The organism is Azospirillum sp. A29, assembly GCF_042604625.1.
GTDB lineage: Bacteria > Pseudomonadota > Alphaproteobacteria > Azospirillales > Azospirillaceae > Azospirillum > Azospirillum palustre.
This window is the reverse complement of the sequence record NZ_CP170467.1, coordinates 1,076,205-1,132,668: the sequence shown is the minus strand read 5'-3', so window position 1 is coordinate 1,132,668 and position 56,464 is coordinate 1,076,205. Positions and strand designations below refer to the sequence as shown.

General features: G+C 66.6%; 50 protein-coding genes, 1 tRNA gene and 2 pseudogenes (2 of these 53 only partly in view). 27 read left to right on the top strand and 26 right to left on the bottom strand.

Annotated elements, in window-relative coordinates; genetic code table 11:
* Positions 1-642 carry the 5' portion of an MORN repeat-containing protein gene (locus ABNQ38_RS33235; protein ID WP_377810533.1) on the bottom strand. Its footprint begins 54 nt before the window's first position, so 642 of the gene's 696 nt are visible here — the first part of the coding sequence; it begins with the start codon at positions 640-642; its stop codon lies off the left edge, out of view.
* Positions 643-812: 170 nt separating this feature from the next.
* Between ABNQ38_RS33235 and fliG the strand changes: the two genes are divergently transcribed.
* The 6 genes from fliG to ABNQ38_RS33205 all read left to right on the top strand — a co-directional run bounded on the left by fliG (position 813) and on the right by ABNQ38_RS33205 (position 6,783).
* The gene (fliG, locus tag ABNQ38_RS33230) at positions 813-1,835 is read left to right on the top strand and encodes a flagellar motor switch protein FliG (protein WP_098737244.1); all 1,023 of its coding nucleotides are present in this window, start codon (positions 813-815) and stop codon (positions 1,833-1,835) included.
* Positions 1,836-2,044: 209 nt separating this feature from the next.
* The gene (locus ABNQ38_RS33225; protein WP_377810532.1) at positions 2,045-3,079 is read left to right on the top strand and encodes a TRAP transporter substrate-binding protein; all 1,035 of its coding nucleotides are present in this window, start codon (positions 2,045-2,047) and stop codon (positions 3,077-3,079) included.
* Between the two features lie 101 nt (positions 3,080-3,180).
* Positions 3,181-3,690: a TRAP transporter small permease gene (locus ABNQ38_RS33220; protein ID WP_377810531.1), complete on the top strand. Its 510-nt coding sequence runs from the start codon at positions 3,181-3,183 to the stop codon at positions 3,688-3,690.
* A 3-nt stretch (positions 3,691-3,693) separates the two neighbouring features.
* Positions 3,694-4,995: a TRAP transporter large permease gene (locus tag ABNQ38_RS33215; RefSeq protein WP_109049794.1), complete on the top strand. Its 1,302-nt coding sequence runs from the start codon at positions 3,694-3,696 to the stop codon at positions 4,993-4,995.
* Positions 4,996-5,005: 10 nt separating this feature from the next.
* The gene (gene pxpB / locus ABNQ38_RS33210; protein WP_377810530.1) at positions 5,006-5,725 is read left to right on the top strand and encodes a 5-oxoprolinase subunit PxpB; all 720 of its coding nucleotides are present in this window, start codon (positions 5,006-5,008) and stop codon (positions 5,723-5,725) included.
* Positions 5,725-6,783: a biotin-dependent carboxyltransferase family protein gene (locus ABNQ38_RS33205; RefSeq protein ID WP_377810529.1), complete on the top strand. Its 1,059-nt coding sequence runs from the start codon at positions 5,725-5,727 to the stop codon at positions 6,781-6,783. The genes pxpB and ABNQ38_RS33205 overlap by 1 nt, the downstream gene beginning before the upstream one ends.
* Positions 6,784-6,807: 24 nt before the next feature.
* On the opposite strand, the gene ABNQ38_RS33200 is transcribed toward ABNQ38_RS33205, so the two are convergent.
* Entirely contained in the window at positions 6,808-7,914 is a 1,107-nt protein-coding gene (locus ABNQ38_RS33200) for a diguanylate cyclase (RefSeq protein ID WP_377810528.1), read from the bottom strand.
* 506 nt (positions 7,915-8,420) lie between these two features.
* On the opposite strand from ABNQ38_RS33200, the gene ABNQ38_RS33195 reads away from it, so the two are divergent.
* The 4 genes from ABNQ38_RS33195 to ABNQ38_RS33180 all read left to right on the top strand — a co-directional run bounded on the left by ABNQ38_RS33195 (position 8,421) and on the right by ABNQ38_RS33180 (position 13,408).
* Positions 8,421-9,794, top strand: coding sequence for an MFS transporter (locus tag ABNQ38_RS33195; protein ID WP_377810527.1), 1,374 nt, complete (start codon positions 8,421-8,423; stop codon positions 9,792-9,794).
* 174 nt (positions 9,795-9,968) lie between these two features.
* Positions 9,969-11,492: a mannitol dehydrogenase family protein gene (locus ABNQ38_RS33190; protein WP_377810526.1), complete on the top strand. Its 1,524-nt coding sequence runs from the start codon at positions 9,969-9,971 to the stop codon at positions 11,490-11,492.
* A 49-nt stretch (positions 11,493-11,541) separates the two neighbouring features.
* Positions 11,542-12,732: a mannonate dehydratase gene (gene uxuA / locus ABNQ38_RS33185; RefSeq protein WP_377810525.1), complete on the top strand. Its 1,191-nt coding sequence runs from the start codon at positions 11,542-11,544 to the stop codon at positions 12,730-12,732.
* A 352-nt stretch (positions 12,733-13,084) separates the two neighbouring features.
* Positions 13,085-13,408: a PsiF family protein gene (locus ABNQ38_RS33180; RefSeq protein ID WP_377810524.1), complete on the top strand. Its 324-nt coding sequence runs from the start codon at positions 13,085-13,087 to the stop codon at positions 13,406-13,408.
* Positions 13,409-13,866: 458 nt separating this feature from the next.
* Here the strand turns inward: ABNQ38_RS33180 and ABNQ38_RS33175 are convergent, their stop codons facing one another.
* The 6 genes from ABNQ38_RS33175 to ABNQ38_RS33150 all read right to left on the bottom strand — a co-directional run bounded on the left by ABNQ38_RS33175 (position 13,867) and on the right by ABNQ38_RS33150 (position 17,180).
* Entirely contained in the window at positions 13,867-14,064 is a 198-nt protein-coding gene (locus tag ABNQ38_RS33175; protein WP_377810523.1) for a hypothetical protein, read from the bottom strand.
* A gap of 15 nt (positions 14,065-14,079) precedes the next feature.
* Positions 14,080-14,541, bottom strand: a complete 462-nt coding sequence (locus tag ABNQ38_RS33170; RefSeq protein WP_377810522.1) for a response regulator transcription factor — start codon at positions 14,539-14,541, stop codon at positions 14,080-14,082.
* 111 nt (positions 14,542-14,652) lie between these two features.
* Positions 14,653-14,976 carry a LuxR C-terminal-related transcriptional regulator gene (locus tag ABNQ38_RS33165; protein WP_377810521.1) on the bottom strand — a complete coding sequence of 108 codons (324 nt, stop codon included), beginning with the start codon at positions 14,974-14,976 and terminating at the stop codon, positions 14,653-14,655.
* 5 nt (positions 14,977-14,981) lie between these two features.
* Positions 14,982-15,506 carry a hypothetical protein gene (locus tag ABNQ38_RS33160; RefSeq protein ID WP_377810520.1) on the bottom strand — a complete coding sequence of 175 codons (525 nt, stop codon included), beginning with the start codon at positions 15,504-15,506 and terminating at the stop codon, positions 14,982-14,984.
* A gap of 98 nt (positions 15,507-15,604) precedes the next feature.
* Positions 15,605-16,075, bottom strand: coding sequence for a glycine-rich domain-containing protein (locus tag ABNQ38_RS33155; protein WP_377810519.1), 471 nt, complete (start codon positions 16,073-16,075; stop codon positions 15,605-15,607).
* Positions 16,076-16,085: 10 nt separating this feature from the next.
* Positions 16,086-17,180, bottom strand: coding sequence for a helix-turn-helix transcriptional regulator (locus ABNQ38_RS33150; protein ID WP_377810518.1), 1,095 nt, complete (start codon positions 17,178-17,180; stop codon positions 16,086-16,088).
* Between the two features lie 775 nt (positions 17,181-17,955).
* On the opposite strand from ABNQ38_RS33150, the gene ABNQ38_RS33145 reads away from it, so the two are divergent.
* The 4 genes and pseudogenes from ABNQ38_RS33145 to ABNQ38_RS33130 all read left to right on the top strand — a co-directional run.
* Complete coding sequence (locus ABNQ38_RS33145; RefSeq protein ID WP_377810517.1) at positions 17,956-18,405, top strand: hypothetical protein; 450 nt, start codon at positions 17,956-17,958, stop codon at positions 18,403-18,405.
* Between the two features lie 51 nt (positions 18,406-18,456).
* A pseudogene (locus ABNQ38_RS33140) lies at positions 18,457-18,637 on the top strand (IS5/IS1182 family transposase); the annotation flags it as partial.
* 281 nt (positions 18,638-18,918) lie between these two features.
* Complete coding sequence (locus tag ABNQ38_RS33135) at positions 18,919-21,078, top strand: M48 family metalloprotease (protein ID WP_377810516.1); 2,160 nt, start codon at positions 18,919-18,921, stop codon at positions 21,076-21,078.
* A gap of 68 nt (positions 21,079-21,146) precedes the next feature.
* Positions 21,147-21,299, top strand: a pseudogene (locus tag ABNQ38_RS33130) (transposase); the annotation flags it as partial.
* A gap of 663 nt (positions 21,300-21,962) precedes the next feature.
* Here the strand turns inward: ABNQ38_RS33130 and ABNQ38_RS33125 are convergent.
* Positions 21,963-22,055, bottom strand: a tRNA-Ser gene (locus ABNQ38_RS33125).
* A 282-nt stretch (positions 22,056-22,337) separates the two neighbouring features.
* Between ABNQ38_RS33125 and ABNQ38_RS33120 the strand changes: the two genes are divergently transcribed.
* Positions 22,338-22,574 carry a hypothetical protein gene (locus ABNQ38_RS33120; protein ID WP_377810515.1) on the top strand — a complete coding sequence of 79 codons (237 nt, stop codon included), beginning with the start codon at positions 22,338-22,340 and terminating at the stop codon, positions 22,572-22,574.
* A gap of 49 nt (positions 22,575-22,623) precedes the next feature.
* On the opposite strand, the gene ABNQ38_RS33115 is transcribed toward ABNQ38_RS33120, so the two are convergent.
* Both ABNQ38_RS33115 and gatB read right to left on the bottom strand, forming a co-directional pair.
* The gene (locus tag ABNQ38_RS33115; protein ID WP_377810514.1) at positions 22,624-24,426 is read right to left on the bottom strand and encodes a PAS domain-containing protein; all 1,803 of its coding nucleotides are present in this window, start codon (positions 24,424-24,426) and stop codon (positions 22,624-22,626) included.
* Between the two features lie 165 nt (positions 24,427-24,591).
* Positions 24,592-26,043, bottom strand: coding sequence for an Asp-tRNA(Asn)/Glu-tRNA(Gln) amidotransferase subunit GatB (gene gatB, locus ABNQ38_RS33110; RefSeq protein WP_377810513.1), 1,452 nt, complete (start codon positions 26,041-26,043; stop codon positions 24,592-24,594).
* A 254-nt stretch (positions 26,044-26,297) separates the two neighbouring features.
* On the opposite strand from gatB, the gene ABNQ38_RS33105 reads away from it, so the two are divergent.
* On the top strand, positions 26,298-27,020 hold the full coding sequence (locus tag ABNQ38_RS33105) for a hypothetical protein (protein WP_377810512.1): 723 nt from the start codon (positions 26,298-26,300) through the stop codon (positions 27,018-27,020).
* Here ABNQ38_RS33105 and ABNQ38_RS33100 read toward each other — a convergent pair.
* Both ABNQ38_RS33100 and fliN read right to left on the bottom strand, forming a co-directional pair.
* Positions 27,001-28,254, bottom strand: a complete 1,254-nt coding sequence (locus ABNQ38_RS33100; RefSeq protein ID WP_377810511.1) for a diaminopropionate ammonia-lyase — start codon at positions 28,252-28,254, stop codon at positions 27,001-27,003. The genes ABNQ38_RS33105 and ABNQ38_RS33100 overlap by 20 nt on opposite strands.
* 149 nt (positions 28,255-28,403) lie before the next feature.
* Positions 28,404-28,706, bottom strand: a complete 303-nt coding sequence (gene fliN, locus ABNQ38_RS33095) for a flagellar motor switch protein FliN (protein WP_377810510.1) — start codon at positions 28,704-28,706, stop codon at positions 28,404-28,406.
* Between the two features lie 274 nt (positions 28,707-28,980).
* Here fliN and ABNQ38_RS33090 point away from each other — a divergent pair, with 274 nt between their 5' ends.
* Complete coding sequence (locus ABNQ38_RS33090) at positions 28,981-29,823, top strand: sulfurtransferase (protein ID WP_377810509.1); 843 nt, start codon at positions 28,981-28,983, stop codon at positions 29,821-29,823.
* Between the two features lies 1 nt (position 29,824).
* On the opposite strand, the gene murJ is transcribed toward ABNQ38_RS33090, so the two are convergent.
* On the bottom strand, positions 29,825-31,375 hold the full coding sequence (gene murJ, locus ABNQ38_RS33085; protein WP_377810508.1) for a murein biosynthesis integral membrane protein MurJ: 1,551 nt from the start codon (positions 31,373-31,375) through the stop codon (positions 29,825-29,827).
* 131 nt (positions 31,376-31,506) lie between these two features.
* Between murJ and ABNQ38_RS33080 the strand changes: the two genes are divergently transcribed.
* On the top strand, positions 31,507-32,289 hold the full coding sequence (locus ABNQ38_RS33080; RefSeq protein WP_377810507.1) for an alpha/beta fold hydrolase: 783 nt from the start codon (positions 31,507-31,509) through the stop codon (positions 32,287-32,289).
* Between the two features lie 147 nt (positions 32,290-32,436).
* The gene (gene eno, locus ABNQ38_RS33075; protein WP_377810506.1) at positions 32,437-33,714 is read left to right on the top strand and encodes a phosphopyruvate hydratase; all 1,278 of its coding nucleotides are present in this window, start codon (positions 32,437-32,439) and stop codon (positions 33,712-33,714) included.
* Positions 33,715-33,783: 69 nt separating this feature from the next.
* Here the strand turns inward: eno and ABNQ38_RS33070 are convergent, their stop codons facing one another.
* From ABNQ38_RS33070 to ABNQ38_RS33060, 3 genes are all read right to left on the bottom strand, one after another.
* Entirely contained in the window at positions 33,784-34,860 is a 1,077-nt protein-coding gene (locus tag ABNQ38_RS33070; RefSeq protein ID WP_377810505.1) for a plasmid partitioning protein, read from the bottom strand.
* Between the two features lie 8 nt (positions 34,861-34,868).
* Complete coding sequence (locus ABNQ38_RS33065) at positions 34,869-35,855, bottom strand: polyhydroxybutyrate depolymerase (protein ID WP_377810504.1); 987 nt, start codon at positions 35,853-35,855, stop codon at positions 34,869-34,871.
* Between the two features lie 301 nt (positions 35,856-36,156).
* Positions 36,157-36,684: a peroxiredoxin gene (locus ABNQ38_RS33060; protein WP_377810503.1), complete on the bottom strand. Its 528-nt coding sequence runs from the start codon at positions 36,682-36,684 to the stop codon at positions 36,157-36,159.
* A 438-nt stretch (positions 36,685-37,122) separates the two neighbouring features.
* Here ABNQ38_RS33060 and ABNQ38_RS33055 point away from each other — a divergent pair, with 438 nt between their 5' ends.
* Positions 37,123-38,751 carry a type I secretion system permease/ATPase gene (locus ABNQ38_RS33055; protein WP_377810502.1) on the top strand — a complete coding sequence of 543 codons (1,629 nt, stop codon included), beginning with the start codon at positions 37,123-37,125 and terminating at the stop codon, positions 38,749-38,751.
* Positions 38,752-38,813: 62 nt separating this feature from the next.
* Positions 38,814-40,229: an HlyD family type I secretion periplasmic adaptor subunit gene (locus ABNQ38_RS33050; RefSeq protein WP_377810501.1), complete on the top strand. Its 1,416-nt coding sequence runs from the start codon at positions 38,814-38,816 to the stop codon at positions 40,227-40,229.
* A gap of 98 nt (positions 40,230-40,327) precedes the next feature.
* On the opposite strand, the gene ABNQ38_RS33045 is transcribed toward ABNQ38_RS33050, so the two are convergent.
* Positions 40,328-40,663, bottom strand: coding sequence for a hypothetical protein (locus ABNQ38_RS33045; RefSeq protein ID WP_377810500.1), 336 nt, complete (start codon positions 40,661-40,663; stop codon positions 40,328-40,330).
* Between the two features lie 432 nt (positions 40,664-41,095).
* On the opposite strand from ABNQ38_RS33045, the gene ABNQ38_RS33040 reads away from it, so the two are divergent.
* From ABNQ38_RS33040 to ABNQ38_RS33025, 4 genes are all read left to right on the top strand, one after another.
* A complete protein-coding gene (locus tag ABNQ38_RS33040; RefSeq protein ID WP_377810499.1) occupies positions 41,096-42,931 on the top strand; it encodes a PHA/PHB synthase family protein in 1,836 nt (611 codons plus the stop codon).
* 181 nt (positions 42,932-43,112) lie between these two features.
* Positions 43,113-45,158: a serine/threonine protein kinase gene (locus ABNQ38_RS33035; RefSeq protein WP_377810498.1), complete on the top strand. Its 2,046-nt coding sequence runs from the start codon at positions 43,113-43,115 to the stop codon at positions 45,156-45,158.
* Positions 45,159-45,178: 20 nt separating this feature from the next.
* On the top strand, positions 45,179-45,670 hold the full coding sequence (locus ABNQ38_RS33030) for a hypothetical protein (protein ID WP_377810497.1): 492 nt from the start codon (positions 45,179-45,181) through the stop codon (positions 45,668-45,670).
* 92 nt (positions 45,671-45,762) lie between these two features.
* Complete coding sequence (locus ABNQ38_RS33025) at positions 45,763-45,957, top strand: hypothetical protein (RefSeq protein ID WP_377810496.1); 195 nt, start codon at positions 45,763-45,765, stop codon at positions 45,955-45,957.
* Between the two features lie 20 nt (positions 45,958-45,977).
* On the opposite strand, the gene bla is transcribed toward ABNQ38_RS33025, so the two are convergent.
* Positions 45,978-46,883, bottom strand: coding sequence for a class A beta-lactamase (bla, locus tag ABNQ38_RS33020; protein WP_377810495.1), 906 nt, complete (start codon positions 46,881-46,883; stop codon positions 45,978-45,980).
* A gap of 184 nt (positions 46,884-47,067) precedes the next feature.
* Here bla and ABNQ38_RS33015 point away from each other — a divergent pair, with 184 nt between their 5' ends.
* Positions 47,068-47,304, top strand: coding sequence for a hypothetical protein (locus ABNQ38_RS33015; protein WP_377810494.1), 237 nt, complete (start codon positions 47,068-47,070; stop codon positions 47,302-47,304).
* A gap of 120 nt (positions 47,305-47,424) precedes the next feature.
* Positions 47,425-48,048, top strand: coding sequence for a glutathione S-transferase family protein (locus ABNQ38_RS33010; protein WP_376960326.1), 624 nt, complete (start codon positions 47,425-47,427; stop codon positions 48,046-48,048).
* A gap of 57 nt (positions 48,049-48,105) precedes the next feature.
* Here ABNQ38_RS33010 and ABNQ38_RS33005 read toward each other — a convergent pair whose 3' ends face one another.
* The 7 genes from ABNQ38_RS33005 to ABNQ38_RS32975 form a co-directional block, all read right to left on the bottom strand.
* On the bottom strand, positions 48,106-49,335 hold the full coding sequence (locus ABNQ38_RS33005; RefSeq protein WP_377810493.1) for a phenylacetate--CoA ligase family protein: 1,230 nt from the start codon (positions 49,333-49,335) through the stop codon (positions 48,106-48,108).
* Positions 49,336-49,420: 85 nt separating this feature from the next.
* The gene (locus tag ABNQ38_RS33000) at positions 49,421-50,275 is read right to left on the bottom strand and encodes an ABC transporter ATP-binding protein (protein ID WP_174470311.1); all 855 of its coding nucleotides are present in this window, start codon (positions 50,273-50,275) and stop codon (positions 49,421-49,423) included.
* A gap of 76 nt (positions 50,276-50,351) precedes the next feature.
* Positions 50,352-51,632, bottom strand: a complete 1,281-nt coding sequence (locus ABNQ38_RS32995) for an ABC transporter substrate-binding protein (RefSeq protein ID WP_377810492.1) — start codon at positions 51,630-51,632, stop codon at positions 50,352-50,354.
* 53 nt (positions 51,633-51,685) lie between these two features.
* Complete coding sequence (locus ABNQ38_RS32990; RefSeq protein WP_109447554.1) at positions 51,686-52,759, bottom strand: branched-chain amino acid ABC transporter permease; 1,074 nt, start codon at positions 52,757-52,759, stop codon at positions 51,686-51,688.
* 7 nt (positions 52,760-52,766) lie between these two features.
* Positions 52,767-53,654, bottom strand: a complete 888-nt coding sequence (locus ABNQ38_RS32985; protein WP_109051444.1) for a branched-chain amino acid ABC transporter permease — start codon at positions 53,652-53,654, stop codon at positions 52,767-52,769.
* 11 nt (positions 53,655-53,665) lie between these two features.
* Positions 53,666-55,630: a long-chain fatty acid--CoA ligase gene (locus ABNQ38_RS32980; protein ID WP_377810491.1), complete on the bottom strand. Its 1,965-nt coding sequence runs from the start codon at positions 55,628-55,630 to the stop codon at positions 53,666-53,668.
* Positions 55,630-56,464: the 3' portion of an ABC transporter ATP-binding protein gene (locus ABNQ38_RS32975; RefSeq protein WP_204561907.1), read on the bottom strand. It continues 59 nt past the right edge of the window; the window shows 835 of its 894 coding nt (coding positions 60-894); the start codon falls outside the window, past its right edge — the gene reads right to left on this strand; it ends in the stop codon at positions 55,630-55,632. The genes ABNQ38_RS32980 and ABNQ38_RS32975 overlap by 1 nt, the downstream gene beginning before the upstream one ends.

The following is a 56,464-nucleotide window of genomic DNA, read 5'->3' as shown; positions in this document are numbered from 1 at the left end:
TTTTTGCGGCCGACCCGCACGGACCGGCGGCGTCGGCGGACTGGGATCGGCGTCCGCGGCCGCCGGGATCGAGGCCGATTGCGGCGGTCGGTCCAGCGGGGCACCGGCGCCGAGGGTGCCGCGGGCGTCGATCCGCGGGCGATAACGGCGGCCGTCGGCGGTGACGAACTCGCCCTCTCCGGTCGGGCGGTTGCGCTGGAAGCGGCCGACATATTTGTTGCCGCTGGGGAAGGTGAGCGTGCCGAAGCCGGTCCGGCGGTCGTCCTTCCACTCCCCCTCGTACACGCGGCCATCGGCCCAGACATGGGTCGCCTGCCCCGAGACCAGCCCATTGCTGAAATTCCCATCGAGGCGGCGGCCGTCGCGCCAGGTGACGCGCCCCTGCCCTTCCATCCGCCCATCGACCAGCGTGCCCTCCACCTGCCCGTCGTAGCGGCCGTCATGGAACCAGCTGAGCACGCCGGGACCGCTGGCCCAGCCGTCCGGGCAGGCACCGGACCAGCGGACGGTCTTGCGCCGGTCGGGATACTGGTCCCACACCCGGCAGTCGGAGCCCTCGACGGTCACCGCCCGTTCCGCCAGGGCGGAAGCCGGCATGAGCGCCACAAGGCAAGGCAGCAGAAGGGCGGCACGGGCGGACATGAAGGCCACCTTTCGCGGGGGGACGGGGATCCACCCTCCAACCGTCCCTGTCCGGATTCGGTTCCGTAATGCCTGTTTTCGTATGCCCCCGGCGTCTTCCTTATCGTTTGTTAACGATGTTTGCCGCAATGATCGCGCATCAATGGATCAGCGCATCGTGAAGGGTAGCAATGGCTCAGAAGGTTCGTGAGGACTACCGGACCCTCACCGGCCCGGAAAAGGCCGCCATCATGATGCTGGCGCTGGGCGAGGAGCATTCGTCCAAGCTGTTCTCCCTGATGGACGACGAAGAGATCAAGGAGCTGTCCCAGGTGATGGCCAACCTGGGCACCGTGTCGGCCAACCTGATCGAGCGCCTGTTCGTCGAATTCGCCGAGCAGATGTCGTCGAGCGGCACCGTCGTCGGCTCCTTCGATTCGACCGAGCGGCTGCTGCTGAAGACCCTGCCGAAGGACAAGGTCGACCAGATCATGGAGGACATCCGTGGTCCGGCCGGCCGCACCATGTGGGACAAGCTGACCAACGTGAACGAGTCGGTGCTGTCCAACTACCTGAAGAACGAATATCCGCAGACCGTCGCCGTCGTCCTGTCCAAAATCCGTTCCGACCATGCCGGCCGCGTGCTGGCGCAGCTGCCGGAAAGCTTCGCGATGGAAGTCATCATGCGCATGCTGCGCATGGAGGCGGTGCAGAAGGAGGTTCTGGACGACGTCGAGCGCACGCTGCGCACCGAGTTCATGACCAACCTCGCCCGCACCAGCCGGCGCGACAGCCACGAGATGCTGGCGGAGATCTTCAACGGGCTGGACCGCACCACCGAGCACCGCTTCATGGCGGCGCTGGAGGAACGCAACCGCGACAGCGCCGAGCGCATCAAGTCGCTGATGTTCACCTTCGAGGATCTGTCGAAGCTCGACCCCTCGGGCGTCCAGACGATGCTGCGCACGGTCGACAAGCAGAAGCTCGGTACCGCGTTGAAGGGCGCGTCGGAGTCGCTGAAGGACCTGTTCTTCTCCAACATGTCCGAGCGCGCCGCCAAGATCCTGCGCGAAGACATGGCGGCGATGGGTCCGGTCCGCGTCCGCGACGTGGACGAGGCGCAGATGTACATGGTGCAGCTGGCAAAGGATCTGGCGGCCCGCGGCGAGCTGGTCCTGGCCGAGGGCAGCGGCGAGAACGAGCTGATCTACTGACCGGCGGGTGCAGTGCAACCGATAAGCGGCGGGCAGCGCTGACTTTTTTCCCGTCGGCCCTCACACGGGGTTTGACGGACGGTTCGGAACGGTGAACCTTTGGAGTCCGATCAAGGGCGGGATCAGGGGGGCGGATGCCGCTCTCCTCCGACCGGCCAGAAGGCCGGCGGATGCCGCATCGGGCAACAACAGGGGGCTTTGCGAACATCATGACCGCTCACACGCTGCATTCCCGTTTCATTGGCCGGATGGCCGGTTCGGCCACTGCCCGGATGGCCGGTCCGGTCGTCGCCGGCCTGCTGGGGCTGGGCGTCGCCGCCGGGCCGATGACGGCCGCGGCAGAGACCTGGGACATGCCGACGCCGTATCCGGACACGAACCTGCACACCATCGTGGTGAAGCAGTTCGCCGACGACGTGAAGGCGGCCACCGCCGGCAAGATCCAGATCACCGTCCATTCCAACGGCTCGCTGATCCGCCATCCGGAGATCAAGCGCGCGGTCCAGTCCGGTCAGGCCCAGCTGGGCGAGGTGCTGATCAGCTCCTGGGCGAACGAGGATCCGCTCTACGGCCTCGATTCGGTGCCCTTCCTCGCCACCGACTTCAAGTCCGCCCACAAGCTGTACGAGGTCTCCAAGCCCTATCTGGAGAAGAAGCTGGAGCGCCAGCGCCTCAAGCTGCTCTACTCGATCCCGTGGCCGCCGCAGGGCCTGTATGTGAAGGACGAGATCCAGTCGGTCGAAGGGCTGAAGAGCCAGAAGTTCCGCGCCTACAACCCGGCCACGACCCGCATCGCCGAGCTGAGCGGCGCGATTCCGGTGAAGATTGAGGCGGCCGAAGTGGCGCAGGCCTTCGGCACCGGCATCGTCACCGCGATGATCACCTCGGCCGCCACCGGCGTCGACACCAAGGCCTGGGATTTCGTGAAGGTCTATTACGACGTGCAGGCCTGGCTGCCGCGCAACATGGTGTTCGTCAACACCGAGGTCTGGAAGGGGCTGGACGCCGGCACCCAGAAGGCGATCCAGGACGCCGCGGCGAAGGCCGAGGCCACCGGCTGGGCCGAGTGGGAGAAGAAGACGGCCGATCTGAACAAGACCATGTCCGACAACGGCATGAAGGTCCTGTCGCCGTCCGACAAGCTGAAGGAAGGCCTGTCCACCATCGGCAAGACCATGACGGCGGAATGGACCAAGGCGGCCGGCGCCGACGGCGAGGCGATCATTTCCGCCTTCGGCAAGTAACCGGTCAGGATGTCTCCGGCCGGCGACGCCACGGAACAGGCGGCCGGCCGGGCCCCTCCACGCCCCTTCGCTTCGTCCCGACCGCAGGAGGTGGTTGCGCCATGCGCACCGCACTGTCCATTCTTTACCGCGCCGCCGAGATTCTGGGCGCGGTCCTTCTTGCCGCCATCGCCGTCCTGATCGTGACGCAGGTGGCCTCCCGGCTGCTCAACGTCATGGTGCCGGGGGCCGACGAGCTTGCCGGCTACTGCATGGCGGCGTCCTTTTTCCTGATGCTCGGCCCGGCGCTGCGCCGCGGCGCGCACATCCGCGTCGGCGTGCTGGTGGAGCGGCTGCACGGCACCGCACGCCGCGCGATAGAGCTGCTGTGCCTGGGCTTCGCCACCGCGCTCAGCAGCTATTTCGCCTGGTACTGGGTGCGCATGACCTACGATTCCTACGATTTCGGCGATCTCAGCCAGGGCGTGCTGCCGGTCCCGCTGTGGATTCCGCAAGCGCTGATGGCGGTGGGTCTGGTGGTGCTGGTCATCGCCCTGATCGACGATCTGCTGGCCGTGCTGCAGGGGCGCGACGCCTCCTACCAGCATGCCGGCATGCAGAGCGAGGGCTGAGCGATGGATCAGACGACCGCATCCATCGTCGTCGTGGTGACGATGTTCCTCATGCTGGGGGCCGGCGTGTGGGTGGCGCTGGCGCTGGCAGGCGTCGGCTTCGTCGCCATGGCGCTGTTCACCGCGCGGCCGGTGGGCATGGTGATGGCGACCAACATCTGGGGGGCCAGCACCTCCTGGACGCTGACCGCACTGCCGCTGTTCATCTGGATGGGCGAGATCCTCTTCCGCACCCGCATCTCGTCCGACATGTTCAAGGGGCTGGCGCCCTGGACCGGCTGGCTGCCCGGCCGGCTGATGCATGTGAACATCATCGGCTGCTCGATCTTTGCCGCGGTGTCCGGCTCGTCCGCCGCCACCGCCGCCACCATCGGCCGCATGACCATCCCGGAGCTGAACCGCCGCGGCTACGACCCGATGATGACGCTGGGCTCGCTGGCCGGGGCCGGCACGCTGGGCCTGCTGATCCCGCCGTCGATCATCATGATCGTCTATGGCGTGGCGGCCGACGTGTCGATCGCCCGGCTGTTCATCGCCGGCGTCATTCCCGGCATCGTGCTGACCGGCCTGTTCATGCTGTATGTCGGCGGCTGGTCGCTGCTGAACCCCGGCCGGGTGCCGCCGCCCGAACCGTCGCAGAGCTTCGGGGAGAAGATCCGCGACACCGGCGCGCTGATCCCGGTCATGCTGCTGATCGCCGCGGTGCTAGGCTCGATCTATGTCGGCATCGCCACCCCGACGGAGGCCGCCGGCATCGGCGTGCTGGGCTCGCTGGTGCTGGCGCTGGTGACCGGCACGCTGAACTGGACGACCTTCCGCGACAGCCTGTTCGGCGCCGCCCACACCTCCTGCATGATCGGCTTCATCCTGGCGGGTGCCGCCTTCCTGACGGTGGCGATGGGCTATACCGGCATCCCGCGCCTGCTGGCGGAATGGATCACCACCATGCAGCTGTCGCCGGCGGCGCTGCTGGTGGCGCTGACTGCCTTCTTCGTCGTGATGGGCTGCTTCCTCGACGGCATCTCGATGGTGGTGCTGACCACCTCGGTCATCCTGCCGATGGTGCAGCGGGCGGGCATCGACCTGCTGTGGTTCGGCATCTACATCATCATCGTGGTGGAGATGGCGCAGATCACCCCGCCGGTCGGCTTCAACCTGTTCGTCCTGCAATCGATGACCGGTAAGGACATCTTCACCATCGGCAAGGCCAGCCTGCCCTTCTTCCTGCTGATGGTGGTGATGGTGGCGCTGCTGTGGGTGTTCCCCGGCATGGTGTCCTGGCTGCCGTCGATGATGATCGGTTAACGAGGGAAACGTGCAAGTCCGCTTCACCAGTGCCGGCGACACCGCCTTCAATGTCGAGTTCGGCGAGGCCATCGACCGCGCGACCAACGCGCGCGTCATGGATTTGCACGCCCGGCTGAAGGCGGCCCCGCCGCCGGGGCTGGTGGAGACGGTGCCGACCTTCCGCTCGCTGCTGGTGGTCTACGACCCGGTATCCACCGGGCGGCGGGAGATGCAGGCGGCGGTCGAGGCGGCGCTGGCCGGCAGCGGCGCCACACCCGCGGAGGGGCGACTGTGGCGGCTGCCGGTCTGCTACGACCCCGAACTCAGCCCTGATCTGGCCGAACTGGCGGACCAGCTCGGCCTGACCGCCGAGCGGGTGGCGGCGCTGCATGGGTCGGTGGAGTATTTCGTCTACATGCTCGGCTTCATGCCGGGCTTCGGCTACATGGGCGACCTGCCGGCGGAACTGGACCGGCCGCGCCGGACCGAGCCGCGGGTGCGGGTCCCGGCCGGCTCCGTCGCCGTCGCCGGGCGGCTGACCACCGTCTATCCGTGGGAGAGCCCCGGCGGCTGGCACCTGATCGGCCGCTGCCCGGTGCCGCTCTATGACGGCGGCCGGCCCGATCCGGTGCTGCTGGCGGCCGGCGACCGGGTGCGCTTCGAGGCGGTGGACCGCGCGGCGTTCGACGGAATCGCCGAGGCGGCATCCGCCGGACGCTTCGACCCCGCCAGCCTGAGGACGGCGTGATGGCGGCCTTTCTGACGGTGGTCCGGCCGGGCCTGTTCGCGACGGTCCAGGATTTGGGACGCTTCGGCTTCCAGGAACTCGGCATGCCGGTGGCCGGCACGCTCGATCCGGTGGCGCTGCGGCTGGCCAATGCGCTGGTCGGCAATCCGCAAGGGGCGGCCGGGCTGGAGATCGCCCTGCTCGGCCCTGCCTTGCGGGTGGATGCGCCGTCGGTCCGCATCGCCGCGGTCGGCCCGCTGGCCATGATGCTGGAGCGCGACGGCGCCGCTCCGCAGCCGCTGGAGCCCCACCGCAGCCACACACTGCTTGCGGGCGACGTGCTGCGGCTGGGGGCGGTGGACGGGGCGTCGGTCGCCTGCCTGGCGGTGGCCGGCGGCTTCGCGCTGGCCCCGGTGATGGGCAGCCTGTCCACCTATGTGCGCGCCGGCATCGGCCCGCTCGGCGGACGGCCGCTGGCCGAGGGGGACCGGCTGCCGCTGGCCCTGGACAGTGCACCCGACGGCGCCGACGTCGAACTGCCGCAGCCGCCCGACTATGGCGCCGGGCCGTTGCGCGTCGTCTTGGGGCCGCAGGAGGACCGCTTCACCGAAGCGGCGCTAGAGACCTTCCTGTCCGCCCCCTACCGCGTCGGCAAACAGGCCGACCGCATGGGGCTGCGGCTGGAAGGACCGGCGCTGGAGCATCGCGGCTCCGCCGACATTCCGTCGGACGGGCTGGTCACCGGCTCCATCCAGGTGCCGGGCAATGGGCAGCCGATCCTGCTGCTGAACGACCACCAGACGGCCGGCGGCTATGCCAAGATCGCCACGGTGATCTCCGCCGACTTGGCCCGCGCCGGCCGCCTGCGCCCCGGCGACAGCCTGTCCTTCCAGTCCGTGACGGTCGAGGACGCCGAGGCGATCCGCCGCCGTCAGGAGCAGGCCATCGCCGGCTGGATCCGCGCCATCCGCCCGGTGCGCCCGGCCGGCGGCATCGATCTGGAGGCGCTGTACGGGGAGAACCTGATCTCCGGCACCGTCGACATCGTGAATGGCGGCAGCGACCTGCCCCTGCTGTGAGGCGTCCGCACAGGACCGCTCCTGTCAGGAAATCGGCACCGGTTCCTTCACGCCTGCCTCGTGCTGGCGGCAGACCCGGTCCCGGCCGCCCTGCTTGGCCCGATAGAGCGCCATGTCGGCCGCCTTGATCATGGCATCGGCACGGTCGGCACCGGCGGAGAGGGTCGATACGCCGATGCTGGCCGTCACTTGCAGGACCGCACCGTCCTGCGCAATGGCGAGATCGCGGACGGCGCAGCGCAGGCGTTCGGCAAGCAGGGACGCCCCGTCGATGGGCGCGTTGGGAAGCAAAATGGCGAATTCCTCGCCACCGAAGCGCGCGACGAGATCGCTCTGCCGCACGCTGCGCTGGAGCAGACGGCTGAGCGCCACCAGCACCACATCGCCGGCATCGTGCCCGTGGCTGTCGTTCACCGCCTTGAAATGGTCGATGTCCAGCATCAGCAGCGACACCGGCGTCTCGTGGCGCAGTGCGCCGGCCACGGTGCGGTCGATGGCGGCGAAAAAGGCCCGGCGGTTCGCCAGACCGGTCAGCGGATCGCTCAGAGCCGCGTCACGCATCACCTTTTCCGTATCGACGCGGCGGTGTTCGCGTCCCAGCATCGTGCCCAGCATCAGAATACCCCCCGCCGTGAACAGCGCGAGGGGAAGCCCGCCATTGGCGAAGGCCGGCAGTGCCACCTCCCAGGGCAGCACGAAGATGCTGAGCGGGTGGAGCGCCGCGACCGGAGCCAGGATGAAGAGCGGACTTGTGGTCCGCCAGCCCGGCATGGGGACCAGCCACCGGACCAGCAGCCCCGCGGCGCCGGCCCAGAGAATCCCGACCACGCCCGGCATCACGCCGGCGCCACCGACCGCGATGCGGCCGGCCGACACCAGTCCGGCGGCCAGGACGGCGGCCAACGGACCGCCGAAGGGGGCGGCCAACGCCACCGGCACTGCCTTGACGTCCAGATAGACCCCGGGAAGGATGGGGACCGACTGCAGCATGGCCGCCACGCCGCCGGCACCGAACATCAAGCCCAGGCAAAGCTGGCGCAGCCGGGGCCGATCGCCCAAGCGGTACAGGACTGTCCCGTAGATCAGCGTCATCAGCGCCAGCAGCCCGATGCCACCTGCAAGTGCGGTCACAATCGTTCCCGTGGCGCTGGGTTCCTCCACCTGCGGCCCTTCCCTGTAGTCTGCGGTTGTCCGGTCTATGCGGTTTTTTAAATTCCGCCGATCATCCTCTTGCGAAGCTCCTGAGACTGTACATTGGAGTTTGTCCCAAATGCCGTCCAGCCCAATCGAACATACCAAGGTAGGACGGGATTCGGCCGGTCCTCGCCTGACGATATGCCGCAGATGGTGAGGTTGACCAACCAAGGTCGGCGCAACTACCATACCAGCAACTGGAATGGTAGTATGCGACGCCATGAACGGTTCCCAAGCGGCACCGCTCCCGACGATGGCCTGACTGATCCAGGAAACAGTTCTGAAACGTGCGACCGTCGCCGGACGACGCTGTGGGACTGCCGAATGACGGCTCCCGCGCGAAGCCATCCGGCGCGCCCAGGCGATGAAGGCTCGATGCCTTGATGGGGGGCCGGTGTGCGAACACCGGGCGGCGGCGTGCGTCCTGGCTGGAGACGCCTATCATGAGCGAACAGATCATTGCCGACGCCGGACCCGGCCAGTCGGCGGAACCGGCCCACCGGGCCGGCGGCATCGGCCAAGCGGCAGGCAAAGCGGCGGTCACGGTGAGCAAGGCCATCGGCCGCTACCGCTGGACCATCTGCGGCCTGCTCTTCTTCTCGACCACCATCAACTACATGGACCGTCAGGTCCTGGGCCTGCTGAAGTCCACGCTGATGGGCGACATGGGCTGGACCGAGTCCGACTTCGGCGATATCGTCGCCGCCTTCTCGCTGGCCTACGCCTTCGGCTACATCGGCTGCGGCCGGCTGATGGACAAGATCGGCATCCGCATCGGCCTGCCGGCGGCGGTCGCCGGCTGGAGCTTCTTCGCCTGCGTCCATGCCTTCATGGGCAGCGTCTTCGGCTTCAAGATGGCCCGCGCAGGCCTCGGCCTGACCGAGGGCGGCAACTTCCCGGCCTCGATCAAGGCGGTGTCGGAGTGGTTCCCGGCCAAGGAACGGGCGCTCGCCACCGGCATCTTCAATGCAGGCTCCAACGTCGGCGCCGTCGTCGCACCGATCCTGGTGCCGATCCTGCTGGTCGCCTATGGCTGGCAGGCCGCCTTCCTGGTCACCGGCGGCATCGGCTTCTTCTGGGTCATCGCCTGGCTGCTGATCTACCGCAAGCCGGAAGACCATCCGAAGCTGACGGCCGAGGAACTGGCCTATATCCGCAGCGACCCGGTGCTGCCGCAGGAGAACATTCCCTGGATCAAGCTGCTGAGCTACCGCGGCACCTGGGCGAACATCGTCGGCACCTGCTTCTCGGCTCCGGTGTGGTGGTTCTATCTGAACTGGGTTCCGGGCTTCCTGAACAAGCAGTATGGCGTGAACCTGTTCGGGGCGATGCTGCCGCTGATCATCATCTACACCATGGCCGATTTCGGCAGCGTCGGCGGCGGCTGGTTCTCCTCGCACCTGATCAAGCGCGGCGTGAAGCCCCTGCGGGCCCGCAAGCTGACCTTCCTGGTCTGCGGCCTGTGCGTCCTGCCGGTGTTCTTCGCCTCCACCGTTTCCAACATGTGGTTGGCCGTGCTGCTGATCGGCATCGCCGCCTCCGCCCACCAGGGCTATTCGGCCAACGTCTACACCATCGTCTCCGACACCATGCCGCGCAACGCGGTGGGTTCGGTGGTCGGCATCGGCGGTTTCTGCGCCTACTTCGTCGGCATGTTCGTCTCGATGGGCGTCGGCCGCCTGCTGGATGCCACCAACGGCAACTATCAGGTGCTGTTCGGCATCGCGTCGGTCCTCTACCTCATCGGTCTGGCAATCATGCACTTCATCCTGCCGAAGACCGGATCGGGCATGACCCCGGCCGGGATCGAGGTCTGATCTCCACGCCCACCCCGTCCGGACACTCCGGGGCGTCCCGCCCCGGAGTCCACCATCGACCACCACCACTTCACCAGAATGACGGTGCACCGGCCCACCCGCACTGCCGCACACCCCCTCCGGGGCGGCAGCGGACAGGGAGACCGCAGCGACCGCCGCGACCCGGAGCCCATCATGCCCGACGCGAACACCGCCCTGCTGGCGGCCCGTCCTTCACAAACCCGCCTTTCCACCGCCACCCTCGACCGTCTGGCCCCGGGCGTCGAACGCCCCGCCTACGACCGCGCCGCGGTGACGCCGGGCATCGTCCATATCGGCCTCGGCGCCTTCTGCCGCGCCCATCTCGCCACCTACACCGACGACGTTCTGGCCGATGGCGACCGGAGCTGGGGCATTGTCGGCGTCGATCCGCTGTCGCCGGCGATCCGCGACGCGCTGAAGCCGCAGGACTGCCTCTACACCCTGCTGGTGCGCGAGGAGAACCGCGACCGGCTGCGCGTGATGGGATCCTTCCTCGACGCCATGGCCACCGCCGACCAGCTGGACGAGGTTCTGGCGCTGATGGCGAAGCCGGAGATCCGCATCGTCACCCTGACGGTGACCGAGAAGGGCTATTGCCAGGACGCCGCCACCGGCGCGCTGGACGAGGCGCATCCGCTGATCCGTGCCGATCTCGCCGATCCCACCAAGCCGCGCAGCGTGCCCGGCCTGCTGGCCGAGGCGATCCGCCGCCGCCGCGCCGCCGGGGTTGCGCCCTTCACCGTGCTGGTCTGCGACAACCTCGCCCAGAACGGCATCAAGGTGCGCGGCATCGTCGTCCGCTACGCCGAACTGTGCGATGCGGACCTCGCCGCCTACATCGCAAAGCAGGTCGGTTTCCCCTGCACCATGGTCGACCGCATCACCCCCGCCACCCAGGACGCCGACCGCGCCACGGTGGAGGAGGCGACCGGCTGCGTCGATGCTTGGCCGGTGGTGAGCGAGCCCTTCAAGCAATGGGTGATCGAGGACCGCTTCCCGCTCGGCCGCCCGGCCTGGGAAAAGGCCGGCGCCATCATGGTCGACGACGTCCACCCGTTCGAGCTGATGAAGCTGCGCTGCCTGAACGGCGCCCATTCGCTGCTGGCTTACCTGTCGGTGATCGCCGGCATCGAGACCATCGCCGGGGCGATGGCCGACCCGCAGCTGCCGGCCGTTGTGCGGCGCCTGTGGGCGGAAGATCTGATCCCCACCCTGCCCCCGGTGCCGGGAACCGACATCCCCGCCTACACCGCGGCGCTGGAGGCACGCTTCCGCAACCCCGGCATCCGCCACCGCACCCTCCAGATCTCCTCCGACGGATCGCAGAAGCTGCCGCCGCGCCTGCTGGAACCGGCGCGCGAGCTGTTCCCCGCCGGCAAGGCACCGAGGGTGATCCCGCTGGCCGTCGCCGCCTGGATGCGCTTCCTGCTGCAAAAGGACGAGGCCGGTGCCGCCTATGCGGTCGCCGATCCGATGGCTGCACAGCTGACCGGCATCGCCGGCGCCCATGGCGACGATGCCGGCGCCCTGGCGGCGGCGCTGTTCGCCGTGGAGGACATCTTCGATCCCGAACTGGTCGCCGAGGACGCCTTCCGCAGCGCGGTCGTCCGTCATCTCGACAGCCTGATGCGCGTCGGCGTCGCCAAGACGCTGACCGGCTTCCTCGCGACCCCCTGATCAAAGGGCGGCTTCCGCCCGCCGTACCCCTCTTCGAAAGGACATTATCATGCAGGAAACCTGGCGCTGGTTCGGCCCGGACGATCCCGTCACCCTGGAAAAGGCCCGTCAGGCCGGTGCCACCGGCATCGTCACCGCGCTGCATCACATGAACCAGGGCAGCGTCTGGACGCCTGAGGAAATCCAGAAGCGTCGTGCCATGATCGAGGCCGCCGGCCTGACCTGGGACGTGGTGGAAAGCATCGGCGTCGGCGAGGAGATCAAGACCCGCACCGGCAACTTCCAGACCAAGATCGACAATTATAAGCAGTCGATCCGCAATGTGGCGCGGGCCGGCATCCCGGTGATCTGCTACAACTTCATGGTCATCACCGACTGGAGTCGGACCAACCTGATGCACCGGCTGCCGAACGGCGGCTATGCCCTGCGCTACGACAGCGTCGATTTCGCCGCCTACGACCTGTTCGTGCTGAAGCGCCGCAATGCGGAGGCCAGCTACGATCCCGCCCATGTCGCCGCCGCCAAGGCACGGTTCGAGGCGATGACGGTGGAACAGGTGGCGGAGCTGGAGCGCAACCTGATCGACTGGCTGCCGGCCCGCGACTTCGCCTATGACCGCGACAGCTTCCGCGGCATGCTGGAACTGTACCAGGAGATCGGCGTCGAGGATCTGCGCGCCAACCTGATCGAGTTCCTGCGCGAGATCACCCCGGTCGCCGAGGAAGAGGGGGTGCGGCTGTGCATCCACCCCGACGATCCGTCCTTCCCCATCTTCGGCCTGCCGCGCGTGATGTCCACCGCCGAGGATGTGCGGGCGCTGTTCGACGCCGTGCCGCAGGAGGCCTGCGGCCTGACCCTGTGCACGGGGTCCTTCGGCTCCAACCCGAAGAACGATCTGGTGGCGATGGCGAAGGAGTTCGCCCCGCGCATCCACTTCGTCCATCTGCGCAACACCACGCACGAGCCGGACGGCTCCTTCTATGAGGCCGACCATCTCGGCGGCGACACCGACCTGATCGGCGTCGCCGCGGCGATCATCGACGAGGAGGCCCGCCGCCGGCAGGCCGGCCGCGCCGACGCCCAAATCCCGATGCGCCCCGACCACGGCCATCTGCTGGGCGACGACATCGGCCAGACGATGAACCCCGGCTATTCCTTCGTCGGGCGCCTGAAGGGCTTGGCCGAACTGCGCGGCGTGATGCGCACCATCGAAGCCTTCCGCGACAAGCGGGTGGCCTGATCGGAGGCGGGACCTCTCTCCAGTGCGGGGAGAGAGGTCCCGCTTCCAGTCAGCCTTATCCTTCGATCACCGTCAGGATCTTGCCGCGGGCCAGCGCCGCGATGGCATGTGCCGTTTGCCGACTTGCGGAGTTTGAGCGTGCCATCCACCCGGTGGCAGCCGTTCCGCGCCCAGAGCGCGATGGACATCGGCGAGGCCCACGCAATTCGGTATAGGGCGGCTCGGCCAACGGGCGCATCCAGCCGCCCTGCACTGCCCGGATGCGCCCGTTGGCCCTTCGATTCCGCCCGTGCAATCCTCCACCGGTCGCGACATGCCTCGTGCGAGGCGGCGTGCCCGGGAGGATCTTGAGATGCTGAGGTACGTGATTGCAGCTGCTGCCATGGCCGTGACGCTGGCTGCCGGTTCCGGTGCGTCGACTGCGGCCACGCCGCAGCAGGAGAAGCAGCAGGAAAAAATGAAGGCCTGCAATACCGATGCGACCGCCAAAAGCCTGAAAGGCGACGAGCGCAAGGCATTTATGAGCAGTTGCCTCTCGAACAAGCCGGCCGCAGCCGCCGAACCGGCCAAGCCACTGACGGCTCAGCAGGACAAAATGAAGAAGTGCAACGCTGACGCAGCCGGGAAGAGTGGGGAAGATCGGAAGGCTTTCATGGCAAGCTGCCTGAAGGGTTGACCGCGAGACGAAGCTGGCCACCCGGAGCCGTGGGCGGGAAGACTGGAGCCAATGGAAACCGCCCCTATCGACGGGCATAATTGCTCTGCAGTCAATAGGGGCATCCATGAACAGAACCTGGCACGAAGCCCATCCCATGCCAGCGAAGGCGACCCGACAGCAGCGCGTCGAATGGCACCTGGAACACTCCCAGGCTTGCGGATGCCGGCCGCCTCCGGCCTCGCTCCTTGACGACATCCGCGATCTCACGGAAAGGCGCCATCGACCGGCCGAAGAAGGTGCCGCCTGATCACAGCGGCGGTCCCCCGACCCGCGTGTCGAAGCTGGCAGTCGAGCAGCACCACGCCATGGGTGGCGAGAAACTCACCCTCAACATCGACTGCGGCCACCCGGAAGGACGACGCCGCCGCCGGCCGGGCGAGGAGCGGGAACCAGTCACCGCGGTGCCGGGCGTTCATTCAGCCCCGTTCCAGCGCCTCCCACCCCTCGACCGGCACCAGCGTGACCCTGGCCGCCAGCCCGGCCGCGCACAGGGCATCGCTGACGTCGCTGGACGAGATCGCCCGAGGCGCACCGGCATTCCAGCCAACATGGGGGCGCTGCCGGCAGGCTATACTGGTGGAGGAATGCGGATCGTCGCTAACCGGCCAGAGCATTATTTGCTCAAGAGATCAAACAGCCGTACGGATATCACCGGCAGAGAGTGCGGATTCCCAGATGCGACCGAGTTCAAATAGGCTGCTGCACTCAAGTTTCTTCATGATCCGAGATCTGTGAATCTCTACAGTCTTTGGACTGATGTTCATATCGAAAGCTATCGACTTGCTATTTTTTCCGTCAACCAGTCCGCCCAGGACATCAGCTTCTCGGGATGTGAGTTGTGAGAGCCGCTTGATCGCGTCCCGCCGTCTGCCCTCAACGCCAACGGCAGCCGTTTGCAGCAGCTGCGTGACACGGGAGGACGGCACGGCGGTCTCGGCGGCCATCGCGCCGAACCGCTCCGAAACATATGCATCCATCATATTCAAGGCATAAGTCAGCGCGGGTGCCTGCTCGCCGGGTAGCGGGGAGTCTGAAATCGATGGGTCTTCATGCAGAGGCGCAAAAAGAGATTTCCTGCGGTCAATTGTCATGGGGTTTTCCAGGCTCTGTGGTGTCGCGCCGACGCGGGCCACCAAAACCGACGGCGGACGGCTATTTGCGCCAGCCGGGCATGTTCCAGTCTGCGGTTTCGCGACCGGACGCTATCGTGTTGCCGTCTTCCGTCGATTGCTCAGCACCGCGGCCTCCCAGGCGCGGCCAAGCTCGAAGAGACCGGCGCATCCCAGCTTCTCCATGACGCGGGCTCGATGGCACTCCACCGTCTTGAAGCTGATGCCGAGATCGCAGGCGATGGTCTTGGAGCCCTTGCCAGCAACCAGAAGCACCAGCACGTCAACCTCTCGGGCCGTCAGTTTGCCCAAGCGCGCCATGATTTCGCGCCCTCGGGAATGATAAGCGCCGCCTCCATCCGTCAGCGTCGCGCCAATCTGGATGGCCCGCGGCGTCGCAGGTTCCATGAAGGACATCGCCATCACCTGACAGCCAAGGACGCTAAAGACTGCACGGCGGCAACATAGGCAGCCTCCAGGGTCGGTTGGGGGGCGGACTGAAGGTGGCACCGGGTCGAATCGGCACAGTGGGCCACGAAGGCAAAGGCTGTGCGATGGTCTGCATGGCGCCGAATGTCCGCCTGAATGGCAGTGATTCGCGAAGCCGGGTGGCCGGGCCGATAGCCGACCACGCGACCACGCGCCGCCTGCGCCAAGCGGCTGATGGCCGTTTCGACGGTCAGTTCGCCCGGGCCAGCACCGATGGTGTCGCCACATCGTTGCTCCAGCATCGTTGCCCGCGTTTCACATCGTTCGGCATCATCCAACAGCATGGAGACGGTATTGGCCGATGCGTGGCCGACCATTTCCAGTGCATCCGCACGATCATGCGCTGCCCGCCGGCGAAGTTGGTCCACGGACAAATGATCGATAAACGGCAAATGTGCATCGGGCATGTGCTCACCCTTGCACCTGCCCAGTACGGCAGTATGCTCATGGTTGATCATCGTTGCTTCCTACGGCTACGGGTGATCGTCTGGATCGGGTAACCGACCTGTCCAAGGGCGCCCGCTTGTGTCACCAAGCGGGCGCCTTTCTGGCGCGATCAGGCTACCTGCCGAACGATGGGAAACTCGGGGTCTTCGCCTTCTTCTACAGGGCGGCTGCAAAGGGCAGCCATGTTCCACTGCTTGCCGCGGCTGGTTTCACGGGTTTCCGGGTCACGATCCAGGAAGATTCCGAAATGCTTGGCGGCCAGTTCGACAGTCTTCGACCAGCCGGCGCGGAACTCGTCGGTGCCATAGGCATCCGGCCAATGATGGAGCATGCGCCCGAAAGCCCGCTGGCAGAACGATGCATAGGCGCGGGTATCGAGGATGAAGGCGTGCCACGCCGGCTCCATGCCTTCCCAGGCCACCAGACAGGTGGGCGAGTCGAGGTGCATGGCATTCAGAACCATGAAGGCCCGGAGATGATCGGCCGACTGCGCCGCCTCTTTCTCCGAAAGACCGTCACGCACCATGTGAGCAATCACGTGCGAGAAATCATAGTTCTTCACATATTCAAGGTTCGCCATATTGCTTCCTCTATGAATTCAATGGCGGAATGCCACCGAATAGCGTTGCCGCCCGCGTAACGATGCGGGCGATGTCCTGTTGACGCCCCGCAGCAATCTTGGCTCGGGATGTTTCGATTTGCTGCCGGACGGTTCGAATTTTTCGGTCCAGGGCAATGGCGATTTGCTCGGCTGTTTCGCCGGCCGCTATGCGCACAACGACCTCTGCCTGCGGTCGGCTGAGGCCGAACGTAGAAATGAGGATTTCCTGCAATGGCTCAGTGGGAGCGACACTCTGCAGAACCACCATGGCCGCGCCGTCGTTCGCAGGCATAACAGCGACGAGCTGTGCGTCGGGCAACTTCACAAGCGCTTCACTTTTCCGGCCCGACGCGACGGCTGTTATCGCTTGCTGAAGGCGCTCGTCATCAGAAGGTCGCGGGCATATCAGCCTGTTCCCTGGCGCCCTTGCGAGAACGGAGCCAGATCTAAGACACCGCACCATCAGCGAGGAATTTTCGATGATTTTCGAATTCGAGCCTACGAGCGATACGGCGATCCCCATGCGTTCGAGCATAGCCGCCATAACGGCAGCCGCACGGCCTCGCTCGATCTGCTCCAGTAGGTTCGGGGGTATGGCTCTTTGGTCTGCCGGGTCATCAAGTGACGGCCGAACAGGTAGCCATATTTGAGCATTCCAAACACTGTCCAGGCCGACGTGATGGCGATCATACAAAATTCCATCATAGTAACGGCGAAATTGAAAACTTGCCTCTCTGGCCCTGGCCATCTTTGCGTAAACGAGGTGTGACTGAGGATCAGATAATATTACTTTATCCTGTATACGACCGAGTTCCACCGCTCGACGGAAGCAATTATCAAACAGAACAGGTTTCGACCAATCCTGGCATGCATATATTTCCCGCCCACTTGAATTGGCGAACACGATAACATCCTGTTCGTATATCAGGATCGCGGCCTGCATTTCTGAGGCCATGCCGATAAGACCAGCCAACTTCTCGGGAATGCAGGTTGCAGTCATGGCGCCATTTTTGTCCATCGCGTTGAAACCATATTGCCGACGCCACTTTAAAGCGTCATCAGGAAACGGTCGATTTTCCGTCATTGGTGCAATTCTGCGGTGGACCTGAGCGCTTTGTTGCTATTATGCAACACTCTAAAAGTTTGGGGCCAAAGCTTCCGCATACTCTTTAATGCCGTTGCATATTCCGAGTAAGGATTCTCGCGTGAGACTCGCAACAAACAGCAGGATAGCGGCCTCATCATGTATTCCGCTGAGCCTTGGGAACGATGGTGATCTTCGCCGTGTCGCAAGCCGTCACGGCATTCCCGTTGTGGCTGGCGACGATTCTATAAGCCAGTCGTCTGCCAACTGACCGAAGCCAGAATCGCCCCCCGTTATGGTGACGCTGATCTGCTCGGCCGCCTCGGTGCTGACAGCCCTGGGGCTTGCGGTGTCTCGGCGCAGATCCTCAGCAAGGCCACCGCAGGCTTCCTGGCGCCGCTGGACCTCCCGGCCGTGCCGGCGATGGTCTCCGCCGTAACTGTAGGGGAGACGATAAGGAAACCGGTGGCGACAAGAACGGAAACGCGTACGGGAGAGCTCGCAGGAGGCTGTGCAACCCTATGATGCTCGGGGAACATCGGGGTTGTCGACCACCATGGAGGCCTCGACGAAAGCGAGGGCAGTGGGTGGCAGGCGCAAAGCAAAATCCTTAGTTTTTATATTTATATCATATACTTAGCTTGCGTTTTTGCAAAAGGATCACCAAGAACTTTTTAGGAACGATACTCTCCCGCCATTCGCTCCCCACCATCGACGGATGACAGGGAGCGTCCACTCTGCGGCCCAATCAGCCGCGAACAATATTGGAGGCACCATGAGCAGGAAGCTTCTGGCATCCGCGCTTTCTCTGGCCCTCGTCGCCCTTTTTCCTCTGGCCGCGCATGCGGGTAGCGGACGGGCCTATCTCCCATATCTGGGCGTGGCTTCGGGCACGTTCCAAACTGCAGTCACGATTGCCAATGTCACCGACCGGCCTGTCATCGTAACCGCCAAGTTCTACGATAAGTCCGGCATGCAACTGACCACCGGCATCACCACCTACGACCTGCCGGCCAGCGGCGAACTGGCGGGCAAGCACTCCGCGGTCTTTTTCATCAGCGGGCTGCCGTCCAACTATGGCTTCGGCGTGATCGACTGGTCGAACCGGGTTGGTGAGGACGATCCGGTCGCACTCGTGGCGCAGGGGGTGCGGCAGGTGCCTGCGGCCGGCGGTTCCTTCATCTCAGAGTTCTCTATTCCGGTGAACAGCGGCCTGCCGTTCTAAGCCGACATCTAACGGTGGCGCGCCCGTCTGGGTACGTCACCGCCACGGAGTGGCCCACCGGCCCAGGTGATGATCGGCTCCACGGCCGTGCGCGCCCATCGTTCGGCGAGCGGCGACAAAGGGGGAGCGCGCCCAGGCCATCGGATGGTCCCCAGGTGGGAGAACCACCCAAATCCACGCAATGAACGATCCGCGCGGTCGGCCGCTCGCCTTTCTGCTGACCGGCGGTCAGGGGGGCTGATCGACAGAAATCTCTGCATCCTGAGTTCGAGGCGTCTTCCTGCGGATCAGGGGCTTTCCGCTACTAAACATCTAGTCATTCGGGGAGCTGCCGTTCCGACCGCCTGATGCTGCGATAATCCTGTTCTGCAAGGCGGGCATTCTGCCATCACGCCGGAAAGTCGGAGTTCGTACTGGCGTGACGCGAAATTGCTACCCCTTCCGGGCAGCTGGCCCCGTTGCGCGCATTGCGCGATCCTCCCGCGCGATGCATCGATAAATGGGAGATCGGTCTTGGCCGATGCAATTGCTTCCAGCGGTACGGCTGGCACCGTCCGGCGTGCCATTCGCTTCCCTCTGTGGCTCGTTCGCGTCATCTGGCTGCTGATCCTTCCACTGTCGTTCGTGGCGCTCGGGATCTGGCAGGAACAGCGGGCCACCGCTACGCTCAACGAGTACCGGCAGGCCGGACAGGAATTGCCGCAGGCTCTGGCACAGCTTCAGCAGATCGAAGCGAAGACTCCGTCGGCTTTCGTCACCATGGGTGGGCCGGACGGCCGCCGCATGCCGGTCTCGATGGCCGTTGCAGGGGTCCGCAGGGCCATCGATACGATGGAAGAGGGCGCCGAAGTATCGCAGATCCGCTACCCGTTGAGCTGGGGTACGACGGCCGGCGGCCTGCTGGCTTTCCTTGCCGGGTTGACCGGCTTGCTGGCGGCACGGATCGCGGCCCTGCGGGCGCGGCGGTCGCGCGACGCCCTGATCCGCAGTTTCGACCGGTTGAGGCGGGGCCTGCCCTTCGCGCTCGCTGCCGTGCTCGTCGGCCTCAGCACCGCCAGCGTCTCGGCATCGCTATTCGAAGCGGCGAGCCTGTGGTTCTGGGACCATCTGTCGACCGGCAGCGTCAAGCTCTTCGCCGCTGCCGTGATGCTCGCGGGCCTCGCCGCCTACAGTGCCGTGATGGCGGTGATCGCGATGCGCCGCGTCTTCGATCTCTACACCGTGGAGCCGCTCGACATCCGCGGTGTGGTAGTGAGCCGGGACGAGGCGCCCGGTCTCTGGCATTTCGTCGAGGATCTGGCGACCCGGCACGAGGCGCTGATGCCGGACAGCATCCTAATCGGCCTGACCGAAGGCTTCTTCGTCACCGAGGCACCGGTCCGGCCGCTCGGCGGGGAACGGGTTCTGTCGGGCCGCACCCTCCATTTGCCGGCTCCCTGCCTGCCGCTGATCGGCGAGACAGAACTCGCTGCGGTCATCGGCCATGAACTGGCCCATTTCTCGGGCGGGGATACAACCTACAGCCGCCGCTTCGCTCCGATCCATGCCGGATTGTGGCGGACCCTGACCGCGCTTGGCGAGCGTACCGGGACCGGCGGCTTCATGCTCGCTCCGGCCCTGCATCTCGGCTTCCATACGCTGGAGAGCTTCGATCTCTCGGTCGCCCAGCACAGGCGGCAGCGCGAGCTGGAGGCCGACCGCCGGGCCAGTCTGGTCAGCGGTCCGGAGAGCGTTCCCCTTGCCCTGCTTCGCAACGCGGCGCTGGCGCCGGCCATCTTCGGGACGCTCAATGACGCCTTCTCCGCCCCCGACACGGCCGGGCCGGACCTGATGGCCGATATCCTGCGGCGCGTCGAAGATGGCCTCCCGGATCCCGCCGCGCATCTGGAGGAGTGCCAGCCCCACCCGACCGACAACCATCCGCCGACCGCCCTGCGGATCAGCACCCTTGGCGTCCAGCTCGACGAACGCCTGCTGGCCCGTGCCGCCCGCGGGCCGATGGCGGAAGACACCAGCCTGCCACATCGGCTGTTCGCCGACTGGAGCGGGCTATGCCATGCGCTGACCGCGGCCTTCCTCGACGAGGCCCGGCAGGCGCACCGGCTGAACCGGGAGGAACTGGAGGCCGCCGCCGCCGCCGTTCCGGCGGAGCACACGGTGCTCTACGAGAACGGCAGGCCGATGATCTGGGCCATGGCCTTCATCGCGGCGATGTTCGCCGCCTTCACCATAGCCACCACCGTCTTTGGGCAAGAACTCGGCCTAGGCAACGATCCGGGGACGAAGGCATTTATCGGGGCGGTGGCGGGTGTGGGAATCTGCATGGCTTTGGCCTATGCGGCCTGGGTCCGCCACAAGACGAAAGCGCCGTTGATGACCTTGACGCCCGACGCCCTGATGTCGGCACGGCTGCGGGAGTCCATCGCCTGGACCCATGTGGCCGGGATGCAGGTGTCGGCAGCGCGACGGCTGGCGCTGGTGCTGGCGCTGCATGAGGAGGCGCCCCTGCCCAACCGCATCGGCTTTTCCATCTACAACAAGGTGAACCGGCGCGAGCGGACCGTGGTGCTGGAGGCAATGGGCATCCGCGGCATGAAGGCGGCCGAATTCGAGGCGCTGGTCAGCCGTTACCTGACCGCCGCCTATGCCCGTCGCCAACTCGCCGGGGATTGACGCGGTAAGCGACGGGCTTCAAGTCACCTCGCCCGTCACTCCATTCTCCAAAGCCCTGTGCCCCGGTGGACTGTACCGCTTACCGGTCCCGCATCGCCATCGAGCACCTGATCAATCGCCTCAAGCAACTCCGCCGCATCGCAACCCGATATGAGAAGATCGCTGCCAACTACGTCGCTATGGTCCACATCGCCGCCATCCGAAAATGGCTCAAGGTTTGAGAACAGAACCTAGACTTCGACCTCGTCCAGGGCGGTGACGTCGGTCGCCGTGATTAAGCGCTCGCGCCATCTGGTCAACGTTGCCAGCGTGATGTTGCCGGTTTAGGAACCGCTGCGAGGGCATCGGGCCGCCTCTGCTAAACAGTTTGCGTTATTGCGCCTACATCCCCGATCACGTCGAAACCCGCCACCAACACGCCCCTGAATGCCGCCCAGCGCCGCAGCTGTGGGGCGCTGCGATGCGCGCTGCCGGAGTGCGGTCGATCCGCTGCGTCACCGCTGCGGTTTGGCGGTGGTGGCGCGGCTGTGCCGCTGCTGAGACGCGGTCAAAATGCGGCGGGGCGCTGCGGTTTGGCGGCGGACGTGCGGCGAATCGAAGCCCACCACGACACCCCTGCGGGTCGCCGGCGCATCGCTAGAGGTATCCTGACGTCCTGGCATCTACGGCAGGAACACCGCGAGAATCGTTTCAAAGTGGCTGCCGAGTGACTGTGATATCGTCGGTTTGCAGGCGTGCGCTTGGCTCTGCCAGAAAGCCCGAATCAGCCGTGACGGTTCGCTGGAGATCGTGCCCAGCCGAAACTAAATGTGGGGAAAGATGTGGGGATAATGAAAGGGCCAAGGCGGATTTAGCAAGTAAATCAACGCTCTAGCCAAGCAAGGTGGCGGAGGGGATGGGATTCGAACCCACGATAGGGCTTTAAACCCTATGACGGTTTAGCAAACCGTTGCCTTCAGCCACTCGGCCACCCCTCCAGCCAGTGCGGTTTCCCGTGGGTCACCGCTGGCGTGGGGAGGGTTCTAACGGCCGGCCGTACCCTTGTCAACGCTTACAAAGCCGCAAATCCGCTTTTCCTGAAAATCTCTGGAAAGGGACAAATCTGTATAAAATTTTAGGTACTTTTTAACGGAAGGCGCTTATGATGCCATCATGAGCAATAAAAAGCCCGGGTGCCGAACGACTCGGTCGCGTGGGGGCTGATCCCGACAGAGCCCCGCCGGTCAGTGACGCCGCACCCCGTCGCCGTGGAGGATGCCATGACCCTGTCACGCCGTTGCGCCGAAACACTGATCGACCTCGTCGAGATCAAGCTGAGCTGCCTGGAAATCACCGACCGCGAAGACCAGCGCGAGAAGGAACTGCTCCAGCGCTGCGTGCAGGAGTTGACCGCCGAGCTGCGCGGCGAGGACGGCGCGCTCGCCAACTTCGCAGCGCCGAAGCGTCGCGGCCGGCGGCCCAAGCATCTGCAATTCCACGAACTTCACGTTGCCTGACCGAACCTGTGCCTGATCGGCCACCCTGCCGCGGGGCCGCGCCACGGGTTCAGCCCAGGGCCGGCTCCGCCGCTACGGCCGGCAGCATCGCCGGGGCTTCGCGGGGCAGCTGGATGGTGAAGCGGGTCCCCTGCCCCGGCCAGGACTGGACGGACACGCTGCCGCCCAGCGGACCGGTGACGGTGTTGAAGACAATGTGCAGCCCCAGGCCGGAGCCGCCCTGCCCGCGCTTGGTGGTGAAGAAAGGATCGAAGACCTTCGACAGATGCTCCGGCGCAATGCCGGCGCCGTCGTCGATGAAATCGATCCGGACCCGCTCGGCCCCATCCGCCTGCGCCGTGATCCTGATCGTGCCGGCCGGCCTCTCGACCAGGCGGTCGCCGCCGCGATCCCCGCCGCGATCCCCATCGCCATAGGCATGCACGACGGCGTTGATGACCAGATTGGTCAGCACCTGCCCCAGCGCGCCGGGAAAGCTGTCCATCGTCAGTTCGTCGCCGCACTCCACCGCCACCCGCAGATTGGTGCGCTTCAGCCGCGGACGCAGCGAGAACAGCAGCTCCTGGATATAGCCGCCCAGTTCGAACACCCGCCGGTCGCCGGAGGACTGGTCGACCGCCACCTGCTTGAAGCTCTGCACCAGTGACGCGGCGCGGTCGATGTTGGCCATCAGCAAACGGCTGCTCTCGCTCAGCCCATCCAGGAACTCCAGGAACTCCGACCGGCGCAGCGCGTTGCCGGTGAAGCGGTCCCGCAGGACCTGCGCCTGTTCGCCGATGTGGCTGGCGGCGGTCAGGCCGATGCCGATGGGCGTGTTGATCTCGTGCGCCACCCCCGCCACCAGTTGGCCGAGCGAGGCCATGGTCTCGGCCTGGATCAGGCTCTCCTGCGCCTCCCGCAGGTCGGCCAGAGCCTGTTCGGCCTCTTCCCTGGCCTGGATCATCGCCGACTCGGCGGCCTTGCGGTCGGTGATGTCGTAGAGCCAGGTCAGCAGCGCCGCTTCACCGTCGAGCTCGATGCTGTTCCACGAGGACAGGACCCAGACGACGCTGCCGTCCGGCCTGCGGAACCGGATCTCGGCATTGCGGAAGGCGCCCTCCCGGTCGAATCGGGCGATCAGCGCCGCGCGGTCGGCGGGTTCGGCATAGAGATCGGCCACCGGGGTGCGCATCAGTTCCGAACGCTCACGGCCCATCAGCCGCACGGACTGGGCATTGCAGAACAGCCAGCGGCCGTCGCGCGTGGTGACGTTCACCGCGATGGGGGCCGCCTCCATGATCTTCAGCAGCCGTTCCTCGCTGGCGCGCAGCCGCTCCTCCTGCCGGCGGGCCTCGGTGATGTCGGTCATGATGCCGGCATAGCGTACCGCCCGCCCGGTGTCGTCGCGGAAGGCGCGGCCCTTGGCGGCGATCCACACCCAGCCGCCCCCCTCGTGCCGCAGGCGGTAGCTGTAGGCGTAGGCAGAGGTCTCCCCGGCCAGATGCGAAGCGATGTGGGCGAGAACCCGTTCGCGGTCTTCCGCATGCAGCCGCCGTTCCCAGAAATCGGGCGGCATCGCCGGGCGCGTGCGATAGCCCAGCATGCGCGGGAAGGTGTCCGACCACCAGCAGGTCCCGGCCACCAGATCGGCATCCCACACCGCGGCCCCGGTGGCCTCCAGCGCCATCTCCAGCCGTTCGCCGATGTCCGGTTCGTGGAGAGCATGCGCCGGCTTGGCGCCGGCAGGATTGGCGGGGTGTGGAGACGATGGATGGCGGGCCGCCCGGCGACCGGCATACCGGCCCAGCAGCACCCCGAGCAGACCGCCGACAGCACCAGCCGCCAGCGCCATCATCACCGGCTCCGCCGCCATGGTTCCTCCACCGTTTCCAGCACTGTGACGGCGGAAACCGGGAAAATTCAACTGCGGCTTTACCGTAACGGCGGGTGGCACCCAACAAAAAAGCCCCTCCGCCGAACGGAGAGGCTTTCTTTCGGGCAAGACGGCAATTTCCGTCCGCCGACAGGGACAGGCAGATTAGCCTTTCAGTTTCTTCATCAGGATTTCGTTGACCATCGCCGGGTTGGCTTTGCCCTGGGTCGCCTTCATCACCTGACCGACGAAGAAGCCGAACAGCTTGTCCTTGCCGCTGCGGAACTCTGCCACCTTGTCGGGGTTGGCGGCCAGCACGGCGTCGATGGAGCCTTCGATGGCGCTGGTGTCGGTGACCTGACGCAGCCCCTTCTTCTCGACGATGTCGGCGGCCTTCTCGCCGGTTTCGAACATCGTCTCGAAGACTTCCTTGGCGATGCGGCCGGAAATGGTGTTGTCGGCGATCAGGTCGATCAGGCCGCCGAGATTTTCGGCGGACACCGGGCTTTCCTCGATCTCCTTGCCGGCCTTGTTCAGATAGCCGAACAACTCGCCGGTGACCCAGTTGGAGGCAAGCTTCGGATCGCGGCCCTTGGCAACCGCCTCGAAATAGTCGGCCTTCGGCTTCTCCGACACCAGCACGCCGGCGTCATAGACCGACAGCTTGTAGTCTTCGATGAAGCGGGTCTTCTTGTCGTCCGGCAGCTCGGGCAGCGTCTTCTTGATATCCTCCACCCACGCCGCATCGAGTTCGAGCGGCAGCAGGTCGGGGTCGGGGAAATAGCGGTAATCGTGCGCCTCTTCCTTCGACCGCATGGAGCGGGTCACGAACTTGGTCGTGTCCCACAGCCGGGTCTCCTGGTCGATCTTGCCGCCGTCCTCGATGATCTCGATCTGGCGGCGCGCCTCATACTCGATGGCCTGCATGACGAAGCGGATCGAGTTGACGTTCTTGATCTCGCAGCGGGTGCCGAAGGCGTCGCCCGGCTTGCGCACCGACACGTTGACGTCGCAGCGCATGGAGCCTTCCTCCATGTTGCCGTCGCAGGTGCCGAGATAGCGCAGGATGGAACGCAGCTTGCGCACATAGGCGCCCGCCTCCTCCGAGGAGCGCATGTCGGGTTCCGACACGATCTCCATCAGCGCCACGCCCGACCGGTTCAAGTCGATGTAGGTCTTGGACGGGTGCTGGTCGTGCAGCGACTTGCCGGCGTCCTGTTCCAGATGCAGACGCGTGACGCCGACGGTGCGGCTGGTGCCGTCCGGCAGGTCGAGCACGATCTCGCCCTTGCCGACGATGGGCTGCAGGAACTGGCTGATCTGATAGCCCTGCGGCAGGTCGGCATAGAAGTAGTTCTTGCGGTCGAAGACCGAGTGCAGGTTGATCTCGGCCTTCAGGCCCAGACCGGTGCGCACTGCCTGTTCGACGGCATATTCGTTGATGACGGGCAGCATGCCGGGGAACGCGGCGTCGACGAAGCTGACCTGGCTGTTCGGCGCGGACCCGAATTCGGTGGCGGAGCCGGAAAACAGCTTCGCGTTCGAAATCACCTGGGCATGGACCTCAAGCCCGATCACGACTTCCCAATCGCCCGTTTCACCCTGGATGTACGACATCGTTCCGCTCTTCGACGTTCACGGCACGGGACGGGACGGGCATCGCCCTGAAAGGACGCCCCGGCCATACCCTTGGAATCCTGTTTCTTCTAGCGCCCTTTGCGTTCGCGCGCACGCTTTATCGCGCCGCATCCGTCCCGCCCCCATTCCCACCCCCACCCCTACCCCCATTGTGTGGCCCGCCACAGACATGCCGTTAACACTCGGGCAAGCTTTGACCGCCACGCTGGGTGGGTCGAGCGCGGGAGGGTGCGATGTCGGTGCGGAAGCTGCTGCGGAAGGTCGGGTTCGGTGCCGGTCTCGGTGCCCTGCTGATCGCGGGCGCCGAATTCGGCCATGCCGCAACCCAGCCGGATGGCCTGTCGCTCAATCCGGCCGGCTCCGCCCCGGCCGCCATCGGCCCCGTCACCGTCAATCCGGTGCCCGCGGCCCCGTCTTCGGAATTCCCCGACGCGGCGATGTCCCGCAACGACCAGGGCGACGTCACCGTCCTGCGGCTCGACGGCATCATTACGCCGGGAGCGGAACGCAGCTTCCTCGACGCCCTGCACGCCCTGCCGGCCCGCCGCCCGCTGGTGATCGAGTTGTCCAGCCCCGGCGGCTTCACCGCCGCGGGCTACCGGATGATTGATGCCGTCCTGGCCGAACGCAAGGGCGGACGGCCGGTCGCCACCCGGGTGCGCGACGGCGAGTCCTGCGAAAGCATGTGCGTCGGCCTCTATCTGGCCGGCTATCCGCGCTACGCCGCCCCGCGGGCGGAGTTCATGGTGCATGCCCCGCGCATGGCGGAGAATGGCCGGATGACCCTGCGCTCCACCCAGATGATGGTCGAGCGGCTGGTGTCGCTCGGCGCCTCGCAAAGCTGGATCGAACGGGTGAAGGCCGAGGGCGGCTTCTCCGGCGCCCGCGACCATCGCGAAACCGCCGACCGGCTGACCGCCGACGGCGCCAACATCGTCACCGACCTGCTGCGCTGAGCAGTCCGTCGGCGACCGCCTCCGGCGAGCGTCCGACGATCCGCTCATAGACCTCCGGGTCGGTCGCCCCCTCGGTCCCGAACACCAGCACCCGCGCATCGGGAACGAGGCCCAGCGCCAGCCTCACCTCCTCGTGCGCAGCGGCGCAGAGCAGCCCGGCCAACCCGGCGACGCCCGATTCACCGCCCACCACCGGACGGCCGCCATGCCCGCCGTCCGCCAGCTTGCGCATGGCGGTGATCGCCCCCTCGTCGGGGATGGTCAGGAAATCGTCGGCGCCGCGCTCCAGGATCGCCCAGGCCAGCAGCGAGACCTCGCCGCAGGCAAGCCCGGCCATCACCGTGTCGAGGTCGCCCTCCGCCCGCATCGGCCGGCCGGCGACGGCGCTCTGGTACAGGCAGTCGGCGCTGTGCGGCTCCACCACCACGAAGCGCGGGCGCTGGCGCCCCCAGCTTTCCCACAGATGGCCGCAGACCGCGGCGGGCAGCGCGCCGACGCCACCCTGCACGAAGACGTGGGTGGGCCGTTCGCTGGCGGGAAGCTGCGTAATCGCCTCCTCCACCATCACTGTGTAGCCCTGCATCACGTCGCGAGGCACATCCATATAGCCGGTGTAGGAGGTGTCGGAGACGACGAACCAGCCCTGCGCGGTCGCGTCGGCGGCGGCACGGCGCACCGCCTCGTCGTACGGCCCGTCCACCACCACTACCCGCGCCCCGTACGCCTCGATGGCGGCGCGGCGGCCGGGCGTACAGGCGGCGGGCACATACACCACGCAATTGCAGCCGAACACCTGCGCGCCCCAGGCGACCGAGCGGCCATGGTTGCCGTCGGTGGCGGTGGTGACGGTCAGCGTCCGCGTCACCTTGGCATAGCGGCCGACGACGAGATCCAGTGCTGTCACCGGCACGCCGGGCACCCGCGCCGTCACCTCCCGCGCCAGCAGCCGCAGCACGGCGTACGCCCCGCCCAGCGCCTTGAAGCTGCCGAGCGCGAAGCGGGCGCTTTCGTCCTTGTACCAGAGGCGGTCGATCCCAGCTTCCCGTGCCAGCCCGGGAAGGGAGCGCAGCGGGGTGGGCGTGTAGCCGGGCCAGGCGCCGATCTCCGCCATCGCCTCCTCGAAGGCGGCACGGCCGAGGATCGCGCGTTCCGACGGGCCGTAGACCCGCTCATGGTCGGCATGGGGGTTGGAGACGTGGCGCGGCAGGCAGGGGGAGACGGCGGTGTGGGGCATGGCTTCGCTCTCCGGGCCGGCGACGCCGTCGGCGACGGCACTTCCCACGACCGGACACAACGACACCAGAAGCCATCGCCCGCCGTCAAGACGCCAGCGCAAGCGGGGCTGCTACCGAATGAAGCATCGATAAAGGGGAAGCGTTGCGGTCAGCGCTTCCATTCACGGCTGGACTTGATGAAGTCGGTCAGGGTGACGCCGATCTTGTCGTCGATGATCGCAACCTCGCCACGGGCGACCAGCACGCCTTCGACATAGACGTCGGTCGGGTCCTTCAGATGGCGGTCGAGTTCCACGACGGCGCCGCGGCCCAGCTTCAAGAGGTCGCGGACGCGGAGCATGGCGGTGCCGATGACGACCTTGATCTCCACCGGCGCGTCGCCGATGGCGAAAGACGAGGCGTCGCCGTCGTTGGGATCGGGCGCGTCGAGCAGGTCGTCGATGTTGGCCATGGATGTCCAAGCTCCCGCGCCGGAGAGGGGCGCCTTCCTATACGAACGGGACATCCTACACCCCGGACGGGTTAGCCGGCAACGCCACCGACCGGCCAGGATTGCGACAAGATTGGGCTTTTCCCGCACCGACGCTTCGCCCACACTGCTTCGTCCATACTGGCAGCCCGCCCGCCGCGGCGGGCATCCGCCAGCCTGTCGGGCAATCCGTTGCGACTGAGCAACGATCACGGCAGTGCAAGGCAACCGACCAACCGGAACCGGGTTCACCCTGATGACCGACAGCAGCATTTCCCCGCTTGTGGACGCTTCCTGGCTGAAAGGCCGGCTCGACAGCCCTGGCATCGTCGTCCTCGACGTGCGAACCCCGCCCGCTGGCGGCTTCGTTCCGGGAGCGGTTCATTCCGACTACGCAACGGCCGGCTGGCGGACTGTGGTCGGTGGCGGCGCCGGGATGTTGCCGGAACCGGGAGTTCTGGCGGGGTTGATCGGCGGCCTGGGGATCGGCAACGGCGACCATGTGGTGCTGGTCGCGGCCGGCGCCAATGCGTCCGACATGGGCAACGCCACCCGCGTCTACTGGACCTTCAAGATGCTGGGCCATGATGCGGTGTCGGTGCTGGACGGCGGCTTCGCCGCCTGGGTCGCCGCCGGCGGACCGGTGACGCCCGAGCCGGCGGTGCGCAAGCCGACCAGCTTCGCCACACACCCGCGCGCCGGTCTGCGCGCCACCGTGGAGGATGTCGAGGCCGCCGTGAAGGCCGGCGGCACGCCGCTGCACGATGCGCGGTCGGCCGAGCAGTTCGCCGGCAAGGCCAAGAGCCCGCAGGCCCGCGCTCCCGGCACCATCCCGCGTGCCGTCAACCTGGACATCGCCCCGCTCTTCTCCGCGGCCGAACACCGCTTCGCCACGCCCGACGCGGTGAAGGCGATGGCCGACCGGGCCGGCCTGCCATTGCGCGACCAGCCCATCACCTTCTGCAACACCGGCCACCTCGCCTCGGTGTCCTGGTTCGCACTGAGCGAGATCGCCGGCGTGCCCGGCGTGCGGCTCTATGACGGCTCCATGTCGGAATGGAGCGCCGATCCGGAGCGGCCTTTGCGGACCGAAGGCTGATCTACGCCTTCGCCCGGCGGCGGCGCAGGCGGCTGAGGTCGCTGCGCCGCACCAGCCCGAGCAGCACGGCGGCCACGGCATAGACCGCCAGCCCGACCGCCGCCAGCACCAGCAGGCCGCCCAGCCGCTCCACCATTCCTGCGGCGCCCAGCCAGGGGGCGAGCCGCTCGGTCGCCAGCCACAGGGCGCCGGCCATGGCGACGGCGGCGATTGCCATGCGCGGCAGGTTGCGGGTCAACCGCGCATCCGCCCGGAACAGGCCGCGGCGGTGCAGAAGCAGCGCCAGCAGCCCGGCATTGACCCAGGCGCCGACGGAGGTGGCGACCGCCAGCCCGACCTGGGCCAGCGGCCCCATCAAGGCCAGCTTCAGCGCCACGTTGATGCCGACCGCCGCCAGCGCCACCCGCACCGGCGTCGCCGTGTCGTGGCGGGCATAGAAGCCGTTGACGAGGCTGCGGATCACCACGAAGGCCGGCAGGCCAAGCGCATAGGCTTGCAGGGTGAGGGCGGAGGCCGCGGCATCCGAGGGGCCGAAAGCACCGCGCTGGAACAGCACCGACAGGATCGGTGTGCCCGCCACCAGGAAGGCGATGGCGGCCGGCAGGGTAAGCACCAGCGACAGCTCGATGGCGCGGTTCTGGCTGTCGACCGCGCCGGCCTCATCACCGCTCTTGATCCGCTTGGACATTTCCGGAAGCAGAACGGTCCCGACGGCGATGCCGATCACCCCCAGCGGCAGCTGGTTCAGCCGGTCGGCGTAATAGAGGTAGGACACCGCCCCGGTCGGCAGGGCCGAGGCGATCAGCGTGTCGGCGAACAGGCTGATCTGCGTCAGGCCAGACCCCAGTGCCGCCGGCCCCAGCACTGCCAGGAAGCGCTTCACATCGGGCGACAGGCGCGGCATCACCGGCCGCAGGGCCATGTCGGCGCGCCTTGCGTCCCAGGCCAGATAGAAAAACTGCGCGACACCCGACGCCAGCACGCCCCAGGACAGCGCGTGCCCGGCCGTCGGCATCAGCGGCGTGCCGATCACCAGCGCCGCGATCAGGCACAGATTCATCAGGATCGGTGCGGCGGCGGCCGAGCCGAAGCGGCTCATGCTGTTCAGCACGCCGCCATAGAGCGACACCAGCGAGATCAGCAGCAGGTAGGGGAAGGTGATGCTGGTGAACAGAACGGCGAGCCGGAACTTCTCCGGCTCGTCGGCGAAGCCGGGGGCGAAGACCGTCATGAATTGCGGCATGAAGGCCAGCACCGCCAGCAGCAGCACCAGCTGCACGATGACCAGCAGGGTCATCACCTCGTCGGCGAAGCGGCGGGCGGCGGCTGCACCGTCCTGCACCAGCTTGCCCGAGAACAGCGGCACGAAGGCGGAGTTGAAGGCGCCCTCGGCGAACAGGGCGCGGAAATGGTTCGGCAGCCGGAAGGCGACGAAGAAGGCGTCGGCGACCGGCCCGGCACCGAGCAGCGCCGCGGTCAGCACGTCTCGCAGGAAACCGAGCACCCGGCTGGCCAGGGTCAGGCCGCCGACGGACAGGATATGACGGAACACGATGGCTGGGTCGCTCTTGTGGTGCAGAATTAGCCCGGCGGCATCCTAGCGATGCAGCCGCGTTCGTCATAGAATCGACGCCCGCATTCGTCCAGAACGCATCTCATTCCTCCACGGCCGAAAGCCCCGACATGCCGCAGCGAGCCCTCCCCCTGACCTATCTGGAAGCCGGCGAAGCCAATGGCGGAACGCCGATGCTGGTCCTGCACGGCCTGTTCGGCTCGGCCCGCAACTGGCAGACCCTGGCCCGCCGCTTCGGCGAATCCCGCCGGGTCTATGCGCTCGACCTGCGCAACCATGGCGGCGCGCCCTGGGCCGAGGGCATGAGTTATCCGGAGATGGCGGCCGACGTGCTGCGTTTCCTCGACGACCGCGGCTTCGCCCGCGCCACAATCGTCGGCCATTCGATGGGCGGCAAGACCGCCATGGCGCTGGCGCTGGCCCATCCCGACCGGGTGGAGCGGCTGGTGGTCGCCGACATCGCCCCGGTCGCCTACACCCACACCCACGCCCCCTTCGTCGCCGCGATGAAGGCCGCGAAGCTGGAGGGCGTCACCCGCCGGCCGGAGGTGGAGGCGCAGCTGGCCGATGCCGTGCCGGAAGCGCCGCTGCGCTCCTTCCTGATGCAGAATCTGGTGCTGGAGAACGGCGTCTTCTCCTGGCGGATCAACCTCGATTCCATCGGCGCGAACATGGCCGGGCTGATCGGCTTCCCCGATTTCGGCGGCGCCCGCTATGACGGGCCGGCGCTGTTCATCGGCGGCGGCGCGTCGGACTATATCCGGCCGGAGCATCACGACGCCATCCGCCGCCACTTCCCCAAGGCGGAAATCCGCATGATCGACGGCGTCGGACACTGGCTGCATGCCGAACGCCCGGCCGAATTCGCCGCGATGGTGGAAGGATTTCTCTGATTTCCGGCTCGAATCCGCGCATCCGTGCGGGGTTGTAAGCCGAAGCAGATATTGCATCGCCCGGACGTCGGGGCTATCAAGCCTGCGCGCCTTAAAACGCGGCCTGCGAGACAACGCGGCTGCCATTCCTCGAAGGATCGACCGATCATGAGCGTCATCACCGAGATTCACGCCCGCGAAATCCTGGACAGCCGCGGCAACCCGACCGTGGAAGTCGACGTTGCGCTGGACAGCGGCGCCTTCGGCCGCGCCGCGGTGCCGTCGGGCGCCTCCACCGGCGCCCACGAGGCGGTCGAGCTGCGCGACGGCGACAAGTCCCGCTTCGGCGGCAAGGGCGTGCTGAAGGCGGTCGAATCCGTCAACGGTGAGATCTATGACGCGCTCGCCGGCCTGGACGCCGACGACCAGCGCGGCATCGACCTTGCGATGATCGACCTGGACGGCACCGAGAACAAGAGCCGCCTCGGCGCCAACGCGATCCTGGGCGTGTCGCTGGCGGTCGCCCGCGCCGCCGCCGAGGATGCCGGCCTGCCGCTCTACCGCTATGTCGGCGGCGCCTTCGCCTCGCTGCTGCCGGTGCCGATGATGAACATCATCAACGGCGGCGCCCATGCCGACAACCCCATCGACATCCAGGAATTCATGATCATGCCGGTGGGCGCCGAGACCGGCGCCGACGCCATCCGCATGGGCTCCGAGATCTTCCAGTCGCTGAAGAAGAAGCTGAAGGACGCCGGCCACAACACCAACGTCGGCGACGAGGGCGGCTTCGCCCCCAACATCGGGTCGACCGACGAAGCGCTCGGCTTCGTCATGAAGGCCATCGAGGCCGCCGGCTACAAGCCGGGCGACGACGTCATGCTGGCGCTCGACGCCGCCTCGACCGAGTTCTTCAAGAACGGCAAGTACGAGCTGGCCGGTGAAGGCAAGTCGCTGTCGCCCGAGCAGATGGTCGCCTACTGGGCCGATCTGGCCGGCCGCTACCCGATCATCTCGATCGAGGACGGCATGGCGGAAGACGACTGGGAAGGCTGGAAGGCGCTGACCGACGCCATCGGCAGCAAGGTGCAGCTGGTCGGCGACGATCTGTTCGTCACCAACCCCAAGCGTCTGGCCCAGGGCATCAAGCAGGGTGTGGCGAACTCGATCCTGGTGAAGGTGAACCAGATCGGCACGCTGTCGGAGACGCTGGAAGCGGTCGACATGGCGCACAAGGCCGGCTACACCGCCGTTCTGTCGCACCGCTCGGGCGAGACCGAGGACAGCACCATCGCCGACCTGGCGGTTGCCACCAACTGCGGCCAGATCAAGACCGGCTCGCTGAGCCGTTCGGACCGTCTGGCCAAGTACAACCAGCTGATCCGCATCGAGGAGCAGCTCGGCGTCGCCGCCCGCTTCGCCGGAAGCGGCATCCTCAAGGCCTGATCGCCCCAAGGTCAGGGAAAGCCCCTCTCCGGTCCGCCGGAGAGGGGCTTTTTTATGTGGAGCTGGTGTTCACTCCCCGGCGAGCGCGCCGATCATCTTGCGCACCGCGGTCATCTGGAAGCCGCTCTTGCGGGCGAAATCATAGCCGGTGTAGCCGAACCAGTCCCAGCAGGCCTTCGGGTTGGAGGTCGGCTTGGCGGCGCCGTCGATCTGCGGATACAGCACGACGATGTTGTTGACGTCGGCCCAGCGGTTGTAGCCGGCATTCACGGCGAAATGATCGCCGATCAGGTTCGACGCCATCTGGCAGCCGTGGAAGGCGACATGGATGCGGCAGGTCTGCGTGCCGCCCTCGCAGGCTTCCGGAACATAGATGTAGCCGGTCTTGGCCATGCCGCTGCGGCTGGTGTCGCCGACGAAGGGCGCCTGGTTGAACAGCTGCGGCTGGCGGGCCGCGGCGGGGGCGTTCGGTGTCCTGGCGTCGGCATAGAAGAAGCGAACGATGGCGCCCGCCTGATCGTACTGACAGTTGTTGATGTATTCGCTCTTCTCACCCTCCTTCGGGATGAAATCGCAGGCCGCGCCATAGCCGTCGGTGATGTAGGCATGGGCCGCCTTCGGCAGCTTCACGTAAGAGAGGTTGGCCTCCGCCACCCCCAGCGCCTTGTAGAACCCGTCTGTGGCGTCGGCGATCGGTCGCTTCACCGTCACGTCGCCATCGCCGTTGAACAGGTAGATCTTCGACTGCGCCATGTTGGACAGCGGGTCGATCTCCTTCGCCTTCTCGCGGGCCTTGGCGTTGGCGACCAGGGCATCGACATCGGGCGCGCCCATCGCCACGTCCATGCAGCGCTTCAGCGCCACGATCGCCGTGGCGACGCCGCCCGTCGACACCTCGGCGCAGTCGTAAGGACCGCCGGCGACGAGTCCGGCCGCCTTGACCAGCCCCGAATAGGCGACCTGGAACTGCCCGGCCATGTAGGCGCCCGACGAAATGCCCGACACCGTGGTCTGGGCCGGGTCGATCTTCAGCTTCAGGTCAGACAGCCTGATCTGGGTAGCGCTTTGAGCGGCCACGGGAAGCGGCGTCAGGACGAGGAGCGCCGCAAGCGTGGTCTTGAGAATCGCTTTGTTTGAAATGGTCATGAAAAGGGTCACCTTTGCCCTGAAAGGGTTGTCAACATCGCGTGGACAGCGGCGATCTGCGCCCCGCCCTTCGTCGCGTATTCCGTCCCGGTCCTGCCGACCCAGTCCCAGCAGGCAATCGGGTCCGCGGAATTGCGCGGCGACAGCTGCGGGTAGAGCACGATCAGATTGTTGTTGGCCGCCCAGCGGTTGAAGCCGGCGCCCGTGGTCACGGCATCGCCGACCTCGGCCACGGACTGGCGGCATCCGTGAAAGACGATGTGCACGGCACAGGCCGCTCCGCGCCCGCAGGCCGGCGGCACATAGACATAGCCGGCAGGGGCCAGCCCCGTGCGGTCCGGATCGCCGAACGGCGTCTGGTCGAAGGGAATGGCCGCCGGCATGTTGGGAGCCGGCGGGTTCAACCCGCCATAGATGTGCGACAGGATCCGGCTGGCCTGGTCATAGTCGCCGCAGGCGTTGACATACGGGCTGCGGTTGGCGTTGCAGTCATTGACCCCGCCCGGCGCAATGAAGCCGTTGCCGGCATCCAGCCCGGTTTCCACCCGGATCTGGTTCGCCGGCACATGGGCGGCACGATAGAAGGCCTCCGCCTCCTCCACCGCCTTACGGTTCACCACCATGTCGGCGCGGCCGCTGAACAGGTAGACCTGTGCCTGCACCAGCCGGTCGAGCGGGTCGATGGCCCCGGCCGCCGCCAGCGGCTGGGCCGCTTCGTACAGCGGCTGGCCGCGCGGCCAGAGCGGATTGCCCTGCATGCAGGCCGCCGCCAGAAGCGGATTCTCGGCTGCGCAGAGATAGGGACCGCCGGCCACCAGACCGACGCCGGCCATCTCGCCCGAATGGGCGACGTGGAACTGGAGCGCCATGAAGGCGCCGGCCGCCAGCCCCGATACCGAACTCTTGGCAAGCACCACATTGTGCGGAGCGAGCGGCGGCGCGGTGGCATCGGCTCTGGCCGGAGCGGCACCGAACGGCAACACCAGCGCCAGCACCGCCGTAAAACCTGCAACCAGAAAACACCGGAGCGACCGATTTTCTGCCACCTGCTGCACCCCATCCACCAGAACATCTGCGGAAGGTAGCAATAGAACAGGGAATGTCTAACAAAAAGCCTTAAGGAATTCCTGATACACGCACATGCACGTCCATCCGCAACCCGACCCCGGCGGCGGACAGCGGCGTGGCTTCGGGCGGCCATGGAAAAGGCCGGCGGAGCCCCCGTCCCGCCGGCCTTGTGCCGTCATTGCGAAATCATCCCGGCGGCCGGGCCGGCCGGGCACCGAATCGGGCCGCTCAGCTCCGCAGGAAAGCGAGCACATTCTCCGGAGAGGATTCGCCGTAGGGATCGCCGTTCTCGCCCTCGTCGTTGATGCCCGGCTCCTCGAACCACTTCTCGATGACACCGTCCTTCACGACCATGGCATAGCGCCATGAGCGGAAGCCGAAGCCCAGATGGTCCTTGTCGATCAGCATGCCCATGCGGCGGGTGAAATGGCCGGACCCGTCGGGAATCAGCTTCACCTTCTGCAGATTCAGGCTCTTGCCCCACTGATACATGACGAAGGCGTCGTTGACGCTGATGCAGTAGACCTCGTCGATGCCCAGGGCCTTGAAGTCGTCATGGAGACGCTCGAAGGCCGGGCACTGCTCGTTGGAGCAGGTCGGCGTGAAGGCGCCGGGCAGCGAGAACACCACCACCCGCTTGCCCTGAAACAGCTCATCGCTCCGCACATCCTGCCAACGGAACGGATTGGGTCCGCCGACGCTCTCGTCGCGCACGCGGGTCTTGAACACCACCGAGGGGACCTTGCGCCCTTCCATCGTCATCTCCTGCTTTGGTTGGGGTGGACCGGCAGATCCGCCGCCGGGGCACGATAGCGGTAATGCCTGCCCCCTCCAACCGGCCATAGGGAATGCCCCCTCCGCCAAGCGCCGACAGCAAGTCACCCCCGAAGGAACAAACAATACCGAGGTAATTCTGCGCAAAAGTGGTGGCATCCGGTGGCAATCCTGTGACGTCCCTGAATGTTAAGGTCCCATTTACCAAGATCGCGTTTTCTGGTCTCGCCTGCATCCAGTGGGCACTGCGCCGACCGGTGACAATTGGAGGGCTGTTTTATGCCTGTTTCGACCAAGTTCAACTCTATGCGACAGCCCGGCAATGATAAGCCGGAAGCCAAATTCAATCGCGGTTATTTTACCAGGATACTTGTTAGTACATTTATCTTCAGCGCCACCATCAACGCGCTGATGCTGGCCATGCCGCTTTATTCGCTTCAGGTGTTCAGCCGCGCCATCCCGTCCGGCAATTACGATACCCTGGCCATGCTGACCGTCATCGTGGTGATGGCGCTGACGCTGAGCGGTCTTCTGGAGATGGTGCGCTCGCGCCTGCTGGCCCGTGCCGGCAATGCGCTGGAGGTGCGGTGGCGCCGCCGGCTGACCGCCGACGCGCTGGATGCCGCCGGCCGCGGCCGGCCGGACAACGGCCCGCTCGCCGACCTGATCGAACTGAAGGGCGCCTTCTCGCGTCCGTCGCTGCCGGCACTGATGGACCTGCCCTGGGCCCCGCTCTATGTCATCGGCATCTACGTCATCCACCCGATGCTGGCGCTGGTGCTGGTCGTGTCGATGCTGATCATGGCGGTGATGGGCTGGATCGGCTATGTGGCCGTCAAGGACATCAACGACGAGAGCAAGCTGCCGGCCGGCCGCGCCCAGAAGCTGTTCGAAGCGCTGGCGTCGCGTTCCGACACCGTGCGCGGACTGCGCATGGGCAACGCCTCGCTGGACGCCGTCAACCGCGACTTCCTGACCGCCAGCGCCATGCAGGGCCAGGGTTATGAGCGCAGCGCCGCCATCGGCGCCGCCACCAAGTGGGTCCGCATGGTCCTGCAGATCGCCGTGACGGGCATCGGCGCCTGGCTGGTGATCGAGCAGCACCTGTCCTTCGGCGGCATGATCGCCACCTCGATGCTGGTCGGCCGCGGCCTCGCCCCGATCGAGCAGACCGCCGGCGCCTGGGGCGGGCTGGTCCGTTCCGCCCAGGCCGTCCGCCGCCTGCTGCCGCTGCTGAAGCGCCTGTCGCGTGAGCCGGAGCGTCCCTCCGTGCCCGTCGAGAGCGAGCGCCTGACCGTCGAGAACCTGCTGTTCGTCTCCCCCCGCGACCAGAAGCCGATCCTGCGCAGCGTCACCCTGTCGGTCGAGCCCGGCGAGACCGTCTGCATCGCCGGCCCCAACCGTTCGGGCAAGTCGGTGCTGGCCCGCCTGCTGGCCGGTGTCGCCCTTCCCTCGGCCGGCACGGTTCGCCTGGGCGGCCTGTCCGTCGCCACCCTGACCCCCGACAGCCCCGACCAGGGCATCGGCTACCTGCCGCAGCAGGTCGACCTCCTGCCCGGCAGCATCGCCGACAACATCGCCCGCTTCACCACCGCCACCCGCGAACAGGTGGAAGAGGCTGCCAAGGCCGTCGGCATCCATGAGTGGATCGAAAGCCTTCCCATGGGTTACGAGACCGAGGTCAACGACCCGCTGTCCCCGATCACCGGCGCCAGCGCCCGCCTGATCGGCCTTGCCCGCGCCGCCTTCGGCCAGCCGCCGCTTCTGGTGCTGGACGAGCCGACCGCCGGCCTGGACGAGCTGGGCATCAAGGCGGTCCGCGCCTTCGTTGCGGCCAGCAAGGAGCGCGGGGCGACCACCATCGTCATGACCCACGCCCCGATCTTCGTCGATATGTCCGACCACACCTACGTCCTGAAGAACGGCATGGCGATGGAGCTGCCGCGTCCGGAGCAGCAGCAGGCCCAGCCCGGCGCCGTCAACCTCGCCCGCCTCCGTAATCTCGGCCCTCAGGGTCCGTCCGCCGCCACGGCGGGGGCCGCCGGCTGACCGCCGGCACCGCCCTCCAGTCCTGAGCACCCGGCACGACCCGACAGAGCCAAGGAAGTCCCATGACCACGATGACCACGACGTTCCCCGCCCCGCTCTCCAGCGATAACGGCCCCGAGACCCCCGCCGGCAAGCCGTCGCGCAAGACCGCGACCATCACCTCGATCCATGCGCTGCGGGCGGCGATGCCGGAAACCAATGCCCGCGGCCTGCTGCTGGGCGGCTTCCTGGTCCTGGCGGTCGGCTTCGGCGGCATGGCCGGCTGGGCGGCGGTGGCCCCCCTGCACAGCGCGATCAGCGCCACGGGCTCGCTGGCGCCGGAGACCGGCCGCAAGGTGGTGAAGAACACCGAAGGCGGCGTGATCAGCGCCATCATGGTCAATGAGGGCGACCGGGTCGAGGCCGGCCAGGTCCTGATGCGGCTGGACAGCACCGAGGCGCAGACCCGGCTCGAGATGCTGAACGCCGCCCTGTTCGACACGCTGGCCTCCGAAGCGCGCCTGTCGGCCGAGATGTTCGAGAAGCCGGCCATCGAATGGCCCGACGCTCTCGCCGCCCGCCGCGCCAAGGAGCCTGCGGTCGAGAACGCCATGGCGAACCAGGAAAAACTGTTCCAGGTCCGCCGCACCCAGCTCGACACCGAAGCCAAGCTGACCAAGGACCGCATCGCCACGCTGGGCGACGAGGTGCAGAGCCTGGAGAAGCAGCGCGCCTTCCTGGCCCGCGAGATCAAGCTGTCGGACGAGGACATCCAGATCACCCAGGGCCTGCTGGACCGCGGCAACTCCACCCGCACCAAGCTGGTGGCGGCGCAGAAGGAGAACGCGCAGCTCCACGCCCAGGACCATGAGCTGGAAGCCCGCATGTCGCAGTCGCGCCAGCAGGCGGTCGATGCCCAGGGCGATCTGGTCCGCCGCCGCAGCGATTTCCGCGAAAAGGTGCTGGTCGAGCTGGACAAGGCCCGCGGCGACGCCCAGAAGCTGGCCGAGCAGATCCGCGACGCCAAGAACCGCCTGGACAACCGCACCGTCAAGGCGCCGGATGCCGGCAACGTCGTGATGTACGGACACCCGGCCGTCGGCGGCAGCATCACTGCCAACGAGCCGGTGCTGGACATCGTCCCCGACGACAAGGCCCTGCTGGCCGAGGTCCGCATCCAGCCGAAGGACATCAAGTCGATGGCCGTCGACCTGCCGGTGAAGGTGCAGCTGACCGCCTATGACAGCCGCGTCGTCGGCACCATCGACGGCACCGTGTCCTACGTGTCGGCCGACCGCCTGACCGACAACGCGACCCGCCAGGAATATTACCTGGCCCGCATCCGCCTGAAGGATGCCGACAGCCATGAAGTCCGCCACATGAAGATCAAGGCCGGCATGCCGGTGGAGGCCCGCATCGTGCTGTCCGCCCGCACCCCGCTGGACTACCTGATCCAGCCGCTGCGCCAGTCCTACGTGAAGGCGTTCATCCAGGAGTGACGAGCAGAGGGTGAGGCAGCCCCTCACCCCCGGCAGCCCGTACACAGACAAAAGCCCCCGACCGTCCGGCCGGGGGCTTTATTCTTTGTCCGAAAAGCTCAGCTCCTGCCGGGCCGCAGATCCGGCTTCGGCGGAACCGCCATCGGGGTGGGCAGCGGCTCCGGCACCTGGATCGCCTCCGTCTGCTCGCGGGTGCGGCGGGATGCCGCGCGGTCCTGGGCCAGCCGGTCCATCGCCTGCTGGCGCTGCGCCTCGGTGGTCAGGTCGGTCGGGCGCGGCGGAACCGTACCCAGGTTGGGGTACTCGCTCCGCTCCCCAGTCATGTTGCGGATGGGCGACGAATTGTCGCTGACCGGCGAAGGCTCGCCGGTGATGGCCCCCAGCGGGCCGGTGTCGAGCATGCGGTCGCTGCAGGCCGACAGCCCGAAAGCCATTGGTATCGCTACGATTAGCAGGCTGAACGCCTGCCCGGCCGCCGCGATACCCCGACCGTTACCCTGAGTGCCCGTCACCATCATCCTTCCCCGTGTCTGGCCGATACGCCACACTTGTGCGACGATCCTTGAAATGAAATGTTCACATCTGCGGTGTATGAGAGGTTTCGGATTTCTCCTGCACCGCACCATAAAGCCGGATCGCCGCACGCAACCCACAGCGACGCCAACCACAGCGACATGGTGCAGACCACTCCCAGAGACCGCCCCCAGACACCGCTTCCTGAAGATCATCGCCTGCAAGCCTGTATAGCCGTCCGTCCGCGAGGCCCAAAGCCCAATCTGGCGCAAGCCCGATCCCGCGGACAATGGTGACACAGGCGACGTGACCGAGACGACGCGACACCCGCCCAAAGAAGAAGGACCGTGCTCATGGCCGAGACCAAGGCCCCCCCTCAGGCTTCCAACCCGGCTTCCCCCCAGGTGCCCGACGTCAAGCTGCCCGATCCGGTCGAGATGTCGCGGGCGATGACCCGCATCGCCGAGCAGAGCCAGCGGCTGGTTTCCGAGTTCCTCGCCCGTCAGGCCGCCGACGGCGCCGGCCCGAAGAGCCCGGATCCGATGGGCGTCGGCCATGCCTTCCTTGAGATGACCACCCGCATGATGGCCGACCCGGCCAAGCTGATGCAGGCGCAGATGTCGCTGTGGCAGGACTACCTGACCCTGTGGCAGCGCACCACCCAGCGCTTCTTCGGGCAGGAAACCCAGCCGGTCATCGCGCCCGCCAAGGACGACCGCCGCTTCAAGGACGCCGCCTGGGACGAGAACACGCTGTTCGACTTCATCAAGCAGTCCTACCTGCTGAGCGCCCGGTGGATGCAGTCGACCGTCAATCAGGTCGAGGGGCTGGACGACCACACCGCCAAGAAGGTCGATTTCTACACCCGCCAGTTCGTCGACGCGATGGCGCCCTCCAACTTCGTCATGACGAACCCGGAGGTGCTGCGCGCGACCATCGAGAGCGGCGGCGAGAATCTGGTCAAGGGGCTGGAGCATCTGCTGACGGATCTGGAGCGCGGCAAGGGCGAGCTGCGCATCTCGATGACCGACTACGATGCCTTCCAGCTGGGCAAGAACATCGCGGTCACGCCGGGCAAGGTCGTCTTCCAGACCAGCCTGATGCAGCTGATCCAGTACACCCCGACCACGCCGGACGTGAACAAGCGTCCGCTGATGATCGTGCCGCCCTGGATCAACAAGTTCTACATCCTCGACCTGCGCGAGAAGAACAGCTTCATCAAGTGGGCGGTCGACCAGGGCCACACCGTCTTCGTCCTGTCCTGGGTCAACCCGGACGAGACGCTGGCGGCCAAGGGCTTCGAGGACTACATGGTCGAAGGCCCGCTGGCCGCCCTCGACGCCATCGAGAAGGCGACCGGCGAGAAGGACGCGAACGCCATCGGCTATTGCCTGGGCGGCACGCTGCTGGCCTCGACGCTGGCCTACATGGCGGTCAAGAAGGACGACCGCATCAAGTCGGCGACCTTCTTCACCACCATGCTGGACTTCGCCGAGGCCGGCGAGCTGTCGATCTTCATCGACGAGGAGCAGCTGACCTTCATCGAAGGGCAGATGGCCGAGCAGGGCTATCTCGACGGCGCCAAGATGGCGACCACCTTCAACATGCTGCGCGCCAACGACCTGATCTGGTCGTTCGTCGTCAACAACTACCTGCTGGGCAAGGATCCCTTCCCCTTCGACCTGCTGTACTGGAACAGCGACAGCACCCGCATGCCGGCGGCGATGCACAGCTTCTACCTGCGCAACATGTACCAGAAGAACATGCTGGCGCAGCCGGGGGCGGTGACGCTGAAGGGCGTTCCGGTCGACCTCGGCAAGGTCAAGGTGCCGGCGCTGTTCCTGTCGGCCCGCGAGGACCACATCGCGCCGTGGAAGAGCACCTACAGCGGCGCCCAGCTGTTCAGCGGCCCGGTCAAGTTCGTGCTGGGTGCGTCCGGCCACATCGCCGGCGTCGTCAACCCGCCGGCGGCCAACAAATACTGCTACTGGACCAGCGACAAGCTGGCCAAGACCTCCGACGAGTGGCTGGAGAAGGCGACCCAGACCCCCGGCTCCTGGTGGCCGGAATGGAACAAGTGGGTCGGCCAGTACGCCAACGGCAAGGTTCCCGCCCGGCAGCCCGGCGACGGCGCCCTGCCCGCCCTGGAAGACGCGCCGGGGTCCTATGTCGCGGTCAAGAACGGGTAAGGCGGAGCCCGGCGACTTCAGCCACGCTTATCCGCATGGAAAACCCCCGCCCGTCCCGGCGGGGGTTTTTCTTTTCCGTCCAATCCGATAGTGTTACGCACGCGCACGTTAAGGGTTTGTTTGCCCTTTTACCGCCACCTAAGGCCTGCGCACATTCGCACGCCCCGGGGATCCGCCGTTCATGCCATCCGACGCCCAGACAGGTATGATGGGAGCCGCCACGGCAGCGATGGCGAACGCCGAACCGGTCAAGCTCGCCGAACGCTACGAGATCCAGCCGGGCGCGCCGATCCCGCTGCTGAACGCCGTCGGCGGCAATGCCTTCACCGCCAAGGCGCTGCGCGAAAAGCGGATCGAGCCCTTCGCCATCATCTGCCACGCCTCGATTCTGCCGCGGATGGACATCTGTTCCACCGTCGGCAGCCTCGACAACGCCACCCACATGCGGCTGCTCGACTGGGGGCTGGTGGACTGGCCGCAGGACCGCGGGCGGCGCTTCTGTCTGGTGTTCGAACGGCCGGGCGGCAAGCGGCTGATGGGGTCGCTGACCGACACGCTGGATCCGATGCCGGAAGACCAGCTGACCCGGCAGATCGTCCACCCGCTGGTGTCGGCGCTGAAGGAGCTGTCGAGCCGCGGTGTCGTTCATGGCGCGATCCGACCGACCAACCTGTTCTACCGCGATCTCGCCTCGGGCGCGCTGATGCTGGGCGACTGCGTGTCGGCCCAGCCCGGCTACGGCCAGCCGGTGCTGCTGGAGACGATCGAGCGCGGCATGGCGAACCCGGCCGGGCGCGGCACCGGCACCATGGCCGACGACCTCTATTCGCTGGGCGTCACCCTGCTGATCCTGGCGCTCGGCCGCAACCCGCTGGCCGGGCTGGACGACGAGGCGGTGCTGCAGGCGAAGATGGAGCGCGGGTCCTACCCGGCGCTGGTCCAGCAGCAGCGGCTGCCGCTGGCGATCAACGAGGCGGTGCGCGGCCTGCTGGTCGACGACCCCAAGCAGCGCTGGACCCTGAACGACCTCGATCTGTGGGTGGCCGGCCGCCGGCTCAGCCCGAAGCAGCCGCAGATTTCCCGCCGCGCCGCCCGTCCGCTGGAATTCCAGGGGTCGGAATACTGGCATTGCCGCACGCTGGCCCGCGCCTTCGCCCGCCACGCCCCCGCCGCGGCCTCCGTCATCGAAAGCGGGGAACTGGACAAGTGGCTGCGCCGCTCGATGGGCGACGACGTGCGGGCGGAGGCGGTAGGCCACGCCATCCAGACCGCCTCCAGCGGCAAGGGCGGCACCCAGGGCGACCGGCTGGTGGCCCGCGTCTGCATCGCGCTCGACCCCGCCGCCCCCATCCGCTACCGCGGCCGGGCGATGATGCCGGACGGCATCGCCACCATGCTGGCCGACGCCTTCATGCGCGGCGAATCCCCCCAGGCGGTGGCGGAGGTGATCGCCAACCAGCTGCCGATGTTCTGGGTCAACGTCCAGAACGACTTCAAGCCCGAATTCGTGCCGCTCGTGCAGAGTTTCGACCAGCTGCGCGGCTATCTCGACCGCTCCAGCCATGGGCTGGGGGTCGAACGCCTGCTCTACGAGATGAACCCGACCATGCCCTGCATGAGCGGTCTGGTCGCCAAGCAGCTGCCCACCACCCCGGCCGAGCTGCTGCGGGCGCTGGACTGGATCGCCGCGGGGGGCGAACGGCACAAGGACCCCATCGACCGGCAGATCGCCGCCTTCCTCGGCGCCCGTAACAAGCGCGGGGACGAGCTGCTGTTCACCCAGCTCGGCAGCGGGGTGGAGCCGATGCGGCGCATCATCGCCATGTTGACCATCCTGTCGGACATCCAGGCCCGCACCGGCGTCGACGGGCTGACCCATCTGGCCAGCTGGGTGGTGGCGATGCTCGACCCGGCCTTCCGCCGCTTCCACAACCGGCCGCAGCAGCAGGAGGTGCGCAAGATGGCGGACGCTGCCGCGCACAACGGCCGGCTGACCGAGCTGTTGAAGGTGGTGGACGATCCCGAATCGCTGCGCCGCGACCGGCTGGAGTTCGAGGCGGCTCAGATCGCATACCGCGAGGCCGACGCGGAGATGGACAAGATCCGCCACACCATCGCCGACCGCAATTCCATCATCGAGACGTCGGGCCGGCAGGTCGCCGCCATCGTGTCCAGCCTGCTGTCGACCGTGCTGGTCGCCGGCATCATCCTGTTCTTCGCCTTCTGACCGGATAACGGGGGATCGCCATGGCGCGCAAGAGGAAGAAAAAGGGCGGCGCCCTCACGCTGATCCTGCTGATCGTGCCGGCGGCACTGATCGTGCTGCCGACCACCATCCTGTTCGGCATCGGCATGATCCCGACCATCGTCGCCTATGTCGTCGACCGCGATCCCGACAAATCGGCGCCGATCACCGTCGGCGGGCTGAATTTCTGCGGCTGCATGCCCTTCGCCATCGATTTGTGGAAGCACCAGCACACCATCGGCGCCGCCGCGAAGATCTTCGCCGATCCGCTGGCCTGGCTGGTGATGTACAGCGCCGCCGCCGTCGGCTGGGGCATCTATTACGGCATCCCGCCGATGGTCGCCGGCATGGAGGTCACCCGCGCCGAAAAGCGGGTGGAGGTGCTGAAGCAGAAAAAGGTGGCGCTGGTCCAGGAATGGGGACCGGACGTTGCCGGCGATTACTTCGATGAGTCCGGCGGCATGGAGCCGGACGCCGAAATGGAAAATGCCTGATCGGGCGACGGCCCCACCGCCGGACTTGCAACCGGACTCACCGTCAGGGCATGATCCATGCCGAGGGCCGCCGGGTCGGCCATGAGGTTGGAATGTTCAGCGTCAGCGAGAATGAAGCCGCCGCGATCCAGAGGGCGTTTCACGAAAGCGGCGAATGGGCGGCCGTCGTCGAGCTGCGGCGGCATTTCCACATTCAGGACAATGTGAACGCCCTGAACGCCGTCCGCTCCATCGTCAGATGGGCGGGGGCGGTGCCGCCGCATCCGCAGCCCACGTCCCCTCTCTGATCCTCCCCTCCAGCTCTGCCTCAGCCGATCATTCCGGCCACCGCCCGCGCCACATCGGCATGGATGGCGTCCTGCTGCTTGAAGTCCTTCGCGGTGTGGGTCAGGTAACTGGCGACCAGCAGCGGCGCGCGGCCCTCCGGCCACAGGATGGCGATGTCGTTGGCGGTGCCGTTGGTGCCGGTCCCCGTCTTGTCGCCGACCCGCCAGCCGGCCGGCAGCCCGGCGCGCAGACGCTTGTCGCCGGTCTTGTTGGCGACCATCCAGTCGGTCAGCTGCTTGCGCGAGTCCGGCCGCAGCACGTCGCCGACCAGCAGGCGCTCCATGCTGCGCACCATGGCGGCCGGCGTGGTTGTGTCGCGCGGGTCGTCGGGAATGGCGGTGTTCAGACTTGGCTCGTTGCGGTCCAGGCGCGTGATCTTGTCGCCGATGCCGCGCAGGAAGGCGGTGAGGCCGGCCGGGTTGCCGACGCCGGGCAGCAGCAGGTTCGCCGCGACATTGTCGCTGAGCGTCATCGCCGCCTCGCACAGTTCGGCCACCGTCGGCGGCGTGCCGTTGAGCCGGGTCTCCGAGAAGGGCGCGTAGGGCACCAGATCGGCTTTGGTCACCGGAATCCGCCGGTCCAGCCGGTCCTTGCCCTGGTCCACCGTCTTCAGGACGGCGGCAGCCAAAAGAAATTTGAAGGTGCTGCACATCGGGAACCGTTCGTCCCCGCGCCAGCCATGCAGCCGGCCGTTTGCGCTGTCGAGCACCGCGACACCCAGACGGCCGCCGGTGCGTCCCTCCAGCTCGGTCATGCGCGCGGCGAACGCATCGCTTCCCGTGGCTTTCCCGCCTTTGTTCTTGCCGGTTTCCGCAGCCCGCGCCCCGGCCGCCGACAGCAGCAGAACCCCGCCCGTCGCCGCCAGAAACCCCCGTCTTCCGATCATGCCAACCTCCCTCTGCATCGTTGCGATGGCCGGACGATAGAAATCCCGGCACGGGCCGGCAAACGAGCTTTCCTCGCGGAAGACCCAAATTAAACTTATGCCTTGCCGGGGCATCGCCATGGCAGGCTATGGGGCGCCGCGGCAAGAGGCGGACAGGGCGTGGACAGCGGGAGGAAGCAGGCCGATGCCTATGCGTCAGGAGATGGAAACGGACCGTTTCGAGGCGACGGCCGAGGATGGCAGCGTCCATGCCGTGGTCGAGACGACCAGCTTTATCCAGATGGTGACCTTCCGCGGCCCCGCCGGCTGGGTGCCGGAGGGCAAGAGCTATCGCCTGGACAGCGGCGACGCGGTGGAGCAGGCGGCGGACGGCGGGTTCCGCATCGCTGCGTCGGGGCTGGCGATCCGGCGGATGGCCTGAGTGCGCCCTTGGGTGAGTCCGCCCGCGCTTTCCGCTGGCGTGGCCGGGGCGGTTGAGGCCATCCTCCCGGCAACACCGGTCCCGACCCGTTCGGGCCGGCAAATCAGGGAGACAGAGATCGTGACCGCGCCCTTCATCCTCTACGGCAACGTGAATTCCCAGCCCGCGACCCGCATCGCACTGTTCTTCCGGCTGGCCGGGGTTCCCTTCCAGTACCGTCATCTCGATCTGCGCGCCGGTCAGCAGAAGTCGCCGGAGTATCAGGCGATCAACCGCTTCGGCCGGGTGCCGACGCTGGTGCATGGCGACCATTCGATCTCGGAATCCAGCGTGATCCTGACCTATCTGGCCGAACAGACCGGCCAGTTCGGCGGCCGCGACGAGGCTGAGAAACTGCGCCTCGCCGAATGGCTGAGCTGGCTGGCCGACGTGCTGCTGCCGGTCCAGCGCGCCCGCGCCGTGCGCAAGTTCAATGGCGATGCCAACGCCCTGCCCTGGCTCGACGGCGCGGCGGCCAGCGGGTTGAAGCTGTTCGACCAGCATCTGGCCGGCCACAGCTACATCCAGAGCGAACGCCTGACCATCGCCGACATCTTCGCCTTCCCCTGGATCGACCTGCTGAGCGAATCCGGGATCGAGGAGAAGGACTATCCGAACGTCAAGGCGTGGGCCGACCGCATCCGCGCGCAGCCGGGCTACAAGCCGCAGTATGAGCTGGTGCCGCAGGCCGACGCGGAGTGCTGAGGTAGGAAGACGGACGGTCGCGGCGGTCGCCCGCCGCGACCGTTCACCCCCGCACAGTCACCCCCGCGTGTCGTCGATCACCTTGCCGTCGTTGGGCAGGCTTGCCGGGGCCACGAACTCCACCGCGCCCTTCAGCTTCGTCACCGACGCCAAGGTCTCTCGAATGGCGGCGGCGAGCCCCTCTCCCCTCTCCCCCGCCTCGCAGCGCAGGGTCATGGTGTCGCTGGCGTCCTGGCGGCCGACGACCAGACGGGCGCGGGCGACCTGGGGATGGCGGCGCAGCACCTCGGCCACCTGGCTCGGGTGGACGAACATGCCCTTGACCTTGGTGGTCTGGTCGGCGCGGCCCATCCAGCCCTTCAGCCGCATGTTGGTCCGGCCGCAGGGGCTGGTGCCCGGCAGCACCGCCGACAGGTCGCCGGTGGCGAAGCGGATCAGCGGATAGGCCGGGTTGAAGATGGTCACCACCACCTCGCCGACCTCACCGTCGGGAACCGGGTCGCCGGTGCCGGGACGGACGATCTCGACGATGCAGCCCTCGTTCACCACCAGACCGGACCGCGCCTGGGTTTCGTAGGCGACAATGCCGAGATCGGCGGTGCCGTAGCATTGGGTGACGTCCAGTCCGCGCGCCTCGTAGAAGGCGCGGGCGTCGGGCAGATAGGGGCCGCCCGACACGGCGGCGATGCGGATGGAGGAGACGTCCAGCCCCAGCGCGTCACCCTTCTCCAGGATGATCTTCAGGAAATCGGGCGTGCCGATATAGCCGCGCGGCTTCAGGCTGGCGACGACCTGGGCCTGCATCTCGGTGTTGCCGGTGCCGGCGGGAATGACGGCGCAGCCGAGGGCGTGCGCCCCCGTCTCGAACATCGAGCCGGCGGGGGTCAGGTGATAGGCGAAGCAGTTGTGGGCGAGGTCGCCGCCGCGGAAGCCGGCGGCGAACAGCGCGCGGGCGCTGCGCCACGGATCGACGCCATGCGGCTCTGGATCGTGGATCGGGCCGGGAGAGGCGAAGACGCGGGCCAGCCGGCCGATCTCCACCGCCGCCAGACCGCCGAAGGGCGGGTTCGACTGCTGCAACGCGATCAGGTCGGATTTCCGCGTCACCGGCAGGGTGGCCAGCGCGTTGCGGTCATGAATCGACGCCGGATCGATCCCGGCCAGCAGCTGGCGGAAATAGGGGGCCGCGTCCTTGGCGTGGTGCAGATGGGCAGGCAGCGCCGCAAACTGCTCGGCCTCGCGCCGGTCGGAGGAACGGGTTTCGAGGTCGTCGTAGAAATCGGTCATGGTCGTTCGTCCGTTCAGGGGTCGGCCGATCAGGTGGCGGGCATCGGCGGTGGGGCATCGGCACGCCGACGCCCCGCCACTCCCCTCAAATCCAACGCTTGCGGCGCTTGAAGCTCTTCAGGTTCTTGAAGCTCTTGCGCTCTTCATTGCCGCCGCCGAGGTAGAATTCCTTCACATCCTCGTTGTTGCGCAGCTCTTCGGCGGTGCCGTCCAGCACGACCTTGCCGTTCTCCATGATGTAGCCGCGGGTCGCGGCCTGGAGGGCCATGCGGGCGTTCTGCTCGACCAGCAGGATGGTGACGCCAAGATCCTTGTTGATCTGCTGGACGATGCTGAACACCTCCTTCACCATCAGCGGCGACAGGCCCATGCTCGGCTCGTCCATCAGGATCAGCTTCGGCCGGGCCATCATCGCGCGGCCGATGGCCAGCATCTGCTGCTCGCCGCCCGACAGGTAGCCGGCGAGGCCGGTGCGCTCCTTCAGCCGGGGGAAATAGCTGAAGACCATGTCCAGGTCGTCCTTCACCCCGTTGTCGCGGCGGGTGTAGGCGCCGAGCCGCAGATTCTCCAGGCAAGTCATGTCGGCGATGATGCGCCGGCCCTCCATCACCTGGAAGATGCCCTTGCGGACGATCTGGTCGGGATCGATGCCGTTGATGCGCTCGCCGTTGAAGGTGATGTCGCCGCGGGTGACCTCGCCATCCTCGGTCTTCAACAGGCCGGAGATCGCCTTCAGCGTCGTCGATTTGCCGGCGCCGTTGGCGCCGAGCAGGGCCACGATCTCGCCCTCCGGCACCTCCAGGCTGAGGCCGCGGAGCACGAGGATCACGTCGTTGTAGACGACCTCGATGTTGTTAACGGACAGCATCAGCTTCTTCGCGGCCGTGACCGGCGGTGCGACTGGAGCGTTGGTCGAAGCGGCCGTGGCGGTGTTCAGCATGCGGCACCTGAACTGTTCGTAAAGATCGGGGGCGCCCCCGCCCGAAGAGAGGCGGAGGCGCCGCGTGCTTATCGGCTTACCAGCCCAGCCATTCCGGCTTGCGCGGAACGTCGACGGTGGTCAGCTTCTCCAGCTTGATGGTGCCAGCCTTGACCAGCTCGTCCACCCCGGCGCCGGTGTCCCCGGTCACCTTGGCGCGGTAGATGTTGACCGCCGTCATGCCGCGGTGGTCGGTATCGGTCCAGGTGGAGGGAACGCAGACGCCCTCCAGACCGGCCGGGACCCAGTCCTTCTTCTGGTACATCGCCTTGCGGATGTTCGGGCCGGTGACGCCGCCGTTGGCCGAGGCCCAGTCCATCGCCTCCTTCATGTAGAAGGCGGTGCAGACGCCGGCCATGTAATGCACCGGGCGGTAGGCATTGCCCGACGCGTCGGAGATCTTGGAGATGTCCTTCAGCGTCTTCATGCCCGGCACTTCGGCGTTCCAGGTCACCGCCGTGCGCATCGGGAATACCACGCCGTCGGCGGCCGAGCCGGCGGCCTTGGCAGCGTTCTCGTCCATGCCCCAGACGTTGCCCATGAACTGCACCTTGGCGCCGACCGTCTGGCAGGCCTTCAGCACCGAGATGTTGGAGCCGGCGGTGTTGCCGAGATAGGCGTAGTTGACGCCGGACTGCTTCAGCGTCAGGCACTGGGCGGTGTAGTCGCCGGGGGTCAGGGCGAACTGCACGGCCGGCAGCACGTCAAAGCCCAGCTCCTTGGCCAGCTGCTCGCCGGCATCCTTGGGCGCGTTGGGATAGGGGTGGTTGGCGCCCATGTGGACGTATTTCGGCTTGCCCTGGCCGCCCTGCTTCTTCCAGTCCTCCGCCGCCCAGGTCAGCATGCCGCGCAGCGCGTCGGAATAGGAGGGACCGTAGAAGAAGTTGTAAGGCGCGGGCTTGGAACCGTGCGGCCCCTTGCCGGTCGGGTCGGTCAGGTGGCCGGAGTAGGAGCCGGAATAGGCCGGGATCTCGTCCTTGCCGACGAAGCCGGTCAGCGCCTCGGTGTCGGCGGTGCCCCAGCCCTGGAGCGCCGCGATCTTGTCGCTGCCCGACGACCACTTCTTGTACTGGCTGATGGCGCGCGGTGCCTGATAGCCGTAGTCGACGGTGTCGACCGCCAGCTTGGTGCCGTTGATGCCGCCCTTGGCGTTGATGTAGGCCAGCGCGTCCGCGACGCCCTGCGCATAGGGCACGCCGACGTCCGACGTGGCGCCGGACTGGTCCGCCAGATGGCCGACCGGGATGTCGGCATAAGCGGTGGCGGAGGTCGCCAGCAGGAGGGCAGAGGTCGCAAAGAGCGCGGTCTTGATCGACATGGTGCGTTGACTCCCCAGTCTGTTCTGTTTGTTGATCGGCAAAAGCGTACGCATCAGTGCGAGAAGGGATAGAGCTTCCAGTAGGCCTTGATCTGCTTCCAGCGGTGGGCCAGCCCGTCGGGCTCGAACACCAGGAACAGGATGATGACGAGGCCGATGGACATCTCGCGCAGGAAGGCGATGTTGTCCTTCAGGTTCAGCGCGGTATCGAGCGCGGTGCCGCTCACCAGCTTGGTCAGCGCCTGCATCGCTTCGGGCAGGAAGACCATGAAGGCGGTGCCCATCAGCGTGCCCATGATCGAGCCCAGCCCGCCGATGATGATCATGCCCAGGAACTGGATCGAGAAGAGGATGGTGAAGCCCTCGACCGACACGAACTGGAGGTAGTGGGCATAGAGGGCGCCGCCGATGCCGGCATAGAAGGCGGAGATGCCGAAGGACATCGTCCGGTACTTCGTCAGGTTGATGCCCATGATCTCGGCGGAGAGATAATGGTCGCGCACCGCCACCAGGGCACGGCCGTCGCGGGTCCGCATCAGGTTGGTGGCGAGGATGTACATCACCACCAGCGCCACCAGCGCGACGTAGAAGAAGCGCTCGTCGGTGTCGAAGGCGAAGCCGAAGATGGTCAGCGGCTCGGCGATGGTGCCGGCGGTGCCGCCGGTGAACCAGTCGGCCCGTGCGAAGAAGTCCTGCAGGATGTACTGCGCCGCCAGCGTGGCGATGGCGAGATACAGCCCCTTCAGCCGCGCCGCCGGCATGCCGAACAGGAGCCCGACCAGCGTGGTGATTACGCCCGCCAGGGGAATGGCCAGCGCCACCGGGACGCCGACGCTGTTGCTGAGCCAGGCCGAGGCGAAGGCGCCGAAGCCGAAGAAGGCGGAATGGCCGATGGAGATCTGGCCGGTGAAGCCGACCAGGATGTTCAGGCCGAGCGCGGCGATGCCGAGATAGCTGATCTGGATCAGCAGGCTGAGCCAGTAGCGGTCCATGAAGGCCGGACAGGCCAGCAGCAGGACCACGCCCAGGATCGCGAAGTTGCGGCTGGTTCTGGTCGGGAAGATGGTGGTGTCGGACCCGTAGGACGTCTTGTAATCGCCGCTCGGGATGATGCTGACGGATGCCATGGGGGCCTCACACGCGCTCGATGTCTTTGGTGCCGAACAGGCCGTAGGGCTTGATCATCAGGATGGCGATCAGGACGTAGAAGGGTGCGATCTCGTACATGTTGCCCCAGTTCAGCCACTGGCTGTCCAGGTAGTGCGCCATGTTCTCCAGCACGCCGACGATCAGCCCGCCGACCACAGCGCCGATGACGCTGTCCAGCCCGCCGAGGATCACCGCCGGGAACACCTTGATGCCGAAGAAGGACAGGGCCGACGACACGCCGTTGACTACGCCCACCGTGACGCCGGCCACCGCCGACACCATGGCGGAGATCGCCCAGCTCATCGCGAACATGTGGCGGACCGAGATGCCCAGCGACTGCGCCACCTGCTGGTCGAAGGCGGTGGCCCGCATGGCGAGACCGGTCCGCGAGTATTTGAAGAACCAGCCGAAGCCCGCCATGATCAGGATCGAGATGAGCAGCGACATGACGTAGACGGTCTGCACCTCCAGCCCGAATAGGTTGACGGTGGGGCTGGCGAAGATCTGCGGGAAGGGTTTGGCGAAGACGCCGAACATCCACTTCATCGCCGCCTGGAAGACGATGGACAGGCCGATCGTCACCATGATGACGGAGATGATCGGCTCGCCGATCATCGGCCGCAGCACGACGATCTGCAGGATGACGCCGAAGGCCAGCATGAAGGCCAGCGTGATCGGGAAGCCGATCCAGAAGGGCAGCTGCCAGTGGGTCAGCAGCCACCAGCAGGTCCAGGCGCCGATCAGCAGGAATTCGCCCTGCGCGAAGTTGACGATGCGGCTGGCCTTGTAGATCAGCACGAAGGACATGGCGACCACGCCATACAGCGCGCCGACGATCAGGCCGTTGACGAGAAGCTGAAACAGAAGGGTCATGGCGTTTCCCCTCAGGCGGCCTGCCGCTGCGCGCCCTTCGGCGGCAGCAGGTCGATGACGGTCAGGGTGGTGCGGATGCGCTGCTTGGTGCCGTCCTGGAAGGCAATCGTGGTGTCCACGTCGATCTTCGGCTGGCCGGTATAGATGCTGTCGATGATGGTGCCGTACTTCTCGCCGATGACGCCGCGGCGCACCTTGCGGGTGCGGGTCAGCTCGCCGTCGTCGGCGTCCAGCTCCTTGTAGAGCAGCAGGAACTTCGAGATGCGCTGGTACTCCGGCAGCGTCTGGTTCACCCGCTCCACCTCTGCCCGCAACAGGTCGTAGACCTCCTGCTTCGACGACAGGTCGGAATATGTGGTGAAGGCGATGCGGTTCTTCTCCGCCCACTTCGACACAATGGGGAAGCGGATGCAGATGATCGCCGACAGATAATCGCGCTTGTCGCCCAGGATCACCGCCTCGGCCACGTAAGGGCTGAACTTCAGCTTGTTCTCGATGTATTGCGGGCTGAAGCGGTCGCCCTGGGCGGTAGTGGCGATGTCCTTGATGCGGTCGATGATGACCAGATGACCCTTCTTGTCGAAGAAGCCGGCGTCACCCGTGTGCATCCAGCCGTCGCGCATGTCGGCGACGGTCGCCTTCTCGTTCCGGTAATAGCCGGCGAACATGTTGGGGTGGCGGGTGACGATCTCGCCGACGCCGTTGTGGTCGGGCTCGATCACCTTCACCTCGATGCCGCCGTCGAACGGCACGCCGACCGTGTCGAAATCCACGTCGGTGCCGCGATGGACGGTGTAGGCGCCCATCGTCTCGGTCTGGCCGTAGATCTGGCGCAGCGGCACGCCCAGCGCCTGGAAGAACTTGAAGGTGTCGGGGCCGAGCGCCGCGCCGCCGGTCGCCGCCGATTTCAGGTTGGTGAAACCCAGCCGGTCGCGCAGCGCCTTGAACAGGATGGCGTCGGCCATCGCCGAGCGCTGCCCCTTCGCCAGAGCCTCCAGCCCCAGCTTCATGCCGAGATCGTACATCTTCTGCTTGAAGGGCGAGGCGTCCATCATGCGGGCGCGCACGTCGGCGGCGATCTGCTCCCACAGGCGTGGGGCGAACAGCACGAAGCTCGGCCCGATCTCGCGGAAGTCGTGCATCATCGTCTCGGCTTCCTCGACGAAGTTCACGCGCATCCGCGACACCATGCCCATGCCGACCGCATAGACCTGCTCCATGATCCAGGACAGCGGCAGAACGGAGACGTAATCGTCCTCCGGCCCCTTGGGATCGGCGGACAGGTAGCTGGCGACATGGCGGATCAGCCGGCCGGCCGGCAGCATCGCCATCTTCGGGTTCGACGTGGTGCCCGAGGTGGTGCAGAGGATGGCGACCTCCTCACCCTTCGTCGCCGCGACCATGCGGTCGTAGAGGTCCGGCTGCTGCGCATGCAGTTCCTCGCCCATCGCCACCAGATCGGTGACCGGCATCAGGCGGGGGTCGTGGTATTTGCGCATGCCGCGCGGGTCGGAATAAATGATGTGCTGAAGCGTCGGCAGCCGCTCGGCGAGGTTCAGCAGCTTGTCGACCTGCTCCTCGTCCTCGGCGAACACCACCTTCACGTCGGCATAGGTGATGAGGTAGGCGACCTCCTCGTCCAGCGCGTCGCGGTAGATGCCCAGGCTGTAGCCGCGCACCGCGTGGGTGGCGATCTCGCCCATCACCCAGTCGGGACGGTTGTCGCCGAGCAGCCCGACCACCTCGCCCGGCACGACGCCGAGCTTGGTCATGCCCAGCGCGAAGGCGCGGACACGGGCATGGACCTGGCTCCAGGTGAAGGTGCGCCAGATGCCGAAATCCTTCTCGCGCATGGCGATGTCGCTGCCATGCTCGCGGGCGTGCAGGGCCAGCAGCTTCGGCAGGGTGTCGTTGACGGCCAGATCGGGCAAACCCGGATTGGGCAAACCCGGATTGGGAAGAGCGGTACTGGACATCACGCAACCTCCTTGCGCGGCTGGACCGCCGTCGCCGGCGCCTCTTCCTCGTCGTCCTCGCCCAGATAGGCGCGGCGGACGCGGGGATCGGCCAGGACCTCCTCCGGCTTGCCTTCGGCGATCTTCTTGCCGAATTCCAGCACCATCACCCGGTGCGAGATGTCCATGACCACGCCCATGTCGTGTTCGATCATGACCACGGTCATGCCGAACTCCTCGTTGAGGTCGACGATGTAGCGGGCCATGTCCTCCTTCTCTTCGAGGTTCATGCCGGCCATCGGCTCGTCCAGCAGGATCAGGTCCGGCTTCAGCGCGATGGCGCGGGCCAGTTCCACCCGCTTGCGCAGACCGTAGGACAGCGTACCGGCGGTCGCCTTGCGCACATGCTGGATTTCGAGGAAGTCGATGATCTCCTCCACCTCGCGGCGGTGGGACAGTTCCTCCTTCCTGGCGCCGGTCAGCCAGTAGAGCGACCCGGTCAGGAAGTTGTTCTTCAGCAGGTGATGGCGGCCGACCATGATGTTGTCGAGCACGGTCATGTGCCCGAACAGCGCCAGGTTCTGGAAGGTGCGGCCGATGCCAAGCGCGGCGCGGTGGTTCGGGGTCATCCCCGTCACGTCGCGGCCCTTGAAATAGACCTTGCCGTCGGTCGGACGGTACCGGCCGGAGATGCAGTTGACCATCGAGGTCTTGCCGGCCCCGTTGGGACCGATGATCGAGAACAACTCGCCCTTACGGATGCCGAAACTGACGTCGGTCAGCGCATGGACGCCCCCGAAGCGCAGATTGACGCCCCGAGCCTCGAAGATGGTCTCCGCCTGGGTGGTGGGCGAC

Bases quoted from the DNA above. Each gene is read 5' to 3' on its own strand.
- fliG (WP_098737244.1), top strand. From the start codon at position 813: ATGGCTCAGAAGGTTCGTGAGGACTACCGGACCCTCACCGGCCCGGAA.
- ABNQ38_RS33225 (WP_377810532.1), top strand. From the start codon at position 2,045: ATGACCGCTCACACGCTGCATTCCCGTTTCATTGGCCGGATGGCCGGT.
- ABNQ38_RS33220 (WP_377810531.1), top strand. From the start codon at position 3,181: ATGCGCACCGCACTGTCCATTCTTTACCGCGCCGCCGAGATTCTGGGC.
- ABNQ38_RS33215 (WP_109049794.1), top strand. From the start codon at position 3,694: ATGGATCAGACGACCGCATCCATCGTCGTCGTGGTGACGATGTTCCTC.
- ABNQ38_RS33205 (WP_377810529.1), top strand. From the start codon at position 5,725: ATGGCGGCCTTTCTGACGGTGGTCCGGCCGGGCCTGTTCGCGACGGTC.
- ABNQ38_RS33195 (WP_377810527.1), top strand. From the start codon at position 8,421: ATGAGCGAACAGATCATTGCCGACGCCGGACCCGGCCAGTCGGCGGAA.
- ABNQ38_RS33190 (WP_377810526.1), top strand. From the start codon at position 9,969: ATGCCCGACGCGAACACCGCCCTGCTGGCGGCCCGTCCTTCACAAACC.
- uxuA (WP_377810525.1), top strand. From the start codon at position 11,542: ATGCAGGAAACCTGGCGCTGGTTCGGCCCGGACGATCCCGTCACCCTG.
- ABNQ38_RS33180 (WP_377810524.1), top strand. From the start codon at position 13,085: ATGCTGAGGTACGTGATTGCAGCTGCTGCCATGGCCGTGACGCTGGCT.
- ABNQ38_RS33175 (WP_377810523.1), bottom strand. From the start codon at position 14,064: ATGCTCTGGCCGGTTAGCGACGATCCGCATTCCTCCACCAGTATAGCC.
- ABNQ38_RS33170 (WP_377810522.1), bottom strand. From the start codon at position 14,541: ATGACAATTGACCGCAGGAAATCTCTTTTTGCGCCTCTGCATGAAGAC.
- ABNQ38_RS33165 (WP_377810521.1), bottom strand. From the start codon at position 14,976: ATGTCCTTCATGGAACCTGCGACGCCGCGGGCCATCCAGATTGGCGCG.
- ABNQ38_RS33160 (WP_377810520.1), bottom strand. From the start codon at position 15,506: ATGATCAACCATGAGCATACTGCCGTACTGGGCAGGTGCAAGGGTGAG.
- ABNQ38_RS33155 (WP_377810519.1), bottom strand. From the start codon at position 16,075: ATGGCGAACCTTGAATATGTGAAGAACTATGATTTCTCGCACGTGATT.
- ABNQ38_RS33150 (WP_377810518.1), bottom strand. From the start codon at position 17,180: ATGACGGAAAATCGACCGTTTCCTGATGACGCTTTAAAGTGGCGTCGG.
- ABNQ38_RS33145 (WP_377810517.1), top strand. From the start codon at position 17,956: ATGAGCAGGAAGCTTCTGGCATCCGCGCTTTCTCTGGCCCTCGTCGCC.
- ABNQ38_RS33120 (WP_377810515.1), top strand. From the start codon at position 22,338: ATGACCCTGTCACGCCGTTGCGCCGAAACACTGATCGACCTCGTCGAG.
- ABNQ38_RS33115 (WP_377810514.1), bottom strand. From the start codon at position 24,426: ATGGCGGCGGAGCCGGTGATGATGGCGCTGGCGGCTGGTGCTGTCGGC.
- gatB (WP_377810513.1), bottom strand. From the start codon at position 26,043: ATGTCGTACATCCAGGGTGAAACGGGCGATTGGGAAGTCGTGATCGGG.
- ABNQ38_RS33105 (WP_377810512.1), top strand. From the start codon at position 26,298: ATGTCGGTGCGGAAGCTGCTGCGGAAGGTCGGGTTCGGTGCCGGTCTC.
- ABNQ38_RS33100 (WP_377810511.1), bottom strand. From the start codon at position 28,254: ATGCCCCACACCGCCGTCTCCCCCTGCCTGCCGCGCCACGTCTCCAAC.
- fliN (WP_377810510.1), bottom strand. From the start codon at position 28,706: ATGGCCAACATCGACGACCTGCTCGACGCGCCCGATCCCAACGACGGC.
- ABNQ38_RS33090 (WP_377810509.1), top strand. From the start codon at position 28,981: ATGACCGACAGCAGCATTTCCCCGCTTGTGGACGCTTCCTGGCTGAAA.
- ABNQ38_RS33080 (WP_377810507.1), top strand. From the start codon at position 31,507: ATGCCGCAGCGAGCCCTCCCCCTGACCTATCTGGAAGCCGGCGAAGCC.
- eno (WP_377810506.1), top strand. From the start codon at position 32,437: ATGAGCGTCATCACCGAGATTCACGCCCGCGAAATCCTGGACAGCCGC.
- ABNQ38_RS33070 (WP_377810505.1), bottom strand. From the start codon at position 34,860: ATGACCATTTCAAACAAAGCGATTCTCAAGACCACGCTTGCGGCGCTC.
- ABNQ38_RS33060 (WP_377810503.1), bottom strand. From the start codon at position 36,684: ATGGAAGGGCGCAAGGTCCCCTCGGTGGTGTTCAAGACCCGCGTGCGC.
- ABNQ38_RS33055 (WP_377810502.1), top strand. From the start codon at position 37,123: ATGCCGCTTTATTCGCTTCAGGTGTTCAGCCGCGCCATCCCGTCCGGC.
- ABNQ38_RS33050 (WP_377810501.1), top strand. From the start codon at position 38,814: ATGACCACGATGACCACGACGTTCCCCGCCCCGCTCTCCAGCGATAAC.
- ABNQ38_RS33045 (WP_377810500.1), bottom strand. From the start codon at position 40,663: ATGGCTTTCGGGCTGTCGGCCTGCAGCGACCGCATGCTCGACACCGGC.
- ABNQ38_RS33040 (WP_377810499.1), top strand. From the start codon at position 41,096: ATGGCCGAGACCAAGGCCCCCCCTCAGGCTTCCAACCCGGCTTCCCCC.
- ABNQ38_RS33035 (WP_377810498.1), top strand. From the start codon at position 43,113: ATGCCATCCGACGCCCAGACAGGTATGATGGGAGCCGCCACGGCAGCG.
- ABNQ38_RS33030 (WP_377810497.1), top strand. From the start codon at position 45,179: ATGGCGCGCAAGAGGAAGAAAAAGGGCGGCGCCCTCACGCTGATCCTG.
- ABNQ38_RS33025 (WP_377810496.1), top strand. From the start codon at position 45,763: ATGTTCAGCGTCAGCGAGAATGAAGCCGCCGCGATCCAGAGGGCGTTT.
- bla (WP_377810495.1), bottom strand. From the start codon at position 46,883: ATGATCGGAAGACGGGGGTTTCTGGCGGCGACGGGCGGGGTTCTGCTG.
- ABNQ38_RS33015 (WP_377810494.1), top strand. From the start codon at position 47,068: ATGCCTATGCGTCAGGAGATGGAAACGGACCGTTTCGAGGCGACGGCC.
- ABNQ38_RS33005 (WP_377810493.1), bottom strand. From the start codon at position 49,335: ATGACCGATTTCTACGACGACCTCGAAACCCGTTCCTCCGACCGGCGC.
- ABNQ38_RS33000 (WP_174470311.1), bottom strand. From the start codon at position 50,275: ATGCTGAACACCGCCACGGCCGCTTCGACCAACGCTCCAGTCGCACCG.
- ABNQ38_RS32995 (WP_377810492.1), bottom strand. From the start codon at position 51,632: ATGTCGATCAAGACCGCGCTCTTTGCGACCTCTGCCCTCCTGCTGGCG.
- ABNQ38_RS32990 (WP_109447554.1), bottom strand. From the start codon at position 52,759: ATGGCATCCGTCAGCATCATCCCGAGCGGCGATTACAAGACGTCCTAC.
- ABNQ38_RS32985 (WP_109051444.1), bottom strand. From the start codon at position 53,654: ATGACCCTTCTGTTTCAGCTTCTCGTCAACGGCCTGATCGTCGGCGCG.
- ABNQ38_RS32980 (WP_377810491.1), bottom strand. From the start codon at position 55,630: ATGTCCAGTACCGCTCTTCCCAATCCGGGTTTGCCCAATCCGGGTTTG.